At 62.1% G+C, this 55727-nt stretch carries 57 protein-coding genes and 1 tRNA gene (1 of these 58 running past the window's edge); 23 read left to right on the forward strand and 35 right to left on the reverse strand.

Features of this window, described 5'->3' with window-relative positions; all coding sequences use genetic code 11:
- Positions 1-144: 144 nt before the first annotated feature.
- Positions 145-2157: a BTAD domain-containing putative transcriptional regulator gene (locus tag AC0L26_RS25610; RefSeq protein ID WP_473635081.1), complete on the reverse strand. Its 2013-nt coding sequence runs from the start codon at positions 2155-2157 to the stop codon at positions 145-147.
- A 173-nt stretch (positions 2158-2330) separates the two neighbouring features.
- On the opposite strand from AC0L26_RS25610, the gene AC0L26_RS25615 reads away from it, so the two are divergent.
- Positions 2331-2555, forward strand: coding sequence for a DUF1127 domain-containing protein (locus tag AC0L26_RS25615; RefSeq protein WP_473635082.1), 225 nt, complete (start codon positions 2331-2333; stop codon positions 2553-2555).
- 39 nt (positions 2556-2594) lie between these two features.
- Here the strand turns inward: AC0L26_RS25615 and AC0L26_RS25620 are convergent, their stop codons facing one another.
- Complete coding sequence (locus tag AC0L26_RS25620) at positions 2595-3122, reverse strand: gamma carbonic anhydrase family protein (protein WP_473635083.1); 528 nt, start codon at positions 3120-3122, stop codon at positions 2595-2597.
- 24 nt (positions 3123-3146) lie between these two features.
- Positions 3147-3485, reverse strand: a complete 339-nt coding sequence (locus tag AC0L26_RS25625; RefSeq protein ID WP_352930548.1) for a DUF6949 family protein — start codon at positions 3483-3485, stop codon at positions 3147-3149.
- A 135-nt stretch (positions 3486-3620) separates the two neighbouring features.
- Between AC0L26_RS25625 and AC0L26_RS25630 the strand changes: the two genes are divergently transcribed.
- A complete protein-coding gene (locus AC0L26_RS25630) occupies positions 3621-4352 on the forward strand; it encodes a hypothetical protein (protein ID WP_473635084.1) in 732 nt (243 codons plus the stop codon).
- 361 nt (positions 4353-4713) lie between these two features.
- On the opposite strand, the gene AC0L26_RS25635 is transcribed toward AC0L26_RS25630, so the two are convergent.
- Both AC0L26_RS25635 and cysE read right to left on the reverse strand, forming a co-directional pair.
- Positions 4714-4917: a DUF3126 family protein gene (locus AC0L26_RS25635; RefSeq protein ID WP_013531334.1), complete on the reverse strand. Its 204-nt coding sequence runs from the start codon at positions 4915-4917 to the stop codon at positions 4714-4716.
- Between the two features lie 145 nt (positions 4918-5062).
- Positions 5063-5911, reverse strand: a complete 849-nt coding sequence (gene cysE / locus AC0L26_RS25640; RefSeq protein ID WP_473635085.1) for a serine O-acetyltransferase — start codon at positions 5909-5911, stop codon at positions 5063-5065.
- 145 nt (positions 5912-6056) lie between these two features.
- On the opposite strand from cysE, the gene AC0L26_RS25645 reads away from it, so the two are divergent.
- Positions 6057-6656, forward strand: a complete 600-nt coding sequence (locus AC0L26_RS25645) for an HD domain-containing protein (protein WP_473635086.1) — start codon at positions 6057-6059, stop codon at positions 6654-6656.
- A 6-nt stretch (positions 6657-6662) separates the two neighbouring features.
- Here AC0L26_RS25645 and AC0L26_RS25650 read toward each other — a convergent pair whose 3' ends face one another.
- The 5 genes from AC0L26_RS25650 to AC0L26_RS25670 all read right to left on the reverse strand — a co-directional run bounded on the left by AC0L26_RS25650 (position 6663) and on the right by AC0L26_RS25670 (position 9188).
- Entirely contained in the window at positions 6663-7019 is a 357-nt protein-coding gene (locus AC0L26_RS25650; protein WP_473635176.1) for a GNAT family N-acetyltransferase, read from the reverse strand.
- A complete protein-coding gene (locus AC0L26_RS25655) occupies positions 6901-7164 on the reverse strand; it encodes a hypothetical protein (RefSeq protein WP_473635183.1) in 264 nt (87 codons plus the stop codon). Before AC0L26_RS25655 ends, AC0L26_RS25650 begins: the two co-directional genes overlap by 119 nt.
- Before the next feature lie 79 nt (positions 7165-7243).
- Positions 7244-8011: an alpha/beta fold hydrolase gene (locus AC0L26_RS25660; RefSeq protein WP_473635087.1), complete on the reverse strand. Its 768-nt coding sequence runs from the start codon at positions 8009-8011 to the stop codon at positions 7244-7246.
- Between the two features lie 20 nt (positions 8012-8031).
- Positions 8032-8544: a DUF192 domain-containing protein gene (locus AC0L26_RS25665; protein WP_473635088.1), complete on the reverse strand. Its 513-nt coding sequence runs from the start codon at positions 8542-8544 to the stop codon at positions 8032-8034.
- 50 nt (positions 8545-8594) lie between these two features.
- Positions 8595-9188, reverse strand: a complete 594-nt coding sequence (locus AC0L26_RS25670; RefSeq protein ID WP_473635089.1) for a cold-shock protein — start codon at positions 9186-9188, stop codon at positions 8595-8597.
- Positions 9189-9407: 219 nt separating this feature from the next.
- Between AC0L26_RS25670 and gloA the strand changes: the two genes are divergently transcribed.
- Positions 9408-9848: a lactoylglutathione lyase gene (gene gloA, locus AC0L26_RS25675; RefSeq protein WP_473635090.1), complete on the forward strand. Its 441-nt coding sequence runs from the start codon at positions 9408-9410 to the stop codon at positions 9846-9848.
- 29 nt (positions 9849-9877) lie between these two features.
- Entirely contained in the window at positions 9878-10171 is a 294-nt protein-coding gene (locus AC0L26_RS25680) for a DUF2218 domain-containing protein (protein ID WP_352930565.1), read from the forward strand.
- A 23-nt stretch (positions 10172-10194) separates the two neighbouring features.
- Here the strand turns inward: AC0L26_RS25680 and AC0L26_RS25685 are convergent, their stop codons facing one another.
- Positions 10195-10749 (reverse strand): DUF1697 domain-containing protein, encoded by a 555-nt coding sequence (locus AC0L26_RS25685; protein ID WP_473635091.1) that lies wholly within the window; start codon positions 10747-10749, stop codon positions 10195-10197.
- Between the two features lie 24 nt (positions 10750-10773).
- Complete coding sequence (gene ilvA, locus AC0L26_RS25690) at positions 10774-12030, reverse strand: threonine ammonia-lyase IlvA (protein WP_473635092.1); 1257 nt, start codon at positions 12028-12030, stop codon at positions 10774-10776.
- Positions 12031-12365: 335 nt separating this feature from the next.
- Between ilvA and AC0L26_RS25695 the strand changes: the two genes are divergently transcribed.
- Positions 12366-13433: an alpha/beta hydrolase gene (locus tag AC0L26_RS25695; protein ID WP_354492475.1), complete on the forward strand. Its 1068-nt coding sequence runs from the start codon at positions 12366-12368 to the stop codon at positions 13431-13433.
- Positions 13434-13585: 152 nt separating this feature from the next.
- The gene (locus tag AC0L26_RS25700; RefSeq protein ID WP_473635093.1) at positions 13586-14749 is read left to right on the forward strand and encodes an alpha/beta hydrolase; all 1164 of its coding nucleotides are present in this window, start codon (positions 13586-13588) and stop codon (positions 14747-14749) included.
- A 26-nt stretch (positions 14750-14775) separates the two neighbouring features.
- Here the strand turns inward: AC0L26_RS25700 and ade are convergent, their stop codons facing one another.
- Together ade and AC0L26_RS25710 are read right to left on the reverse strand one after the other, a co-directional pair.
- Positions 14776-16587, reverse strand: a complete 1812-nt coding sequence (gene ade, locus AC0L26_RS25705; protein WP_473635094.1) for an adenine deaminase — start codon at positions 16585-16587, stop codon at positions 14776-14778.
- Between the two features lie 426 nt (positions 16588-17013).
- Positions 17014-17232 carry a hypothetical protein gene (locus AC0L26_RS25710; RefSeq protein WP_473635095.1) on the reverse strand — a complete coding sequence of 73 codons (219 nt, stop codon included), beginning with the start codon at positions 17230-17232 and terminating at the stop codon, positions 17014-17016.
- 467 nt (positions 17233-17699) lie between these two features.
- Between AC0L26_RS25710 and AC0L26_RS25715 the strand changes: the two genes are divergently transcribed.
- Positions 17700-17785, forward strand: a tRNA-Leu gene (locus AC0L26_RS25715).
- 123 nt (positions 17786-17908) lie between these two features.
- Here AC0L26_RS25715 and AC0L26_RS25720 read toward each other — a convergent pair.
- Complete coding sequence (locus tag AC0L26_RS25720) at positions 17909-18187, reverse strand: hypothetical protein (protein WP_352930579.1); 279 nt, start codon at positions 18185-18187, stop codon at positions 17909-17911.
- A 264-nt stretch (positions 18188-18451) separates the two neighbouring features.
- The gene (locus AC0L26_RS25725; RefSeq protein ID WP_473635096.1) at positions 18452-19030 is read right to left on the reverse strand and encodes an NUDIX domain-containing protein; all 579 of its coding nucleotides are present in this window, start codon (positions 19028-19030) and stop codon (positions 18452-18454) included.
- Between the two features lie 203 nt (positions 19031-19233).
- On the opposite strand from AC0L26_RS25725, the gene AC0L26_RS25730 reads away from it, so the two are divergent.
- From AC0L26_RS25730 to AC0L26_RS25760, 7 genes are all read left to right on the forward strand, one after another.
- Complete coding sequence (locus tag AC0L26_RS25730; protein WP_473635097.1) at positions 19234-20337, forward strand: NADH:flavin oxidoreductase/NADH oxidase; 1104 nt, start codon at positions 19234-19236, stop codon at positions 20335-20337.
- Between the two features lie 97 nt (positions 20338-20434).
- Positions 20435-20728, forward strand: coding sequence for a DUF982 domain-containing protein (locus AC0L26_RS25735; RefSeq protein WP_473635098.1), 294 nt, complete (start codon positions 20435-20437; stop codon positions 20726-20728).
- 30 nt (positions 20729-20758) lie between these two features.
- On the forward strand, positions 20759-20998 hold the full coding sequence (locus AC0L26_RS25740; RefSeq protein ID WP_065008174.1) for a DUF2188 domain-containing protein: 240 nt from the start codon (positions 20759-20761) through the stop codon (positions 20996-20998).
- A gap of 289 nt (positions 20999-21287) precedes the next feature.
- The gene (locus tag AC0L26_RS25745) at positions 21288-22376 is read left to right on the forward strand and encodes an ABC transporter ATP-binding protein (protein WP_352930587.1); all 1089 of its coding nucleotides are present in this window, start codon (positions 21288-21290) and stop codon (positions 22374-22376) included.
- Positions 22377-22412: 36 nt separating this feature from the next.
- The gene (locus AC0L26_RS25750) at positions 22413-23738 is read left to right on the forward strand and encodes an ABC transporter substrate-binding protein (protein WP_473635099.1); all 1326 of its coding nucleotides are present in this window, start codon (positions 22413-22415) and stop codon (positions 23736-23738) included.
- A gap of 193 nt (positions 23739-23931) precedes the next feature.
- Entirely contained in the window at positions 23932-24783 is an 852-nt protein-coding gene (locus tag AC0L26_RS25755) for a carbohydrate ABC transporter permease (RefSeq protein WP_435528754.1), read from the forward strand.
- 1 nt (position 24784) lies between these two features.
- Entirely contained in the window at positions 24785-25693 is a 909-nt protein-coding gene (locus tag AC0L26_RS25760) for a carbohydrate ABC transporter permease (protein ID WP_473635100.1), read from the forward strand.
- Between the two features lie 198 nt (positions 25694-25891).
- Here AC0L26_RS25760 and AC0L26_RS25765 read toward each other — a convergent pair whose 3' ends face one another.
- The 4 genes from AC0L26_RS25765 to AC0L26_RS25780 all read right to left on the reverse strand — a co-directional run bounded on the left by AC0L26_RS25765 (position 25892) and on the right by AC0L26_RS25780 (position 30005).
- Complete coding sequence (locus tag AC0L26_RS25765; RefSeq protein WP_352930595.1) at positions 25892-26506, reverse strand: ABC-type transport auxiliary lipoprotein family protein; 615 nt, start codon at positions 26504-26506, stop codon at positions 25892-25894.
- Between the two features lie 100 nt (positions 26507-26606).
- Positions 26607-27980 (reverse strand): MlaD family protein, encoded by a 1374-nt coding sequence (locus AC0L26_RS25770; protein WP_352930597.1) that lies wholly within the window; start codon positions 27978-27980, stop codon positions 26607-26609.
- A 14-nt stretch (positions 27981-27994) separates the two neighbouring features.
- Entirely contained in the window at positions 27995-28816 is an 822-nt protein-coding gene (locus AC0L26_RS25775) for an ABC transporter ATP-binding protein (protein WP_473635101.1), read from the reverse strand.
- A 1-nt stretch (position 28817) separates the two neighbouring features.
- A complete protein-coding gene (locus AC0L26_RS25780; protein WP_473635102.1) occupies positions 28818-30005 on the reverse strand; it encodes an ABC transporter permease in 1188 nt (395 codons plus the stop codon).
- Positions 30006-30083: 78 nt separating this feature from the next.
- Here AC0L26_RS25780 and dgcA point away from each other — a divergent pair, with 78 nt between their 5' ends.
- Positions 30084-31067: an N-acetyl-D-Glu racemase DgcA gene (gene dgcA, locus AC0L26_RS25785; RefSeq protein WP_473635103.1), complete on the forward strand. Its 984-nt coding sequence runs from the start codon at positions 30084-30086 to the stop codon at positions 31065-31067.
- Here the strand turns inward: dgcA and AC0L26_RS25790 are convergent.
- Complete coding sequence (locus AC0L26_RS25790) at positions 31038-32255, reverse strand: MFS transporter (RefSeq protein ID WP_473635104.1); 1218 nt, start codon at positions 32253-32255, stop codon at positions 31038-31040. The two genes, dgcA and AC0L26_RS25790, sit on opposite strands and share 30 nt — an antisense overlap.
- A gap of 130 nt (positions 32256-32385) precedes the next feature.
- The gene (locus AC0L26_RS25795) at positions 32386-33207 is read right to left on the reverse strand and encodes a UDP-2,3-diacylglucosamine diphosphatase (RefSeq protein ID WP_473635105.1); all 822 of its coding nucleotides are present in this window, start codon (positions 33205-33207) and stop codon (positions 32386-32388) included.
- A 119-nt stretch (positions 33208-33326) separates the two neighbouring features.
- Between AC0L26_RS25795 and AC0L26_RS25800 the strand changes: the two genes are divergently transcribed.
- A complete protein-coding gene (locus AC0L26_RS25800) occupies positions 33327-34106 on the forward strand; it encodes an SDR family oxidoreductase (RefSeq protein ID WP_473635106.1) in 780 nt (259 codons plus the stop codon).
- 56 nt (positions 34107-34162) lie between these two features.
- Here the strand turns inward: AC0L26_RS25800 and AC0L26_RS25805 are convergent, their stop codons facing one another.
- Entirely contained in the window at positions 34163-35131 is a 969-nt protein-coding gene (locus tag AC0L26_RS25805; RefSeq protein ID WP_473635107.1) for an MBL fold metallo-hydrolase, read from the reverse strand.
- Positions 35132-35269: 138 nt separating this feature from the next.
- On the opposite strand from AC0L26_RS25805, the gene AC0L26_RS25810 reads away from it, so the two are divergent.
- On the forward strand, positions 35270-36214 hold the full coding sequence (locus AC0L26_RS25810) for a LysR family transcriptional regulator (RefSeq protein ID WP_473635177.1): 945 nt from the start codon (positions 35270-35272) through the stop codon (positions 36212-36214).
- Between the two features lie 299 nt (positions 36215-36513).
- Here the strand turns inward: AC0L26_RS25810 and AC0L26_RS25815 are convergent, their stop codons facing one another.
- On the reverse strand, positions 36514-37584 hold the full coding sequence (locus tag AC0L26_RS25815) for an alpha/beta fold hydrolase (RefSeq protein WP_473635178.1): 1071 nt from the start codon (positions 37582-37584) through the stop codon (positions 36514-36516).
- A 96-nt stretch (positions 37585-37680) separates the two neighbouring features.
- Between AC0L26_RS25815 and AC0L26_RS25820 the strand changes: the two genes are divergently transcribed.
- From AC0L26_RS25820 to AC0L26_RS25830, 3 genes are all read left to right on the forward strand, one after another.
- Positions 37681-38556, forward strand: a complete 876-nt coding sequence (locus tag AC0L26_RS25820) for a LysR substrate-binding domain-containing protein (RefSeq protein ID WP_473635108.1) — start codon at positions 37681-37683, stop codon at positions 38554-38556.
- 216 nt (positions 38557-38772) lie between these two features.
- On the forward strand, positions 38773-41097 hold the full coding sequence (locus AC0L26_RS25825; RefSeq protein WP_473635109.1) for an NADP-dependent malic enzyme: 2325 nt from the start codon (positions 38773-38775) through the stop codon (positions 41095-41097).
- 84 nt (positions 41098-41181) lie between these two features.
- Positions 41182-42324: a DUF2865 domain-containing protein gene (locus AC0L26_RS25830; protein WP_473635110.1), complete on the forward strand. Its 1143-nt coding sequence runs from the start codon at positions 41182-41184 to the stop codon at positions 42322-42324.
- On the opposite strand, the gene AC0L26_RS25835 is transcribed toward AC0L26_RS25830, so the two are convergent.
- From AC0L26_RS25835 to AC0L26_RS25855, 5 genes are all read right to left on the reverse strand, one after another.
- Complete coding sequence (locus AC0L26_RS25835) at positions 42242-43615, reverse strand: glutamate--tRNA ligase (RefSeq protein WP_473635111.1); 1374 nt, start codon at positions 43613-43615, stop codon at positions 42242-42244. The two genes, AC0L26_RS25830 and AC0L26_RS25835, sit on opposite strands and share 83 nt — an antisense overlap.
- 129 nt (positions 43616-43744) lie before the next feature.
- Positions 43745-45550 (reverse strand): ABC transporter ATP-binding protein, encoded by a 1806-nt coding sequence (locus AC0L26_RS25840; RefSeq protein WP_473635112.1) that lies wholly within the window; start codon positions 45548-45550, stop codon positions 43745-43747.
- Between the two features lie 482 nt (positions 45551-46032).
- A complete protein-coding gene (locus AC0L26_RS25845) occupies positions 46033-46446 on the reverse strand; it encodes a GNAT family N-acetyltransferase (protein WP_473635179.1) in 414 nt (137 codons plus the stop codon).
- A 34-nt stretch (positions 46447-46480) separates the two neighbouring features.
- Positions 46481-48196 carry an NAD+ synthase gene (locus AC0L26_RS25850; RefSeq protein ID WP_473635113.1) on the reverse strand — a complete coding sequence of 572 codons (1716 nt, stop codon included), beginning with the start codon at positions 48194-48196 and terminating at the stop codon, positions 46481-46483.
- A gap of 139 nt (positions 48197-48335) precedes the next feature.
- Positions 48336-49049, reverse strand: coding sequence for a DNA-3-methyladenine glycosylase I (locus AC0L26_RS25855; protein WP_473635114.1), 714 nt, complete (start codon positions 49047-49049; stop codon positions 48336-48338).
- A gap of 90 nt (positions 49050-49139) precedes the next feature.
- Between AC0L26_RS25855 and AC0L26_RS25860 the strand changes: the two genes are divergently transcribed.
- Both AC0L26_RS25860 and AC0L26_RS25865 read left to right on the forward strand, forming a co-directional pair.
- Positions 49140-49703: a DUF1003 domain-containing protein gene (locus tag AC0L26_RS25860; protein WP_473635115.1), complete on the forward strand. Its 564-nt coding sequence runs from the start codon at positions 49140-49142 to the stop codon at positions 49701-49703.
- Positions 49700-50287 (forward strand): DedA family protein, encoded by a 588-nt coding sequence (locus tag AC0L26_RS25865; protein WP_473635116.1) that lies wholly within the window; start codon positions 49700-49702, stop codon positions 50285-50287. Before AC0L26_RS25860 ends, AC0L26_RS25865 begins: the two co-directional genes overlap by 4 nt.
- Before the next feature lie 3 nt (positions 50288-50290).
- Here the strand turns inward: AC0L26_RS25865 and AC0L26_RS25870 are convergent, their stop codons facing one another.
- From AC0L26_RS25870 to mfd, 6 genes are all read right to left on the reverse strand, one after another.
- Complete coding sequence (locus tag AC0L26_RS25870) at positions 50291-50878, reverse strand: hemerythrin domain-containing protein (RefSeq protein WP_473635117.1); 588 nt, start codon at positions 50876-50878, stop codon at positions 50291-50293.
- 40 nt (positions 50879-50918) lie between these two features.
- Positions 50919-51278 (reverse strand): diacylglycerol kinase, encoded by a 360-nt coding sequence (locus tag AC0L26_RS25875; RefSeq protein ID WP_292218147.1) that lies wholly within the window; start codon positions 51276-51278, stop codon positions 50919-50921.
- A 75-nt stretch (positions 51279-51353) separates the two neighbouring features.
- Positions 51354-51773, reverse strand: coding sequence for a GFA family protein (locus AC0L26_RS25880; RefSeq protein ID WP_473635118.1), 420 nt, complete (start codon positions 51771-51773; stop codon positions 51354-51356).
- A gap of 235 nt (positions 51774-52008) precedes the next feature.
- Positions 52009-52287 carry a helix-turn-helix domain-containing protein gene (locus AC0L26_RS25885; protein ID WP_337143819.1) on the reverse strand — a complete coding sequence of 93 codons (279 nt, stop codon included), beginning with the start codon at positions 52285-52287 and terminating at the stop codon, positions 52009-52011.
- A gap of 582 nt (positions 52288-52869) precedes the next feature.
- Positions 52870-54243: a class II 3-deoxy-7-phosphoheptulonate synthase gene (locus tag AC0L26_RS25890; protein WP_473635180.1), complete on the reverse strand. Its 1374-nt coding sequence runs from the start codon at positions 54241-54243 to the stop codon at positions 52870-52872.
- 179 nt (positions 54244-54422) lie between these two features.
- Positions 54423-55727: the end of a transcription-repair coupling factor gene (gene mfd, locus AC0L26_RS25895; protein WP_473635119.1), read on the reverse strand. The gene runs 2193 nt beyond the window's last position; only the last 1305 of its 3498 coding nucleotides appear in the window; its start codon lies off the right edge, out of view — the gene reads right to left on this strand; it ends in the stop codon at positions 54423-54425.

Here is a 55727-nt window from a genome sequence, read left to right on the forward strand (position 1 = left end):
CCCCCCGCCCGCCCCCCCGGGGCCGCCCGCGCCCGAAAGGCCCGCCACCAAAACCCCGGGCCCCGCCCCCACCCCCCCCGCCCCCAACGACCGGGTTTTAGGAGCCGGCCCCGTCCCCGGGCCGGCTCCACCTTTCTGACCGTCTTAGTCCGGCAGGCCCGCCTTGCGAAGGCCTTCGATATATCTGCTGCGATCGTCAGGCCGATGAAACGGCGGCAGCACCTCGGCGAGATTCGACAGCCGCAACGTAGGATCGAGTTCGCGCAGGCGAGCCATCATCTTCTCGGCTTCCGAAAGCCGACCGGCTAAGACGTAACTTGCCGTCGCCACACGCGTCGCACTCGCGTAGTTTGGTTGCGAACGCAAAGATCTTTTCGCCCACTCAGCAGCATCGTTGTAGCGCCCGGCACAAAAGTGAGCGAGCGCGGTGCAAAATTCCCAAACAAAAAAGCGAGGATCGAACGGACTGAGGCGCATTGCCTGCGCGGCGCGCTCGACCGCTTTCTCCGGCTCACCTAAGCACGCTTGAACCCAGGCGCTGTAACCCCACGCCGCAGCCAAGTTCGGGTTCAGGCCAAGCGCACGTTCGATGCAAGCCGCGCTTTCCTCCACATCGCCGCCTACATAGCCGAGCACGTATCCGCCGTACGATAGGGCAATTGCATCGTCCCATCCAAGTTCGATCGCTCTCTTTGCCAGTCGGGTCGCCTCGGCAGTCTCTTCTAAGCGATCGATCATCCAGCGGTTGCTCTTTCGCGCCGCATAGCAGCGCGCCGCCCGGGCATAGGCGGCAGCGAACACCGGGTCACAGCCGATCGCCTTCATGAAGAACCGCAGAGCGTTATCCATGGTTTCCTTGGTGTTGACCGCTCGGTCGTGGGACGCCAACCCGCGCAGATAATAGTCGTAGGCGTTGAGGTCCTCAGTCGGCTTGCGCTTGGCGCGCTCAATTTCCGCCTCCTCGACCTTTGGAGTGATCGCGCCGACTATGCTCGAGGCGATCTGGTCCTGAAAATCAAAAACCTCGGCTAGAGTACCTTCAAAACGGTCAGCCCACAGGTGGAGGCCGCTCGAAGCGTCGAGGAGTTGTCCGGTGATGCGCAGGCGCTCACCCGCTTTCCGCACACTTCCCTCGACGATATAGCGGACGCCCAACTCCAGCCCGATCTGCTTGATGTCGACAGCCCGTTCCCTGTACGTGAAGCTCGAGTTCCGGGCGATGACGAACAAATGACGGAATTGAGCCAGGACGGTGATAATATCCTCGACAATGCCATCGGCAAAATAGTCCTGCGTTGGATCGCCGCTCAGATTTTGAAACGGCAACACTGCCACCGACGGTCGATCATCGTGTCTCGTCGGGACTGCCAGCACAGGCGCCGGCGCCGCAACGCCAGAGCTTGGCCCCGGCTGCTGATGTCCAGTTCGTTCGCGGGACTGTAACGAAGCCGCCAGTGAGCTCGTCTGCGCCTCCGGCTCGGCATCCAGCTGCTTTTTCAGAACAGTCCGACAGAGCTCGAACTGGCGCAAGGCGGCGTTTTCGTGGCCGCGATGAGCATGGATCCGGATCAGCGCCCGATGCGCTGCCTCCGCGGTAGGATCCGAGGCAAGCAATCTCTCGGCGAGCCCTTCGCAGGCAGTCTCTTCAGCCGAACCGGGTATGGGCAGCGCAAGGCTCAGCCGATCGACCAACTGCAACGCCTTGCGCTGATACCTGTTCAGATAGGGTCCAAACCACTCATCCAGTTCCTCAGGAATGGCTTCCCCGGCAAGTACGCCACCGCGGTAGAGATCGGCGGCGAAGGCGAGATCGGCCGCTCGGCCCTCCTCCAGTTTCCGGTCGAAGATCGAAATGTCCGCTTCATCCGGATCGGCAATCAGCGCGACGGCTTGCTGATCCCCATCGATGTAGATGGTGGCATCTTTGCTGGTCGGGAACGAGCGCCTGATATCGACCAGCGCTTGCCGCAAACTATTGCGGGCTTGACCATTACCTCGTCCCGGCCAAAAGGCTTCGGAGAGCTGCTCGCGACGATGGCCGCGGCGGCCCGCCAGCACCAAGGCGGCAAAAAGAAGCGAAGTCTTGCGCGTGGCGAAACGGACGGGCCGGCGCTCCGGAGAAGTAACCTCGAGGCCGCCCAACAATCTGATGCGCAAAGATCGTCTCCAGACTTTGATCGCCCCGGCAGAATAGCATTTCGGTAGATGGATTTAACACCGATTTAACGGCGGCTCGTCGGGCTTTTCCGTTTTTTCACGCACAACCGAACAGCCCGAAAACACCGGCGTGACACGCTCCCATCCGCAAATCTCGAAATGGGAGACTAAAAATGGCTCACACTGAAACTCGCGCGTCGAAAAGACAATTGTTTGTATCCGGCCTGAAAAGTGTAGCAATCGCCGCCTTAAGGGATTGGTGGCGGAACGTCGCAAGACGCAGGGCACTAGCCGAGTTGACGCCCGATCAACTGAACGACATCGGTCATCCGGAAGTCCATCGACCCGTGCTCAACATCAAGGCAGGTCTGATCACGAACTTGATGTCGATGCGGTAAATTCAGCGCACCACTGCGCAGCGTATCCGCGACCGACCGCTATGCCTTCTTCAGCCCCGCCTTGAAGCGTTTGCCGTTGGCGACGTAGTGCGCGGCCGAAGCGCGCAGCCCGGCTACCGCGGCATCGTCCAGTTCCCGCACCAAACGCGCGGGCGAGCCGATGATCAGCGAATTGTCGGGAAATTCCTTGCCTTCCGTGACCACGGCGCCGGCTCCGACCAGCGAATTCTTACCGATTTTCGCGCCGTTCAGCACGATCGCGCCCATGCCGATCAGGCTGTTGTCGCCGATCGTGCAGCCATGCAGCAAGGCCCGATGGCCGATCGTGCAGCCTTGCCCGATGGTCAGGGGAAAACCGACATCGGTGTGCATGACCGTGTGCTCCTGCACATTGGTGTCGGCGCCGATGACGATCGGCTCGTTGTCGCCGCGGATGACAACCCCGAACCAGAAGCCGGCGTTTCGGCCGACCCTGATATCGCCGATCAGGGTGGCGTCGGGTGCGATCCAGTTGCTGTCCGCGTCCTCGAAACCGGGTGCCTTTCCGTCGATCGCATAGAGCGGCATTTGCGTCTCCCGAATCGTCTCACACTAAACGTTCGCAGAGCCTAGGAGCATGCCCGCCCTGGACGCAATGTCGATCAGCACGACGCCCAGTGCCAAGGCCCAGAGCGTCGCGGTGCAACCGCAAGAGATCAGCGCCGGTGCCGAAATGCGCCCCCGCCGCCAAGCGTCGAGGGCCTCGTTGGCGAACATCAAGGGCCCGGCGCATGCCGTCGCGGCCAACGAGCGCAGCATATGCCTTGGCGAAACATAGGGTTCGGCAAAGGCAAGCTTGCGGCCTGATATCAGCTCCATTGCCGATCCGACCAGGCCGCACGCCGTCAGCCCAACCATAAAAGCGAAGAGTGTGTGTTCGACCGGACCCATCTTTACCTTCCATTTACCATGAAATCGCACAGTCATGTCGACAGGCGCGTTGCAAGAGCCGTGCCGCGCCACATGTGCCGCTCAAGGACACCCAAGAAGACATCTTGGGACAGGCGGCCGATACTGGGGATCGCGATGAAGCAGGCAGCCACCGCCGACGGTCCGCAACTCACCGTCGTCGATTCCAAGCTTATGAAGCGGGTGTTCTACGTGTTCGCGGCGCTGGCAGTGCTTTCGGTGGCGATCAGCCTTGGCGGCAAATGGTTCGGCCGCTCGATCGCCATGGCCGGGTATACCGACGACACGACGATTTACGAGGTCGTGATCGGCAACAATGTCATCGCAGCGCCGGCTAATGTCATACGCTTCGACCAGGCCCGGCGCGACGGCATCGCCTCGCGCCTCGACCTCTATCTGCGCTATCCCGAGATGGACGGCTACAGCGAGGCCGCCCGCGACGATTTCAACAACACCGGACTTCGCAAGAACATCATCTTCCTCTCGCTCGAACGGCAGATAATGTCGCGCGACATGAGCGGCCGCTTCGCGCCGATCTACAGCGCACTGATCGCCCAACCCGGCACATCAGGCCCAGGCGGCACGACGCTCTACGGCTTCACTGAAAAATCAGGCTATCTCAACGAGGTGCTGGCGGTTGGCAATCGCCGGGGCAAGGACCCATTCGTGGCCCGCTGCCTGAGCGGGCCGAGTGCTGCGCAATCGCTGGCGCCCTGCGAACGCGACATCCTGGTCGGCGACAAGCTCAGCCTCACCTACCGTTTTCCCAAGGAATTTCTGGTGGACTGGCAGACGCTCGACGCAGCCATCGCCGCCGAGGCTATGCGTATGCTGAAGACCGGGCGCTAACACGTTGTGTCTGAAGGGATTATGCGACTCGCTTTGGGGCCAATCGCAAACGGCGGAGATTGGCGAAAACGCCTCTCCTTTCGTCATCCTCGGGCGGAGTGGGAGCGAAGCGAACCGCGAAGACCCGAGGATCCATTCCGTGACTTTCGAGCGCCGAAGCGATGCAGAATATGCAGTGCCAGAGCGGCCTTGCCAGGACTGCCTTCCTTATCTTGCAGCGAAGCGGCGGATGACAGTTCTTGACCGCTGCATTCTGCGGCCGATGTCACGGCATGGATCCCAGGGTCTGCGCTCCGCTCGCGTTCGCTTCGCCCTAGGATGACGAAGGCATGGTGGCCTGCCGCCAACGCAAATTCCAGGCTCAAGCCAGGTCGATGTCGAGGATGGCCATCGAGAAATTATAGTCGCCGTCGTCCTCGTCCTTGAAGACGATGCCGAGGAATTCGTCGCCGACATAGACCTCGGCCGAATCGTCTTTGCGCGGCCGTGCCTTCACTTCAAGCTTGGGGTTCTGGAAGACGCGCTTGAAATAGGCGTCCAGCTTTCTGATTTCGTCCGGCTTCAAAAGTCTTCTCCGATCGTCGGTCTTGCTCGTTTGAACGCGCTTCTGGCACGTCGACAATGGCGATGTAAAGGCAAGCCGGCGAGAGAACCAGACGCCACCCGGCGCATACAACCGGAATTCAGCCGTACGTCCGAGCGCCTTGGCCTCAGATATCGAAACTGACGACGTGGTCCATCGTCTGCGACGGCAAAAGCTGGTCCATCTGCCGCGAAGGCTGGTCGCAGCCGGTCTCGCCGACGACGCGGGCCGGCACGCCGGCAACCGTTTTGTTGTGCGGCACCGGCGACAGCACCACCGAACCTGCCGCGATCTTCGAGCAATGGCCGATCTCGATATTGCCGAGGATCTTGGCGCCGGCGCCGATCAGCACGCCGTAGCGGATCTTGGGATGGCGATCGCCGCCGGCCTTGCCGGTGCCGCCCAGCGTCACGCCGTGCAGGATCGACACATCGTCCTCGATCACCGCCGTCTGGCCGACGACGAGGCCGGTGGCGTGGTCGAGGAAGATGCCTTTGCCGATGCGGGCGGCCGGGTTGATGTCGGTCTGGAACACCGAGGACGACCGGCTCTGCAGGTAGAGCGCGAAGTCCTGGCGGCCCTGGTTCCACAGCCAATGCGCCAGCCGGTGGGTCTGGATGGCATGAAAACCCTTGAAATAGAGTACCGGCATGATGAAGCGGTCGCAGGCCGGATCGCGGTCATAATAGGCCTGGATGTCGACGCGCACCGTCGACGCCCAGTCCTTGTCGTCGGCTGCCATCGCCTTGAATGTCTGTCGGATGAGGTCGGAACCGATATCCTGATGGGCAAGCCGCTCGGCCAGACGATGGATGACCGCTTCCTCCAGGCTTTCCTGGTTGAGGATGGTCGAATAGAGAAACGCCGCCAGCAGCGGATCGCGATTGACCGCCTCCATCGCTTCGTCGCGGATCGAGCGCCAGATCGGGTCGATCGGCTTCACCATGGTGGGGCGGGCAATCGTAACGCTGTTCATCTATGGTCTCCGGCCATCTACCGTCTCCGGCTTGGCGGCTTGCCTGTTCTCCGGCCGCACATATAAACAAAATTATAGCACGGTTGAACTCAATTTTCCTTAGTGCTTTGTCAAATGGATTTGGTTCACGGAAATTCAAGCGGCCATGGAAAACGAACCCTTGATCGACGAGCCGCTGAAGCGCGAGCTTTCCGCGCTCTACCGGGCCGAGAGCCGCCACTATCATAGCCTTGCCCATATCGAGGCGATGCTGACGCTGGCCGGCCAGTATCGGGCATCCCTGCACGACCCAGAGGCGGTCGAGGCGGCGATCTGGTTCCACGACGCCATCTATGACAGCCGGGCCAAGGACAACGAAGCCAAGAGTGCCGCCCTTGCCGAGAAAAAGCTTGCCGGTCGCACAGATGCGGAGCGCCTCGGCCGCATCACGGCGATGATCGCCGCCACCGCCACGCATGAATTGCCGCACTTTGACGACGACAATGCCGTCCGCGACGCAGCGCTGTTCCTCGACATGGACCTCGCGATCCTGGGTGCGACGCCTGACGCCTTCGATGCCTATGAACAGGCGGTTCGCCGCGAATATGGCTGGGTGGAAGAGCCGATGTGGCGTGCCGGCCGCAGTGCTGTTCTGAAGAGTTTCCTCGCCCGCCCGCATATTTTTCACACCGAAGAATTCCGGCATCGGCTCGAACCGCAAGCCAGGCAAAACGTGGCGCGGTCGGTCGAAGCGTTAGAGGCATAACAGGTTCTAGTCCGGAAACGTCTCCATGCGCTGCGCATAGACCTTGAAGCCGGCACGCCTGTAGACCGATTGCGCGCTGGGATGGTCGTGGGTGTCGGTGTGCAGCCAGAGTTTTTCGGGCCTATGCGACCAGACAGCGCGTAGCGATTGGTCAAGCAAGTAGGGTCCAAGCCTACGGCCCTGGAAAGCGGGAATCAGCCCAAAATGGGTCAGTTCGACGACCGGTTGGCCAACGCCTGTAAATTCACACAGGCCGGCGGCCCTCGCCGTCGACGCGCAAAACGTGAATATGCGTCGACGAGCTGGCGAGAAGGTCTTCGAGGTCGCTTGAAGACATACGCAGCCGCTGGTCCCATTGCACAGACTGGCCAACGGCGCGGTAGAGGCTGATGTAATCGGCGATGCCAAGCGTTTCACGCGTAACCGTCGCGTGTAATGCCGGGGCGGGAAAAGCGTCGCTGGACGGCGGCTCCGTCATCTCCAGATAGGTGACGAGAAGGTCGACCATGGCAACTCGCGCAAGGTTTGAGAACTGAGACTTGCGGCCTGGCTAGATCGGCGCCGGATCATGCGCGGCGGCCACTCGTTCAGAGTGGATTTTCGGCATAGAACTCCAGCACCCGCTGCTTGAAGGTCTTGTCGCCGACGGCCAGCATGTGGTCGCGGCCGTCGATGTGAAATGCCCTAGCGTTCGGCATCAAGACGGCCAGTTCGTCGGGCGAGCCGGCGATGTCGTCCTTGGTTCCCACGGCAATCAAGGTCGGCTGCGCAATGCGCGCGACATCGCCCTCGCTCATTGACGCTCGGGAACCGACGATGCAGACCGCGAGCGCCCGCCGGTCGCTTCGGGTCTGGTCGGCGAAAGCGCGAAACGATCGGCCGCGTGCATGGCTGATCGTGCTCGGGTCCTCGGCCAGCAGCGCATCGGCGATCGGATCCCAATCGCCGACGCCATCGACAAGGCCGATACCAAGGCCGCCGAACACCAGTGTCGCCACCTTGTCCGGGTCGGAAAGCGCCAGGAACGCCGACACCCGCGCGCCCATCGAATAACCCATGACATGGGCGCGTTCGATGCCGAGATGGTCGAGCAGCGCCTCAGCGTCGGACGCCATCCGGTCCGGCGTATAGGCGACCTCGTCATAACTTTTCGACGAGGCGCCATGGCCGCGATTGTCGAAGGCGATGGCGCGGTAGCCTGCATCGTTCAACGTCTTGAACCAGCCGGGCGACACCCAATTGACGTAATGGCTCGAGGCAAAGCCGTGGATCATGAGCACCGGATCGCCCTGCCCCGATGCCGGCTGGCGATCGAGGAAGGCGAGGTCAAAACCGTCATGGGAGAAAAACTGCATCTGCGACGGATCCTGCGCGTTCAATTGTGCGCAGTGCCGATTGCCGGGTGACGCAACAAATCGCCGTCCTCCATACCGCTCCTGGCGGCGGTGCCCGCCTTGAGCTCGAGCACGAAGCGAACCGGCTCGCCGGCCGAGATCATCGCCTCGGATTGCGGCTCGCCTTGCTTGATCGCCCGGATCTTGCCGTCCTGACCGACAAAGATCAGGTCGAGCGGCATCGGCGTGTTCCTCATCCAGAAACTCGCATCCCGAGGTTCCTCGAACACGAACAACATGCCATGATCGTCAGCCATGTCCTCGCGAAACATCAGGCCGGCCTCGCGCTCGGCGGAGGTGTCGGCGATTTCGATTGAGAAGGAGCGTTCGCCGCCTTTCGTCACCGCGACCAGCGGCTGCGAGTCGACGGCAAGCACCATCGCCCGGCTGTCTGCCAAAGCCGGTTGCTGCGAATGGAAGAAAGCGCCTGTGGCGACGATAAAGGCAATCGCAGCGCAGACTACGCCCGTTGTCAGCCAGTTCCTGTGAGTCATCCAAAATCCTCGGCCGGAAATCGTCCTAGACCATGAGCCCGCGATGCGACCTAGTGCGAGGCCGGCAAGGTACCCATATCCGGGTGAATTTCGGCAGCCATAAGGCCTTTGTCGCCACGTCCGAAGCGGACAAGCACGACCTGCCCCGGCCTGAGTTCGGTAATGCCGTAGCGGCGCAGCGTCTCCATGTGGACGAAAATGTCCTCGGTGCCCTCGCCCCGGGTCAGGAAACCGAACCCTTTGGTGCGGTTGAACCATTTCACCAGCGCCCGCTCCAGTCCGCTTTCCGGCGTCACCGAGACATGGGTGCGCTGCTCCTGCATCTCCGCCGGATGGACCGCTGTGGTGAGATCCATGGAGAGCACACGGAACGCCTGCAATCCACGCTCACCGTGCTTGACGAGACAGACGACGCGCGCGCCTTCCAATGCGGTTTGGAAACCGTCCTTTCGAAGACACGTCACATGGAGGAGAATATCGCCGGAAGCGCCGTCATCGGGAAGAATGAAACCGTAACCCTTGGCCACGTCGAACCATTTGATGGCGCCGGCAATCTCGACAAGATCGGCCGCGTCGTCGCTCTCGTCCCTTCGCAAGGCGTTACCGATTCCGTCCCGCCCCATGAAAGAGGCCTTTTCCCCCATAAGAACGCCCCCTTTTTCCAAGAATACCGCAACTGATTCTTGACGTTAGATTAACACTGCCGCTTCCGGTCTGTGCAAGACCTGACGTGCCTTTTTTCACGGTTGATTGCAGGAATACCGGATTTGTCGTTTGCCGGCGCCACCGGCTATCGGCAATTGCCCTTTGGCGGGGTGGCCCTTATGTTCCGCCGCACCGCAACATTTTTCGAGGAAAATCACATGCGCTACCTCCACACCATGGTCCGTGTCGCCGACATCGATGCATCGCTCGATTTCTACTGCAACAAGCTTGGCCTCAAGGAAGTGCGCCGCCACGAAAACGAACAGGGGCGCTTCACGCTGATCTTCCTCGCCGCTTCCGAAGACGAGCAAAGTGCCGTCGCCGACAAGGCGCCGCTGATCGAGCTTACCTACAATTGGGATCCTGAAGACTACAAGGGCGGCCGCAATTTCGGCCACCTCGCCTACGAGGTCGATGACATCTATGCTACCTGCCAGCAGCTGATGGACAAGGGCGTCACCATCAACCGGCCGCCGCGCGACGGCAACATGGCCTTCGTCAAATCGCCGGACGGCATCTCGATCGAGCTTTTGCAAAAAGGCCCTGCAAAGGCCAAGGCCGAGCCTTGGGCCTCGATGCCGAATACCGGAAGCTGGTAGCCAATCACATTATTGGAAAGAATCCATTCATGCCGACCAGCCATGTCGATGTCGCCACCGAACATGCGAGCCGCTATCTGCAGCAGCTCTGCAAACACTGGGCGCACAAGTTTCCCGTTGAGTTCGACCCGAACCACGGGACGATCGATCTCTCACTCGGCCGCACGGTTCTGGACGCCGATGCGGCAGCGCTCCACATCGCGGTAAGCGCCGACGAAGCCGGCTCGCTGGAGCGCCTGGAAACGGTCGTCGCCGACCACATCAAACGCTTCGCTTTCCGCGAAGAGCTGACATTCGACTGGAAGCGGGCGCCGGCAGCGTAGACGGCCTCCTTCAGCCGCCTCGTTCAGCCGCCTTGGCCGGCCATCTCCAGCAGCGCCAGCACCGTGCGCCAGTTGCGCGCGGTGCCGGGCACTTTCAGCGTGCGCGGGATGAGATTGGCAAACACCGATTTGCCGAGACCTTCCGGTGCATGCAGGTAAAGCACGTCGCCCTTGATCTCGAAGCTTTCAGGGCCGATGCATTTCTCTGAAAGACGGGCCGTCTCCTCAGGTGTCGGCGTGCGCTCCAGCGCATAGGCGTGAAGCCTGGTCGGCTCTCCGGCGATCTCCGGATAAGGGTTTTCAGCCGCCAGCCGCTCGAGCCAACCGAGATCGCGCACCATAATGCGCGAATAAAACCCCCATTTCTTCTCGAAGGCTGCTTCCAGCTGTCTGGTCAGCGTGGCCGCATCACCCTTTGCCGAGCGGAACACGACGTTGCCGCTCTGCACATAGGTGGCGACGTCGCGAAAGCCGAGCTCCGCGAAGAACGACCGGAGTTCGGCCATCTTGACGATGCGGTTGCCGCCGACATTGATGCCGGAAAATAGCGCGACGAAGGTTTTCGCCCGGGCATTCATATTTGGTCACTCATAGTCGGGCGCTCATATGATGAACCCGGCCAGCGTCTCGTTGTCGGTGATGTCCTGATATTGGACGCCCTCGGCCTCGAAATTCGCGTTGAGCAGCTCGAAATTGCGGCGGTCCTTGGTTTCGATGCCGATCAGCACCGAGCCGAAATTGCGCGCCGATTTCTTCAGATATTCGAAGCGGGCGATGTCGTCGTCAGGTCCCAGCAATTCGAGGAAGTCGCGCAGCGCCCCCGGCCGCTGGGGAAAGCGGATTATGAAGTATTTCTTCAGCCCCTCAAAACGCAGCGCCCTTTCCTTCACATCCGGCAGCCGCTCGAAATCGAAATTACCGCCCGAAACCACCGCCACGATGGTCTTGCCTCTGATTTCCTTCTTCGAAAAGTCCTTGAGCGCGTCGATCGCCAGCGCGCCGGCCGGTTCCAGCACCACGCCTTCGACATTCAGCATCTCGATCATCGTCGCGCAGAGCCGGTTTTCCGGGATCAGCCGCACGGCCTCAGTGGCAAACGACCTGAGATGCCGCAACGGTTCGCGGCCGATCTCGGCCACCGCCGCGCCATCGACGAAATTGTCGACCTTGGCGAGCTTGATGCGCTTGCCGGTGGCAAGGCTCTCGCGCAGGCTCGGCGCGCCGGCCGGCTCGCAGAAAACGAAGCGCATATCGCGGTGCTGGTCGGCGAAATAATGCGTGACGCCAGCGGCCAGGCCACCGCCGCCGACCGGCAGCATGATGATATCAGGCATGCGGGCGCCCGGCATCTGGCCTGATATCTCGTAGGCGACGGTCGCCTGCCCTTCGATGATGTCCTTATGATCGAACGGCGGCACCATGTGCGCGCCGGCGCTTTCGGTGAATTCGAAGGCGGCGCGGTAGCAGTCGTCGAAAAAGTCGCCAACCAGCCTGATCTCGACGAACTCGCCGCCGAACAGCCGCGTCTTGTCGATCTTCTGCTGTGGCGTCGTCACCGGCATGAACACCACGCCCTTTCTGCCGAAATGACGGCAGACGAAGGCAAAGCCCTGCGCATGATTGCCGGCGGAAGCGCAGACGAACAGCTCGGCATCGTTGCCGGCGTCGAGCGCCTTGCGGAAGAAGTTGAAGGCACCCCTGATCTTGTAGGAGCGCACCGGCGAGAGGTCCTCGCGTTTCAGCAGCACCCGCGCTCCCGTCTTCTTCGACAAATAGTCGTTTTCCTGCAGCGGCGTCTCCGGGAAAATCTGGCGGATCGCGGCAGCGGCGGCAGCGACGCGGGAGGAAAAACTATTCATGGCAAGATCACCCCGAATCGCATGTCGTCTGGGAACGCAGCGCGCATTGGCTTGCCGCGACGCGATGGTCACAAACCTAGCACACGGCGCGTGCGTTTGATCAGGGCAATCGCTCAGACAAAGAAGCCTCCAACTGATGTTGGAATGACCAATTTTCGATGTCGGCGCCGCCCCTCATGCCTGCCGCCGTTCTGGCTTTCGCGCAACAGTGCGATGGCCGTCGCCAGACGCTGAGCGCAATTCGGCTGGACATGACTTACTTCTGCCGCACTTCGACTGTCCGGGAGGGTTTGCGGAGGTTGGATAGGCCTTTCGGCCGGAGTGGAATTTCAGAGTTGAAGAAGATTTGTATCATTGCGCTTGCCTTGCTTGTCGCCGGTTGCGGCGGCCGGCAAACCGAGGAACTGCTCGGCAGCGCCATTGTTTCTGCGCCGGTGACGGAAATTGCCGGCAACCACTCGATCTTCATCGCCACGACGCGCAAGCGCTCCGACGACCCCAGCAAGGTCTTCGACCGCGAACGCTCGGCCACGCTGAACTATGCCCGCGTCAACGTCACCGTGCCGGGAAGCCACGAAACGGGCCGGATCGAGCGGCGCTCGCGCGGCAAGTCGAACGATCCGGCCAAATACTTCATGGCCTCCGAAGTCGTCGGCTACGACACCGCGCCGCAATTCTCCAGCGCGCTCAGCGCCGACATCGCAGCGCGCGGCGGCCGCGTCATGGTCTTCGTCCATGGCTACAACACCGGCTTCGACGCCGCGGTCTACCGCGTCACCCAGATCGCCCATGATTCCGGTTATCCCGGCACACCGGTGCTGTTTTCCTGGGCGTCGGGCGCCAAGACCAGGGACTATGTCTACGACAGGGAGAGCGCCAGTGCTGCCCGCGACCAACTGGAAGTGACGCTGAGGATGCTTGCCCAGACCGGCGCGCGACGCATCGACATCGTCGCCCATTCGCTGGGAACCTGGGTCACCATGGAAGCGCTGCGCCAGCTCGCCATCAACGGCGACCGCGATCTCGGCGGCAAACTCGGCGACGTGGTGCTGGCCTCGCCCGACATCGATGTCGACGTGTTCAAGAGCCAGATGCGCCGCTACGGCAAGCCGAACAAGCCCTTCATCCTGCTCCTGTCCGACGACGACCGGGCGCTGCGGCTCTCCGGCCTGATCGCCGGCTCGCGGCCGCGCGTCGGCGACTACACGGACGCGGCCGACCTTGCCGACTATGGCGTGAGCGTCGTCGATCTCTCCAGCGTCAAGGGATCGGATCGCTTCAACCACACCAAGTTCGCCGACAACCCCGAACTGGTGAAGATGATCGGTCAGCGGCTGCGCGAGGATGACGGATTTGCCAGCGACCGCGAGGTGACCGATCGTATTCACCTGCTCGGACAGTAGGTGCGTTCGACGGTCAGTTCCGGAGGCTTTCGTCGTGCATGTTCGCGATTGCGGTGCCATCGGATCACTTTCAACTGGACCAGGTCGGCCTCTGGCTTTATCGAAATAGCGAGCGACGTCACCGGGTTGACGTCCCCCTCGCGGGAGCCTGCGTGATCGTGCGTTCGAAGATTTTTCTCGTCGTTGCGTTTGCGCTCGCTGTTACGGGCTGCGCCGGCCGGAAGACACACGACCTTCTCAACGTGACCACTGTGACGGTGCCTGCCTCCGACATAGCGGCCACGCATGAGATCTTCGTCGCCACCACCCGCGAGAAAGCGACGAAAGATCCACGGCAGGTGTTCGATGGCAATCGCTCGCTGACCACCAGCTTTGCCCGGGTCGAGGTGACGGTTCCGAAGATCCATCAGCTCGGTGCAATCGAGCGCGTCAAAGGGTCCGCGAACAGCAATCCAGCGAAGGATTTCACCGCGACGAATGTCGCCTTCTACGAAGACGCCCCGCAATTCGCCAAAGCGGTCGGCGCCGACATCGCCATGCGCGGCAACCGCGCGCTGGTTTTCGTGCACGGCTTCAACAACGGTTTCGACGACGGCGTCTACCGGCTGACGCAAATCGCGCACGACACGAAGTATCCCGGCACACCGGTGCTGTTCTCATGGGCATCGAGCGGCAAGACCACGGGCTACATCTACGACAAGGAAAGCGCCAACGCCGCGCGCGACGATCTCGAACAGACGCTGCGCATGCTGGCCAAGACGAAGGTCAAGAGCATCGACATCATCGCCCACTCGATGGGCACATGGGTGACGATGGAGGCGCTGCGCCAGCTTGCCATCACCGGCGACCGCGATCTCGGCGACAAGCTGGGCTATGTCATTCTTGCCTCGCCCGACATCGATGTCGACGTGTTCAAGAAGCAGATGATCCGCTACGGCAAGCCCGACAAGCCGTTCGCCATCCTGCTTTCTGGCGACGATCGCGCCCTCAGGCTCTCCTCCCTGATCTCCGGCGACAAGCCGCGCGTCGGCGACTATGGCGATGCGGCCGACCTCGCCAGCTATGGCGTCTCGGTGGTCGACCTGACCAAGACGAAAGGCGGCGACCGGCTGAACCACGCCAAATTCGCCGACAATCCGATCCTGGTGCAGTTGCTCGGCGATCGGCTGCGCGCCCCGGCCGGTCTGGCGTCCGAAGAGACCGCCCCGGCCCAGATCGACAATCTCGGCCAAGGCATCGGCAAGGCCGTCGGCTCCGTTGCCGAGATCGTCATCACCACCCCGTTCAGGGTGCTGACCATCGCCACCGGCGGGTGAGCGGCCCGGCTCGCCCTTGGTCGATGTCAAACGAACAGATCGACCTTCTGGAAGGTCGTCACGTCGATCAAGCCGACATCGGAAATCCTCAGTTCCGGGATGACGACCAGCGCGAGCAGCGAGTGCTGCATGTAGGCGTTGTTCAGCGAACAGCCCATCTCGCGCATCGCCTCGGTCAGCTTGTCGGCCTTGGCGGCGACGATTTCGGCGCGCTCGTCCGACATCAGCCCGGCGATCGGCATTTCGACCAGCGCCAGTTCTTTGCCCTTTGAAAACAGCACGACTCCACCGCCGACCTCGCCCAGCCGGTTGACCGCCAGTGCCATGTCCTGCTTGGAGGTGCCGACGACGATGATGTGGTGCGCATCATGCGCCACGCTGGAGGCCATGGCGCAGTCGGCCATATAGCCGAAGCCGGAGACGAAGGCGTTGGTGACGCCGCCGGTGCCTCGGTGACGCTCGACCAGCGCGATCTGGCAGACGTCGTTGCGGCGGTCCATAGCGATCAGCCCGTCTTCCACCGGTAGATCGGCCTCGAGCGCGCGCGTCGGCGCCTGGTTTTCGATCACGCCGATGACCCGCACCCTGACCTCGTTGGCGCCCGTGGGCGCCACGATGTCGAAATCCCCTGCCTTGAGCTTCTTGCCGAGCTTGACGGTATTCTTCGCCGTCTTCGGATAGTCATAGGCTGGAATATCGATTTCGAGCTTGCCGCCCTTGGCCAGCCTGACGCCGCGACCATAGACCTCGTCGATAGTCATCGCGGCCAGATCGGAAACGATCAGCAGATCAGCGAGCCGTCCCGGCGCGATCGAACCAATCTCGCGCTCCAGCCTGAAATGCTGGGCGGTGTTGAGCGTCGCCATCTGGATCGCCGTCACCGGCTTCAATCCCTGGCTGATGGCGTGCCGGACCACCCTGTCCATATGGCCTTCATGGACAAGTGTGCCGGAATGACTGTCGTCGGTGCACAAGATGAAATTGCGCGGATCGAGCCCGCTCTCCGTCACCGCCTTGATCTGCGCGGCGACGTCATACCAGGCCGAGCCTAGCCTGAGCATCGCCTTCATGCCCTGGCGGACGCGGGCGATGGCGTCCTCGGCACGCGTGCCTTCGTGATCGTCCTCGGGGCCGCCGGCGACATAGCCGTGGAACGGCAGGCCGAGATCGCGCGAGGCGTAGTGGCCGCCGACGGTCTTGCCCGCCCTCGCCGTCGCGGCGATCTCACCTGACATCACCGGATCGTTTGCCGCGACGCCGGGAAAATTCATCACTTCACCGAGCCCGATAATGTTGTCCCAGCTCATCGCCTCGGCAACGTCGGCGACCGTCAGCTCGGCGCCGGCATGCTCCAGCCCCGGCGCGGAGGGCACGCAGGATGGCATCTGCACAAGCACGTTGATCGGCATGGCGACGGCCTCGTCATGCATCAGCCGCACACCCGGCAGGCCGAGCACATTGGCGATCTCGTGCGGGTCGATGAACATCGAAGTGGTGCCGTGCGGGATGACGGCACGGCAGAATTCCGTCACCGTCACCATGCCGCTCTCGACATGCATATGCGCGTCGCAAAGGCCCGGCACCAGATAGCGCCCGCCGGCATCGACCACCTTGGTGCCCTGCCCGATGGCGTGGCCGGCATTCGGCCCGCAATAGGCGAAGCGGCCGCCAGCGATGGCGATATCGGTGCCGGCGATGATCTCGCCGGAATGAACGTTGACCCATCGCCCGTTGCGGATGACGAGATCGGCAGGCTTCCTGCCCATCGCCACGTCGACCAGATGCGTCGCCATCTCGGTCCAAGGTTTGGGTTTCGTCGCATTCGCGGTCTTGGCCATGGGAGATTCCTGTTTTCTCGACTGTGCCAAGCCGCGGGGATTTTGACCAGCGAGATCAGCGGATTGCTTGAGCGCTCTTCGGCTTTCACATCGACCGTGATTTCGCGTCTCGTTTGCGAAACTCGAGGCTCGTGTCGCGATTCGAGCGCGCGATCCATTGCTTTTTGACGGCAGTTATGCTAGTAATTCGGCGATGGTGCTGATTTGCGCCAAACACCCGCCCGCCTGAGGCGGGTTTTTTGTTTTCGGCGCCGTCCATGGCTATTGCACCAGCCGGAAATGCGATTCCGGTTGCGGCAAATCAGCTTCCTCTCGTTGGCTGATCTTTGAATCGACGTTAGGTGCTTTCTACCATAGCTGAACGCCCGAACGCATCGTCCGAACGGGGGATGCGCTTCGCGACAGACCTCGGCCTGGGAAGCCGCCTCAGCTATCCTCCCGCTGTTCCCTGTCGCGGCAGTTGAGAAGGTCGACCAGATCGTCGGCCTCTTCGATCGGCATGTCGATCAAGGGAACGCCCACCTCGACAACCGGCAGGCCAGTGAACACATCGATGATGTCCCAGGTGCCTTCAGGTGTCTTCTCGATATCGTAGCGTTGAGCCATGGAGCCATAAGGTATGAGAGGTTTAGCACGTTTGCCCAATTATCGCTCGTTTGGGCTCCGGCATTGCGTAAATGGTTCCCGTCCGGTCTGATCAAGTGCCTCGAGCAACGCGGCAAGAGCGCCGGGCAATCGCCGGTCGACAGCCAGATTTAGCACGTTGTGCAAATGCCGGCGATTGTCTTCGGAACGGATCAATTGCCGTACGGCTTTGGCAACAGACTTCCCTTGTCCTGTGTCAAACTCTGCCATGTTCGGGGTTCCAGTACTTCAGCCCGAAACTCAGCCGTCACGAAATGGTTCCAGCGATCTTGTTTGAATTTCAGTGGGTGACTGGCCCACGCAGGCGAGCGGATTGCCGCTGGCTGGGTGGCGGCAGCTACGCTGTCGGTTCGGTCAGGGTGCTGGCCCCGCCAACGACGGCCAGCAAAGCGGGTTTTTGTTCCATATCTCAGCGATGGCAGAAGATGGCTTGACGGCCTTTGGCTGGCGTCTGAAAAGGACTGCCTGCGGACGTGGCGGAATTGGTAGACGCAAGGGACTTAAAATCCCTCGATCTCTGATCGTACGGGTTCGATTCCCGTCGTCCGCACCACTCCAAGCTGCGGCACTTCCAAGCAATGGAGAACCTCTGGGGAACGCCCCTGTTGCGGCGACCGGCGCGCGATGTGTCGCAACCACCGGCTACTGTAGAGCGTCTCCCAGGAGGCCTGCGCCCTTACTTGATGTAAACGAGCACGTAGCGGTTGTTGTAGGGCTGGTAATATTTCGTACCGCATTTCCAGACGACGATGCCGCCGCTGTAGGTGGTCTTTACACATCCTTTGGGCAGAGTGTTGATGTAGATGGTTGTCCTCTGGATGACGATTGTCTTTGCCTCCGCCGCGCCGACGAAGCGGAATCCCGAGACGCCGTCCAAGCCGTTGCCGGCCACTGACGAGAGCGCCAGCATGCCGCAAACGGCGACTGCGCGAGCGAACGAACTGCGGTTGATCATGGACTTTCCCCTTTTTTCTCTTTTTTCTTTCCCCTGCTGCCGCTACGTCAGCCTATCAGCAATGCGCAAGGGCCTCAACGGACCTGAAATCAGTCTCTCTCTGATCCCAAGGGTTCGATTGCCGTCCGCACCATTTTGGCTCAGGCGCCGGTAACAGACCAGCAGAGCAACATTCAAGACCAGGAGAAACGCCTTCGCGCCAACGCGTTTCAGCCGGCCGGCCTGCTGGCGCGCGCTCTCGCGAAGTCATGGCCCATGCACGGGTCAAGCCCGGATCGGGTTCAGCTTCAGATGCTGGATCAGGATGATCGTCTTGGCGTCGATGATGCGGCCGTCGGCAATGCCGGCCAAAGCCTCATCGAGCGGCATTTCCAGAACCTCGATGTCCTCGCCTTCTGACGGCGCGCCACCGCCGTCGGAGATGCGGTCGGCCGGCGAATAGCGCGCGACGAAGAACCAAAGCCGCTCGGTCACGCTGCCAGGGCTCATATAGGGTGCAAACAGCCGTTCGACGTCCTTCAGCCGGTAACCGAGTTCCTCTTCCGCCTCCTTGCGGATGCAGGTTTCCGGATCGTGTTCATCGAGCAGGCCGGCACAGGCCTCGATCAGCGGCTCACGGTGGCCGGTGACGTAGGCGGGGTAGCGGAACTGCCGCACGAGCAGAACTGTCGAGCGCTCGGGGTCGTAAGGCAGTATCACCGCCCCGTCGCCGCGATCGTAGGTCTGGCGGATCTGCGTCTCCCATTGCCCGTCGCGCCGGCGATAATCGAGGACGGTCTTTTTCAGGACGGCCCAGTCGTCGGAAAGGACTTCCTCCGAACGGATGCGAATGCGGTCTTCCATGGTCAACTCCGTGCTGCCGGCGCGAGGACTACAGCGCCGCGCGTCCTCCAGGGCGCGCAAAGGACGCTGTAGCACTTTGATCTTGCGCATGGCCTCTGCGCAATCCCGACAACAGTTGGTCCAGAAGCGCGCTTCACTGCCTCGTGTATGGCGCAGGCGCAATCCATTGCCTAAATAGCGACAACCCCTCCCGGAGTTTTCTGATGACCATATCGCTTTTCCAGCCGATCACGCTTGACGGCCTCACCTTTCCCAATCGCATCGCGATCGCGCCGATGTGCCAGTATTCCGCCGATGACGGTTCGGCCAGCGACTGGCACCTTTACCACTGGATGAACCTGGCGATGTCGGGTGCCGGCATGGTCACCGTCGAGATGACCGACGTCGAGCGGCGCGGCCGCATCTCGCATGGCTGCCTCGGCCTTTATTCCGAAGACAACGAAGCAGCCGCCCGGCGCGCGCTGGATGCCGCAAAGCGCGTCGCCGCTCCAGGCACCAAATTCGGCACGCAGCTTGCCCATGCCGGCCGCAAGGCCTCCAACCAGAAACCTTGGGAAGGCGGCGGACCGCTGGAGGCCGATCAGGACCCGTGGCCGATCGTGTCTGCCTCGGCAATCGCTTACGATACGGGCTGGCAGGTGCCGCGCGCGCTGGAGGACGAGGAGATCCTGCAGATCATCGAACGTTTCGCCGAGGCGGCAAGACGGGCCGAACGGGCCGGCTTCGACTTCATCGAATTGCACGCAGCACACGGCTATCTGATCTTTCAGTTCCTGTCGCCGCTTTCCAACCAGCGCACCGACCGCTGGGGCGGTTCGCTGGAGAACCGCATGCGTTTTGTCGTCGAGATCGCCAAGGCGGTGAGAAAGGCCGCTCCCAACCTGATGCTCGGAGCGCGTCTGTCGGTCAAGGAATGGGTCGATGGCGGCTTCGACGTCGAGGATGCGATCGAAGTGACCAAGGCGCTGAAGGCGGAGGGCGTCGCCTATCTCTGCTGCTCGAGCGGCGGTAATTCGCCCTTGCAGAAGCTGCCGACAGGCCCAGGCTACCAGGTGCATCTGGCGGAAGCCGTGCGCAAGGGCGCCGGCATCCCGACGCGGGCGGTCGGCCTGATCGACGACCCGAAACAGGCCGAGGCGATCATTGCCGAGGGCCGTGCCGACATGGTGGCCCTGGCCCGCGCCTTCCTCGCCGACCCGCGCTGGGGCTGGCGCGCCGCGGCCACCTTCGGCGAGAGTATCCACCCGGCGCCGCAGCTTGCCCGCTCGGTGACGACGATGCAGCACTGGATGAAGGCGGCGGGCTGACCGGCCCGCTTCCACTGGCTGAACGGCAGCGCTTGCGACCTTACGCCGGGATCAGCGTAAGTGTTGCAACCAAATCGGCCGCTCCGCGTTGGCGGCGATGATGGACAGCAAGCCTTTTGAAAAGCCGGTCGTGGTCGAACTCGGCCATGTCGGCAAATACCGTGAAATCCGCAGCACCCAGGAAGCGGCGGAGTGCCTGATGACGGTATGGCCGCTCAATCGCGGTCCTCGGCATCGCGATGCTCTCGACACTTGCCTAAAAGTGCTGGAAGGTTATCGTTCGACAGCGGACGCGCGCCGGGCATTGGTCGAAGCCGCGAAGGAATCGGACGTGCTGGTTCCCGAAGAGAAATTGCCCGACGGCAGGCTGCCCGAAGACAGACTGCATTGAGCAGACGGGGCTTTTGAACCGGAGGACTTCATGGCGAAGCTGACCTACAAGATCGTCGAGCATGACGGGGGCTGGGCCTACAAGGTCGGCTCGACATTTTCGGAAACGTTCCCTACCCACGAAGATGCGCTGCGCGCCGCCGAGATCGCTTCGGCCGAACAGCAGGTCGCCGGCACCACCGACGGCATCCAATATGAGGACGCCGACGGCAAATGGCACGACGAGCTTGCCGATGGCCGGGACCGGCCGCAAACCGAAGTTTCCGATTAGACTGGTGTCGTTGCTGATGGCTTGTCGCACCTCCGGTTTAAGAGCTGGGGCTTGGCAAGCCATTCTCTTGCTATGATCCCTGATATGGCGAATTTCAGTCCCGCCGGGAACGCTGATGGTCAGGAGCGACGAAGGAGAGCGCTTGCCAGGCAGTCGCTTTACAGGCAGGCTTGGTAGCGCTACCGTTTCAGCATCGCGCGTGACCAGGGAGGAGCTTGGGAGCGGCGCGGGCCGGTTAAGAAAGCGGTTTCCTTCGAAGACGTCGCAGGAAGCATTCGGGAGGAAATCGATGGCGTCTGTCGCGATTGGCGATGTTTACAAATCATTCGGCACCGTCGAGATTCTCCACGGCGTCAGCGTGGATATAGACGACGGCGAGTTCGTCACGCTGGTCGGGCCTTCGGGCTGCGGAAAATCGACGCTTCTCAGAATGATCGCCGGTCTGGAAAAGATCTCGCGCGGCCAGATTGCGATCGGCGATCGTGTCGTCAACAACGTTGCGCCAAAAGAACGCGACGTCGCCATGGTCTTCCAGAACTACGCGCTCTACCCGCATATGACGGTCGCCGAGAACATGGCGTTCTCGCTCATGCTCAAGGGCGTTTCGAAAGCCGAAAGCGGTGCCAGCGTTCAGCGCGCCGCTGAAATCCTGGGGCTGGTGCCGCTGCTGGCGCGCTATCCCCGACAGCTTTCCGGCGGCCAGCGCCAGCGCGTCGCCATGGGTCGGGCGATCGTGCGCGATCCCCAGGTCTTCCTGTTCGACGAGCCGCTGTCCAATCTCGACGCCAAGCTCAGGGTGCAGATGCGCGCCGAGATCAAGGAACTGCACCAGCGCCTGAAGACCACCACGGTCTATGTCACCCACGACCAGATCGAGGCCATGACCATGGCCGACAAGATCGTGGTCATGCATGACGGCATCGTCGAGCAGATCGGGCCGCCGCTGGAACTCTATGACAGGCCGGATAATCTCTTCGTCGCCAGTTTCATCGGCTCGCCCGCCATGAACATGCTCAAGGGCGAAGTCACGTCAGATGGCGGCTCACCATCGTTTCGCGGCTCCGGCGGGGTTTCGGTCCCCTTGGCCACAGCGCTTTCCATTGGAAATGGCGAGCCGGTGGTGCTGGGAATACGGCCCGAGCATTTGCGGCTATCTGGCGACCAGGGCATTCCGGTCACCGTCGCGGTGGTCGAGCCGAGCGGATCGGAAGTGCAGGTCATCGGCCGGACAGAAGGCGGCGAAGAGATCGTCGCCAATTTCCGGGAGCGCCATTCCTTCACGCCGGGCGAAACCATACGGCTCACTGCCGAGCCGGGCCTCATCCATCTCTTCCACGGCGAAACCGGAAAGCGGTTCAAGACGCGCAGCGAACAGTAAGACACCCACGGCAACGAATAACAGGAGGAAACGAGCATGAAATTCACCAGACGTGACGTGATCCGCACCAGCGCCGGCGCCGCGGCGGGTATCTTGGGAAGCCGGTTCGCCGGATCTGCCGCCTTTGCCCAGGAAGGGCTGACGTACAAGCCTGAGGAAGGCGCAAAGCTGCGGATGCTGCGTTGGTCACCCTTCGTGCAGGGCGATGAGGATCAATGGCTGGCCAACACCAAGCGGTTCACCGAGGCGACAGGCGTCGAGGTCCGCGTTGACAAGGAAAGCTGGGAGGACATTCGCCCCAAGGCGGCGGTTGCCGCCAATGTCGGCTCCGGTCCAGACCTGATGATGGTCTGGTTCGACGACCCACATCAGTACCCCGACAAGCTGCACGATGTGACGGAACTGGGTGAGTATCTGGGCTCGAAATACGGCGGCTGGCACGACGGACCAAAGCAATATGCGACGCGGGAAGGGAAATTCATCGGCCTGCCTCTGGCCACCATCGGCAATGCCATCGTCTATCGGGAGAGCTGGGTGAAGGAAGCCGGCTTCTCGGAGTTTCCGAAAGACACCGCAGGCTTCCTCGAGCTTTGCAAGGCCTTGCAGGCGAAAGGGCATCCGGCCGGCTTCACGCACGGCCACGGCGTCGGCGACGGCAACAATTACGCTCACTGGTTGCTGTGGAGCCACGGCGGCCAGATGGTCGACAAGAGCGGAAAGGTGACGATCAACAGCCCCGAGACGCTGAAGGCGATCGAATACGCACAGGAGCTCTACAAGACCTTCATTCCCGGCACCGAAAGCTGGCTCGACGTGAACAACAACCGCGCCTTCCTGGCCGGCGAACTCAGTGTCATCGCCAATGGCATTTCCGCGTACAACACCGCCAAGATCAACAAGGACAATGATCCGAAGCTGGCTGAAATCGCCAAGGATATCCGCACGACCAACCTGCCGATCGGCCCTGTCGGGAAATCCGTCGAGTTGTTCCAGGTGACATCGGCCGTCATCTTCGACTACACGCCCTATCCCAACGCGGCCAAGGCCTATCTGCAGTTCATGTTCGAGGAACCGCAGATGACGCAGTGGGTCACCTCCTCGGCCGGCTACTGCTGCCAGACACTCAAGGCCTTCGACAACAACCCTGTGTGGACGGCCGACCCGAACAACGCCGCCTACGCCAAGGCCTCAGCGACGCTGCGTCCCAATGGCTTTGCCGGGCCGCTCGGCTACGCCTCGGCGGCGACCATGGCCGATTATGTCCTGGTCGACATGTTCGCCAAGGCCGTGACCGGCCAGGCCACGCCCCAGGAGGCGATGGAAGAGGCGGAGAAGCGCGCAAACCGCTACTATCGCGTTTGATCGCAGCCCAGCCGGGCAGCCGCGACCGCGCTGCCCGGCTGGCCCCGCAATTGCGTGGCGGCCGCTCAGGCCGCGATGTCACCTGACCTCATGAGGAGCCCGTCGCATGGCCGTATCGTCCGCTGCCGTTCAGCCGCGTCCGTCGATCCTGTCTCGCCTGATCGAAAGCCGGAACGCGCTTGGCTTCGGCTTCATGCTGCCGGCGGCGGCGCTGCTGCTGGTCTTCCTGACCTATCCGCTCGGACTTGGCGTCTGGCTCGGCTTTACCGATACCCGCATCGGCCGTCCCGGTATCTTCATCGGCACGGAAAACTACCAATATCTGTGGGATGACGCCGTCTTCTGGCTCTCCGTCTTCAACACGCTGCTCTACACGATAAGCGCGTCCATCCTAAAGTTCGTACTCGGCCTCTGGCTGGCGCTCATCCTCAATCAAAATCTTCCGTTCAAATCGTTCTTCCGCGCCATCGTCCTGCTGCCGTGGGTGGTGCCGACGGTGCTGTCGGCCATCGCCTTCTGGTGGATCTACGATTCGCAGTTCTCCATTCTGTCCTGGGCGCTCATGGAAATGGGCCTGATCGACCATCGCATCAATTTCCTCGGCGATCCGGAGAACGCGCGCGCTTCGGTCATCGCTGCCAATGTGTGGCGCGGCATTCCGTTCGTAGCCATAACACTGCTTGCCGGCTTGCAGACGATTCCCCAGTCGCTCTACGAAGCCGCCACGCTCGACGGCGCCAGCCGCTGGCAATTGTTCCGTTATGTGACGCTGCCGCTGCTGACGCCGATCATCGCCATCACCATGACGTTTTCGGTGCTGTTCACCTTCACCGATTTCCAGCTGATCTATGTGCTGACCCGCGGCGGACCGGTGAATGCCACCCATCTGATGGCGACGCTGTCGTTTCAGCGCGGCATTTCCGGAGGCCAGCTTGGCGAGGGCGCCGCAATCGCGGTCGCGATGATCCCATTCCTGCTTGCGGCGATCCTGTTCAGCTATTTCGGTTTGCAACGCCGCAAATGGCAGCAGGGCGGCGGAGACTGACATGGCTGAGATCAAGAGCGCTGCGACCAGGAAGACGAAACGTCCCGAACTCGACGAAGGCGGCATGGGCTACCTTCAGAGCCTGCCGCGGCGCGTGGTGACGGTCTATCTGCCGCTGCTGGTGTTCGTCATCGTGCTGTTGTTCCCGTTTTACTGGATGACGATCACCGCGGTTAAGCCCAATCTCGAAATGACCGACTATGCCAATTTCAACCCGTTCTGGGTCGTGCATCCGACATTCGAGCACATCCGCTATCTCTTGTTCGACACGTCCTATCCGGGCTGGCTGCTCAACACGATCATCATCTCGACCGCCGCCACATTCCTGTCGCTGCTGGCTGCGGTGTTCGCGGCCTATGCGATCGAGCGGCTGCGGTTTTCGGGGGCGCGGCAGGTCGGCCTCGCGGTCTTCCTTGCCTATCTCGTACCGCCCTCGATCCTGTTCATCCCGCTGTCGGTGATGGTGTTCAACCTTGGGCTTTACGATACGCCTTTCGCGCTCATCCTCACCTACCCGACCTTCCTGGTGCCGTTCTGCACGTGGCTGCTGATGGGTTACTTCCGCTCCATCCCGTTCGAACTGGAAGAATGCGCGCTCATTGACGGGGCGAGCCGGTGGCAGATCCTCACCAAGATCGTGCTGCCGCTATCGGTGCCCGGCCTGATTTCCGCCGGCATATTCGCCTTCACCCTGTCATGGAACGAATTCATCTATGCGCTGACGTTCATCCAGTCGTCCGAAAACAAGACCGTGCCGGTCGGCGTGCTGACGGAACTTGTCCGCTCCGACGTCTATGAATGGGGAGCGCTGATGGCCGGAGCCCTGATCGGCTCGCTGCCGGTGGTCGTGCTTTATTCGTTCTTCGTCGAGCACTACGTCTCCTCGATGACCGGTGCGGTGAAGGAATAACGCCCGCCGCAAACGCGCGGTCGCGATGCGTCGCGCACCATCACCTCGGGTGCCGGTCATGCTGCAGGGCTGTGGCAGCCAGCGCAATCGCTTCAGGCAAAAGCGGGCGCTCGACCGGCCATTTGTGGAATCGGCGCCCGGCAGACAATGAAAGGCCGCGCCGACACCAACGCCAATCGTCCAACAATTCGATGTGGATCAGATCACTGAATCGGTCCAGCGGACGATGTCCCTGGCCGCATCGCCGAACGCGCTGTCGAGGGCGCCGATATAGGCCTGATTGCCGCTGCCAGAAACGGGCGCGGTCGCGGTGAAGCTCTTGGAGGCCCGCACCTCGCCGTTGCGGTCGTTCAATATCCGCACGAACAGGTCGACCTCGGCCTGTTCGCCCCCCTCGACCCGGACTTCGAAGGAACGGATCTCGACGATCACCTGATAGTCGATCGCCAGCCCCTCGCCCGGCTTGCCGACACCGGCGAAGCTGCCCGAGCGCTGGAATGTCTCGGCCAGCCGCGCCTGCACGATCAGCGGCAGCCGATCGGCCCATTGCGCACCCTTGAGGTACTGGATCGAGCGTGCGGACGGCTTGATGACGATGTTCTGGCTGTCCAGCGCCTTGAGCGCGGAGGGCTGGGCGATGAGAATCTGGCGGCGGCTGTGACCACGCGCATCGAGCGGCGGTGCGGAGAGTTCGAATGTGTCCAGAGGCGCCGGCCCACCGCCAGGCAACGCCGCGCACCCTGCCAGCGAAAGCGCAAGCAATGCCGCACCCGCTTTGAGCCCGCCCGATCTGACCCCGCCCAATTTAAGCACGACCGACTTCACATGCGATCCCCGTTGTCCCCGAATCGTATGAGCAATCCGCACTCGCAGCGTGTTTGCCTGCTGTTCTTGGGGCGGGCGAAAGCCGAAGTCAACGCCGCACCCTGCCGTCGAACTGCCGAACCTCGCCTTCGCCGCCCGACAGGATCCGCTGCGGATTGCGGCTGAGATCCGTCACTGCCTCTTCGATACGGGTGATCGAACGGCGGCTGTCCTGGACCAGGGCTTCAACATTCTGCAGGCCCTGACCGGAGAATCGCGCCAGATTGTCGGTGATGGTGCCGAGGCGGGCGTTCAGCGTGTCGGCGACCTGCTTGAACGATCTCAGCGTATTCCTGGCATCCGCTATCATGCCGTCGGCCTGGCCTGAGCCGAGCAGTGTATCGACCTTGGCGAGGATGCCGTCGACACGCACCGAAGCGTCATTGAGGCGCCCGGCGAGTTGATGTGCATCCTTGATCGTCTGGTCGATGTCGTCGGCCCGGTTGGCGAATTTACTGGTCACCTTGGCAATATCGGCTGCAGCCTCGTTGGCGTTCTCACTGGCCTTCTGGATGTTGGCCAGCGCGGTGCGAACCTGTGCCGGATCGATGCCGTCGAGAACGCCGTCGACCTTGGCGAGCGTGCCTTGCGTTCTTTGGGCGAAATCGTTGATCGATCCTACCGCCGTGTCGACATTCCTGACGACCCTGTCGAACTGTTTCGAGGTTTCCTTCAGGTTCGTGGTCACCGTATCGACGTTGGCGACGATGCTTTTGATCTGGTCCTTGTCGACGGCGTTGAGCAGCCCTTCCGCCGCTTTCAACGTGCCGTCGAGCTTGCCTGAGACGCCCCTCAACTCGTCCGACAGCGAGCTGACGCTGGCGAGGAATTTGTCGATGCCGTCGGAATTCTTCGCCAGCGCATCAGAGAAGGTCTGCACGTTGTTGACAGTCTGCGTCAGCGGCCCGCGAACGTCCTTGGTGAAGCCTTCGAGCTGGGTAAGAACCGTATCGGCGCGGGTGAAGATGTTCTGCGCCGTCTGCAAGAGGTTGGTGACCGCCGACGGATTGGCGACGATCTCGGCGACTTTGCCCTCCGCTTCCGCCTGGTCGAGAAGCTTCGCTTCCTTGGGGTCGGCGCCCTTGAGTTCGATATTGGCCTGCCCAGTGAGGCCGGCAAGGCCGATATCGGCCTGCGTCGATTTGGTGATCGGCGTCATGCGGTCTATCTCGGTGTCGGCGATTGCCGCGGTCGGATTGTCGACGTCGATATAGACGCGCCTGACATCCCCAACCCTGACGCCGTTGAACAGTACGAAACTGCCGCGGCCAAGGCCGGAAGCCGATCCCGGAATGCGCACCCGCAGCATTGCCGTCTCACCTCTGTCGCCGATCGCGGCCGTCCAATAGACGAACGCAAAGGCTGCCAGGATCGCGGCTAGCGTGAAAATGCCGACAATAACGTAGTTGGCTCTGGTTTCCATTTACCCACTTATGGCTATGCGCGCGCCGCAAGATCAAGTTGCCGCGCACGTTTTCCGCGGAAATAGGATTTCACCCAGGGTTCCTCGCTTTTGAGCATGTCGTCGATCGTGCCTTCGACCAGCACTTTCTTGTTGCCGAGCACGGCGACCCGGTCGCAAGCGGTGAACAGCGTGTCGAGATCGTGCGTGACCATGTACACGGTAAGATCCATGGTATCGCGCAGCTTGACGACCAGTTCGTCGAACTCGGCCGCGCTGATCGGATCGAGGCCGGACGTCGGTTCGTCCAGGAACACGATGTCGGGGTCGAGTGCCAGCGCGCGCGCCAGCGCCGCACGCTTGATCATGCCGCCGGAAAGCTCGGACGGGAATTTCTGCGCCGCATCCGGCGGCAATCCGACCAATTCGACCTTGAGCATCGCCAGCTCGTCCATCAGCTTTCTGGGCAGATCGAGATATTCGCGCATCGGCACCTGCACGTTTTCGAGAACCGTGAGCGCCGAAAACAGGGCGCCGTGCTGAAAAAGCACGCCAAGGCGCATGTCGATGCGAAGACGCTCCGTCTCGCTCGCCTTTTCGACATCGACGCCAAACAGCTTGATCGTTCCCGACTGCTTGTGCACCAGGCCGAGGATGGTGCGCAGGAGAACCGATTTGCCGGCACCGGAGGCGCCGACAAAGCCGAGGATCTCCCCGCGCCTGATATCGAGCGACAATCTGTCGAGAATGACCTTGTCGTCGAAGGACACGGTGATGTCATGCGCGGAAAGCACGATCTCGTCTTCGTCGGCCCCTTCCGCCACCCCAGTCGCCTTTGTGCTGCCTTGCGTCGCCATTTCAGAACTCGATCGCCGCGTAGAACATCGCGAAAAGCCCATCGAGGATGATGACCACGAAGATCGACTTCACCACCGAAGCGGTCACGTGCTGTCCCAGCGATTCGGCGCTGCCGCCAACCTTCATCCCTTCGACCGAGGCGATCGTGCCGATGATCATGGCCATGAACGGCGCCTTGATCAGCCCGGCAAAAATGGTGCTGAGATCGATGGCGACGCGCAACCTGTCGATGAACGCGGCAGGCGCTATGTCGGAGTAGAGCCACGCCGCCGCGATGCCGCCGCCAAGTGCGGCGAAATTGGCGATGATCGTCAGGCAAGGCAGTGCGATCACCAGCGCGACCAGCCGCGGAAACACCAGCACGCCGATCGGATTGAGCCCGATGACCTTCAGCGCGTCGACCTCCTCGCGCATCTTCATCGAGCCGATTTCCGCTGTGATGGCGCTGCCTGAGCGGCCGGCGATCATGATCGCGGTCATCAGCACGCCGAGTTCGCGCAGGATCAGCACGCCGACCAGATCGACGACGAAGATATCGGCGCCGAAATAGCTGAGCTGATAGGCGCCTTGCTGGGCCACGATCGCGCCGACGATGGCCGACATCAGCACCACCACCGGAATGGCGCCGACGCCCATGCGATCGATCTGGTTGAAGATCGCCGCTGGATTGACCGCATGGCCGCGGCCAAGCTTCATCTGCGAGCCGCGTATCGTGGCGCCCAATATGTTCATCGAGGACAGGAAATCGTCGCGCATCTCATAGACGCGCCGGCCAACCGCCTCGAGCGCACGAATGATGATGTTGGGCGGCTTCGCGCCGCCAGTTTCGGGTTCGCGCCGAACCGCGTCGCTGACGGCGCCGAGCAGGATCGAGGCAATCTCGCTTTGCCCTTGCAGCCTGATCTCGACGCCTTTCTTTTCGAAGGCGCTGACCAGGCGGTCGATCAGCCAGGCCCCCGCGGTATCCATCTTCTCGATATGCGAGAGGTCAAGCGCCAGCGTCTTGAAACCGCTGCGCTTCTCGATCTTGCGCATCTCGGCGTCGACCAGCGTCACGGTGCGGGTCGTCCAGTTTCCGGAGAAGGCACAGCCCAGAACGTCGCCCTCCTCACCGACCGCAACGCGCGGCTGGTGGTCGGCTTCCTTGACGGTCTTGCCGCTTGCGAAGCGTTTGCGGATGGTCAACATGGCGTCCTGTTTAGCCTGACGGAACCCACCTGTCGATTTGCCGACAAGCTCGTTGTCGCACAGCCGGAGCAGAAAAATATGGCGCGTGTCATTTCGGTCGAGGCCGAGCGCTTTCCCATCGCCGGCACCTTCACCATTTCGCGCGGCTCGAAGACCGAAGCCGAGGTGATTGCGTGCACGATCAGCCAAGCCGAACATACAGGCCGCGGCGAATGCGTTCCCTACAAGCGCTATGGCGAAACGATGGACGGCGTCCGCGATGCAATCGAGGCGATGCGGCAGCAGATTGAAGGCGGCATCAGCCGGGCCGCGCTGCTCGACGCCATGCCGGCAGGTGCTGCGCGCAACGCCATCGACTGCGCGCTATGGGACTTGGAGGCTAAGATCACAGGCAAGCCGGTCGCCTCCAGCATCTGCGCGGCTCCGTCGAAGATGCTCGAGACCGCCTACACGCTGTCGCTCGGCGAGCCCGAAGCGATGGCCGAACAGGCCCGCGCCAACGCCCGGCGCCCGCTGCTCAAGGTCAAGATCGGCGGCGACAACGATATGGCCCGTATCCGTGCCGTCACTGAGGCGGCACCGCAAAGCCGCTTCATCCTCGACGCCAATGAGGGCTGGACGGACGATAACGTCGTGGAAAACCTCGCCTTTGCCGCCGAGCACGGCATCGCGTTGATCGAACAGCCGCTGCCTGCGGGCCGTGACGGCATCCTTCGCCACATCGCGCATCCTGTGCCGATCTGTGCAGACGAAAGCGTCCATGAGGTGAAGGACCTGGAAGCGCTTGTCGGCCTCTATGACACCGTCAACATCAAGCTCGACAAGTCGGGCGGCTTGACCGCAGCCCTTGCCCTTCGCGATCGCGCCCGCGAACTGGGTCTTGGCATCATGGTCGGCTGCATGGTCGGCACCTCATTGGCGATGGCGCCGGCCGTGCTCTTGGCCCAGGATGCCGATTTCGTCGATCTGGACGGTCCGCTGCTGCTCGCCCGCGACCGTGTTCCCGGTCTCGTCTACGAGGGTTCGCTGGTGTCACCGCCTGATACGACGCTGTGGGGCTGAACGCGCCGCAAGTCCGATCAGCGCCAAGCCGATCAAGGCGATCGGGATCATGGCGAAGAACCCGTCCACGCCGAAGCGATCGTAAAGCGGGCCTGAAAGGAGCGTCACCACAGCCGTGAAAAAGCCGTTGGAGAAATAGGCGATGCCTTGCGCGGCCCCGGTGCGCTCTTCCGAGACCGTCTCGCCGATCATCTTCTGCAAGCCGATCAGAACCAGCGCCACGGACACCGCGTGCAGCGTCTGGACTGCGAAAAACCCGGCAACGCCGAGACCGAGCGGCCAGATCAAGGGGAAGGCAATCCAGCGCACGATTGCGCCGATCCCGGCCATTACCATGATCGACACGACCGAGAAGGAGCCAAAAACGCGAGTGAAGATCATGAACATGCAGATCTCGGCCACCACTCCCCATCCCCAAAGCAGGCCGACGACCTGATCGCCGATGCCGATCGATTTCCAGTAGATCGACACGAAACCGTAGAGAAACGCGTGGCTGGCGGTAATGACGCCGACGCCGATGGAGAAATACAGGAAATAGGGGTTGAGGAGTTTGGGTGCCGACTGCTGGATGTCGGCCGCCGAAAGCGGCGACGCACGGCGGGGACGGCCAAGCCGCGGCGCGATCAGTCCGACGACAAGTGCGGCGCCAAACGCCACGAAGATGATCACCGGAACAGCCTGGGCGCCGGTCGCCGCCAGGATGAAACCGCCCGCCAGATTTGCGCATAGATAAGAGATCGACCCCCATTTGCGCATGCTTGCGTAGTTGGAGCCGAAGCGGCGCACCCCCGACAGCGCCAGCGAATCGGCGATCGGCGAATGCGGCGTCCAGACCACGGCGAGCGCCAGCGAAACGGCCAGCACGATGGCGTAGGTGGGCGTCAGGAAATAACCGGCCGACAGCGCCAGCGACGCGGCCATCAGCGCGACATAGACATGGGCGCGGTCGCTCGCCCTATCGGCCAGTGCCGTAAGCAATGGCGTCGTCACCACACGCAGGAACATTGGTGCCGCGAGAATCACCGCTATCTGCTCGGCATCAAAGCCCTTTGCCTGCAGCCACAGCGGAAAGTATGGCAAATGCGTCCCGAGCGGCACGAAAAGCGTGAAGAAAATCAGGCCCATGCGCAGCTCGAAATGACGCGGCTTGACGAGCTGTTCGGGTGAAAGCGGCGGCAGGGAGGACATCAGCAGGCAATCCGTCGGCGCGGCGTTCGGCCGAGTCGGCCTGCAGCGCAGGCCAATTCCATATCATGCTGAAAAAGTCCGCGGAACCGCTTGGACTAATCGATTAGAGCGCGATGAGACCGGGTTTGATTCAGGCCGCCTGGACTGCCCTGCCCTTGATGTCCATCGGCACCAGCACTTCGCCGCCGACCGGAGCCTCCGGCAGGACGTGCGCCCAGTGCAGGATCTCCATCTGGCCGTTAAAATGCTCGACCACCGCGGTGCAGCTCTCCACCCAGTCGCCGGTGTTGATGTATTGCACATCCTCGTAGTTTTCGATCGCGGCATGGTGGATGTGACCGCAGATCACGCCGTCGACATGCGAGCGGCGCGCTTCCTCGGTCAGCATGGTCTGGAACGATCCGATGAAATTCACCGCCTTTTTGACGTTAACCTTGGCCCAGGACGAAAACGACCAATAAGGCAGGCCAAGCAGTTGGCGAAGCCGCGTCACCACGCGGTTGACGAGAATGGCCGCGTCATAGGCGTAGTCGCCAAGATAGGCGAGCCAGCGCGCATTGTGGACGACAGTATCGAACTGATCGCCATGAATGACCAGCAAGCGCCTGCCGTCGGCGGTCTCGTGAATGGCACGGTCGGCGACGACGATGCCGCCGAAATGCACGCCCTGGAACTGGCGCGCGAACTCGTCGTGATTGCCGGCGATGTAGGTGATGCTGGCGCCCTTGCGCGCCTTGCGCAGCAATTTCTGCACGACATCGTTGTGGCTCTGAGGCCAGTGCCAGCTCCGTCTCAGCCGCCAGCCGTCGACGATGTCGCCGACGAGATAGATGATATCGGCGTCGTGATGGCGCAGGAAATCTATCAGGAACTCGGCTTTCGCCGCCTTCGATCCGAGATGGACGTCGGAGATGAACATGCTGCGGAAAGTGCGGGGCTCTGCGCCAGGCATGGGATTCTCACCGTTGCTTTCGCGCTGGCTATGCCCCGATTCATGCAACAACCGTATGACGGTTGCGATTGGTCCAGCCAAAGGGCTAGTTTGCCGCGCAAATCAGAGGAGAAATCGCCATGGATCTCGGTATACGCGGAAAAAAGGCCATTGTCTGTGCTTCGAGCAAGGGCCTTGGGCGCGGCTGCGCCATGGCGCTGGCCGAAGCCGGCTGCGATCTGGTCGTCAACGGGCGCAACGCCGACCAGCTGGCAATGACCGCCGCCGAACTGCGCGAAAGATTTGGCGTCAAGGTGACCGGCATCGTCGGCGACGTCTCCAAGCCCGAGGTGCAGAAGGCGCTGCTTGCCGCCTGTCCCGATCCCGATATCCTCGTCAACAACAATGGCGGACCGCCGTTTCGCGATTTCCGCGAGCTCGACCGCGCAAAGATCCTCGAAGGTGTCACCCAGAACATGGTGACCCCGGTCGAGCTGGTTCAGGCCGTGATCGACGGCATGGCCGAGCGCGGCTTCGGCCGCATCGTCAACATCACGTCGCTGTCGGTCTATGTTCCCATTCCCGGCCTCGATCTGTCGTCCGGCGCGCGCGCCGGCCTGACTTCGTTCCTTGCCGGTGTCGCGCGGACCGTGATCGACCGCAATGTGACGATCAACAACATGCTGCCGGGCAAACTCGACACCGACCGGCTGCGCCCCCCGCACGAAGCCGGCACTCCCGAAGATCCGGCGGCCGCCGCGGCGCGAAAGACCCAAGCAGCAGCCAACGTTCCGGCTAAGCGGCTCGGCACGTCGGAGGAATTCGGCCAGATCTGCGCCTTCCTGTGCTCGGTTCATGCCGGCTATCTGACCGGGCAGAACATACCGGTGGACGGCGGCGCCTATGTCAGCGCGTTCTAGTGCCTAACGGCTGGTACCCGCTGGGGCCCCGATGGCCCCTTCCCCACTGGCCGCCACTACAGTTCATAGGCCCATTCGGCCGGCACGAAGCGATAGGCTTGGCCGTCGCGCGCGACATGTCCGAAACCGGGGAACGGCAAATGCATTCCTGCGATCAGCATCCGGTCGGCAGCGACCCGGTCGAACGTCCGCTTGCGCGTTTCGGCGGCCAGTTTGGAATCGACATCGAACGCGATGCTCCAGTCCGGGCGCGCGAACTGATAAGTCGCCATGTGCACAACATCGCCCCAAATGAACAGGGCGTCGCCGTCCGATTCGACGATGAAGCCGGCATGGCCCGGCGTGTGGCCGGGCAACGGCACTGTGCTGATGGAGCCGACCGCCTCGCGCTCGCCGTCGACTTGCCGCAGGCGGTCCGCATAAGCGGCGGCAGCCCGGCGTGCCCCGATAAAGAACGGCTTTGCCTCGTCCGGCGCTTGGTTCATGTTCGCGTCGTCGTGCCAGAAGGCGTAGTCAGTGGCGGTGACGACGAGCTCCGCATTGGGAAACAGCGCCTCGCCGGCGGAGGTCAGAACCCCGTTGATATGGTCGGGATGCATGTGGGTGATCAGCAAAGTGTCGATTTGGTCGGGAGCAACGCCGGCAGCCTGCAAAGCCGCGGGAAGATGGCCGAGCGCCGGACCCCTGCCGTCCGACATACCGGCGTCGATGAGCACCAGCCGGTCTCCAAGATTGACGAGATAGGCATTGACGGGCGTGCGCCGGGGTCCGGGCTTGTTGAAGCTGGCCTCCGCTAGACGCCCCGCCTCGACGTCAACGAGGCCGATGAAAAGCTCCGATTTAATGTCGATATAGCCGTCCAGCAGCGCCGTGACCTCGATCGAACCCACCTTGCGGCGCAGCGCGCCAACGGTTGGGGCATTAGCCAGTGGCGCCCGGGCCAGTGCCGGAACGGAGGCGCCGGCTAGAAAGACGCCGCCGGCTAGGCCGGCACTGGCGAGGAAATGGCGGCGGGAAAGCGTCATGGCATCATCTCCGGTTGGGATCATAGCGCTGCGGGCAGAGCGAGGGCGGGTCTACTTCATAGGTTCAGCTTTTTGAACTTGCCGGTTTCTTATATCGGCTATTACTCTTGCTTATTAATCACGACGGGAGTTGCCATCATGGACCGCTTGACCGAACTGGCCAGCTTCGTACGCGTCTGCGATTCCGCCAGCTTCTCGGCGGCAGCGCGCGAGTTGGGCTTGAGCCAGCCGGCCGTCAGCCAGCAGATCCGAGCGCTGGAAAAGCGTTTAGGCGTCCGGCTCTTTGACCGTACGACCCGCTATGTTTCGCCGACGGAAGCCGGCCGGCGTTATCTGGAGCGAGCCCGCGACATCATGGAGCGCATCGGGGACGCGGACCGCAGCGTCGGCTGCCTCGAATCGAAGATGTGCGGGCGCCTTGCCGTCGGTGCGCCGGCCAGCTTCGGTGCCGGTGTGCTCGGCAACTATCTAATCGAGTTCAAGCGCACCTATCCGGAACTGATGCTCGACGTGGCGCTGACCGACAGCTTCGTCGACGTGATCGCGGAGAGGCTCGATGTCGTTATCCGAATGGGGACCATCGATGATGATCGGCTGATCGTGCGCAAATTGGGTGTAATGGAGCGACGTCTCGCGGCAACGCCGGGCTATCTCGACCGGATGGGCCGGCCGCGGCGCCCAGAGGATCTTGCCGGGCATGACTACCTGCATTACGCCCACATCACGACCCGCGATATCGTGCCGCTCACCGGCCCAGGCGGCGAAAAGGCCGAGGTGCGGATCCGGCCCACCATGTGCTCCAACAATTCACTCCTTAACCAGCAGGCACTGCTGTTTGGCATCGGCATCGGCCTCGGGCACAAGGTGATACTCGACCCGCTCGTCGCCCAAGGGCGGCTCGAATATGTGCTGCCGGACTGGCACTACGCACCGCATCACGTGCATGCGGTCTATCCATCGAACCGCTTCATTCCGTTGAAGGTCAGGCGGTTCGTTGCTGGCTTCGCCGACCACCTCGCCGCGATGGGTGCGTTCATCGATGACGAAAAAAGCGTGCACACCCAGGAAAGGGCGCCGGCCTAGAGCGGGATGCGTTCAAATTGAACCGAGCATCCCGCTCTATCTATTTGTTTTGGCCGCATTTCTGCGACGCCAAGTGATTCCACTTGGCTGCAAAATGCTCCAGTGAAGTCTGGCGTTTGTACGCGCAGGGAAATGGCGGAGGCGAGAGAGTCGCGATGTGGCGCGGCGGAGATAGGCGTAGCCCCGCAACCGCGCGGTGAGTAACTGTCGGGCGGACGGTGGCCGCAAAGCCTGGAGGCGGTCGGCCTACACCGTTGCGGCTGCTGCTCCCGCAGGACACATAAACGACCCTTCATGGCTCATTCCTCCGGGCGACCGAGAAACCGCTTCACAGCGTCAAGAAACACCCCCCGTCCCGCGGCCTCGCGGTCGAGATGCACGAAGTGCGTGGCTTCAGGGATGTCCAGACGTTCCGCTTTTGGTGCTTCGTCTGCGATTGTCTTCGCATCCTGCGGCCGGCTCCAGAAATCCCGTCCGGAACGGACGACAAGCACGGGCATGGTGAGCGCCGCCGCCGACCATTGCCGGCGATCGAACGCCAGTTCGAAGCTGTCAGCCATGGCGCCGCTCGGTGACCGGAAACTCGGCGGCTGGCGCCTCGATGCGATCTCGTCGGAGGCGAGTGCCGCGTCACCATAGGCAGTAGTGACCGCGGGATCGCGCCACTGAGCCTTGTCCGCGACCGGGATGCTGTCGTCCCAGGCGGTGAATAGGCTCGCACGTGTGTTCAGCCGATAACCGCCGAACGCCTGGACGTTGAACGTCCCAGGCCGGTCGGGATTTTCAAGCGGCGAACCGGTGCCAAGGGTGGGATGCCGGTCTGAGCCTCCATACAGGGTGTTGTAGAGGATGAGCCGATCAACCGTCTGCGGGAACCGGCTGGCATAGGCGCCGGCCCAATGTCCGCCGGTGGCCCAGCCGACAAGGCTGACCCTTGAAACGTCGCTCCATTTCGCGATGGCGTCGACCGCTGCGGAAATGTCCGCCACGACATCTTCGGTGCGCATCAGGGGAGCGGACTGGTCCGGCGGCCTGTTCATCGCCGCAGGGCGGCTCGATGCGCCGTAGCCGCGAAGGTCCAGGACATAGACATGGTGCCCGTCCGCCGCGAGGTCGGCGGCAAGCGACCCACCCGCAACAGGCAGATCGAAGGACGCTACACCGGGCACGCGTGCGCCATGGATGAGGAGGACGGCAGAGTTAGCTTCGGGAGCGACCCCAGGGCGGCGCACCTCCCGGACGAAGAGGCGCTCGCCGGTCCGAAGTTCGACGAACCGGTCGGCCCGGACGAGATCCGGCTTTCCTGCCGGTACTGGAGCGGCGGTCATCATGGCTGCTGTGAGCACGAGGGGGACGGCGAAGTGGGACATCATGACATCTCCGGGGACAATTGCGTTCCGCAAAGACTGTCAGCTATTTCATATCTTATCGATGACGTTTTTGATGGTTTTTGATACCGTCAAGATATGGAACTTCGGCACTTGCGACATTTCCTCGCTGTCGCAGAGGAATTGCATATGGGACGTGCCGCACTGCGGCTGGCCATGGCGCAGCCTCCGCTTAGCCAATCGATCGGACGTCTTGAGAAGGAACTCGGCGTCAAACTGTTCGAACGGGCCAACCGCCGCATAACCTTGACGCGCGCGGGCTTGGCCTTCGTGGACGAGGCCCGGGCATCCGTGCGGCACGCCGATTCGGCGCTTCACGTCGCCCGCGCAGCGCATGACGGCGAAGCCGGCGAGATCAGGATCGGCTTCGTGTCGGCGGCCCTCTACGAGCATCTGCCGCATCTCCTGTCCCGGCTTCGCGAGAAATATCCTGATATCCACCCAAAGCTCATCGAGATGTCCACCAATGAGCAGATTGCCGCGTTGTCGTTGAGTGAGATCGACATCGGGTTCGTGCATCCACCGCTCGGGACCGACGAACGTCTCGACGTCTATGACTATCCTGCTGAAGATCTCGTCGCCGTCCTGCCTGATGACCGGCAGACACACGCGGTGACGCTGGCGGACATTGCCCACCATGGGCTCATCACGTTTCCGGCGGCACAAGGCCCGGCGCTCCATGCCCGCATCATGGACGGGTTTACCAAGGCTGGCCTCAACGTTCGGATCGTCCAGGAGGCAACGCGGGCCCTGACCATGCTCTCGCTCGTGTCCGCCGGCTTGGGCGCGGCGCTGCTGCCACGATCGACACTGCGTCTCGTGTTCGAGGGCGTCCGGTATGCATCGATCGCCGACGCATCGCTGCCAGCGTGGCCACTTGCCGTGATTGCGAAACGGCGGCCACGGCCGACCGTTGTCGATAGCGTCTGGAAACTGCTTGAGGTTCAGACGTGACTTGACCGCCCGCGATCCGAGACACCCGATCGCGCATTGCGCTCGACGAGACACGCACCGGCCGTGACAATGAAGGTAAGCGTTTCGGTGCAACAGACTGACATAGATGTGTTTTTTACGGCCCGTTCGCCTAATTGGCGGTTGCGTCATTTGGCATCGTGAAAAACCAACGCTGCATGCTAAAAGGCTTCACGGCAGGATCGCAGGGAGGCCAGTATGGAAGGCGAAAGCAAAAAAGCAGCCCGGTCGGACCTCGACGAAGCCGCCCTTTATTTTCACAAGCACCCAAGGCCTGGAAAGCTTGAAATCCAGGCAACGAAGCCACTCGGCAACCAGCGCGACCTGGCGCTTGCCTACTCGCCCGGCGTCGCTGCGCCCTGTCTGGAAATCCGCGACAATCCGGCAACCGCCGCCGACTACACGGCGCGAGCCAATCTGGTTGGTGTCGTTTCCAACGGTTCGGCAGTGCTCGGCCTCGGCAATATCGGCCCGCTGGCCTCCAAGCCGGTGATGGAAGGCAAGGCGGTGCTGTTCAAGAAGTTCGCCGGCATCGACGTCTTCGACATCGAGATCGACGCGCCTGACATCGAGCGCATGGTCGAGACGATCTCGGCGCTGGAGCCGACCTTCGGCGGCATCAACCTCGAAGACATCAAGGCGCCCGAATGTTTCGAGGTCGAGGAGCGGCTGAAGGCCCGCATGGCCATACCGGTCTTCCACGACGACCAGCACGGCACCGCGATCATCGTCGCCGCCGCGGTGCTCAATGGGCTCGAATTTGCCGGCAAGACGATCTCAGACATCAAGATCGTCACCTCCGGCGCCGGGGCAGCTGCCCTTGCCTGCCTTAACTTGCTGGTTTTGCTCGGCGCGCGCGTCGAAAACATCTGGGTCACCGACCGTTTCGGCGTCGCCTACAAAGGCCGCGTCGACGAGATGGACCGCTGGAAAGACCCCTATGTGAAAGACACCGAGGCGCGCACGCTGGCCGATGTGCTGCCGGGCGCCGACGTGTTCCTGGGTCTTTCGGCCGCCGGCGTGCTGAAACCGGAATTGCTCCATCATATGGCCCCTAAGCCGCTGATCCTGGCGCTGGCCAATCCCAATCCCGAGATCATGCCGGAAGCGGCACGGGCAGCGCGACCCGACGCGATGATCTGCACCGGCCGTTCCGATTTCCCCAATCAGGTCAACAACGTACTCTGTTTTCCTTACATTTTCCGTGGCGCGCTGGACTGCGGCGCCAGCGCCATCAACGAAGAGATGAAGATGGCGGCCGTGCGGGCGATTGCGGCCCTTGCCCGCGAAGAGCCGTCGGATGTCGCCGCCCGCGCCTATTCCGGCGAAACGCCGATCTTTGGGCCTGATTTCCTGATCCCCTCGCCCTTCGATCCCAGGCTGATCCTGCGCATCGCGCCGGCCGTCGCCAAGGCCGCCTGCGATACCGGCGTCGCGACACGGCCGATTACCGACTTCGCCGCTTATATCGACACGCTGAACCGCTTCGTCTTCCGCTCAGGCCTGGTCATGAAGCCGGTGTTCACGATGGCCAAGACGTCGAATGCCAAGCGCGTCATCTATGCCGACGGCGAGGACGAGCGCGTGCTGCGCGCCGCGCAGGTGGTGCTGGAGGAAGGCATCGCCGAGCCGATCCTGATCGGCCGCCCGCATGTCATCGAGGTCAGGCTGAAACGCTACGGTCTGCGCATCAAGCCCGGCGTCGATTTCGGCCTGATCAATCCCGAGGACGATCCCCGCTATCGCCACTATGTCGATCTTTTGATCGAACTCGCTGGCCGGCGCGGCGTGACGACGGAGGCCGCGCGCACCATGGTGCGCACCGACAACACGGTGATCGCAGCCCTTGCCCTCAAGCGTGGCGACGCCGACGCCATGGTCTGCGGCCTGGAGGGGCGTTTCGAGCGGCATTTGCGCAACGTCACCCTGATCATCGGGCCGCGCGCCGGGATCAGGGATCACGATTTGTCGACGCTTTCGATGCTGATCTCGCAGCGCGGCATCATTTTCCTCACCGACACCCATGTCACCGTCGATCCGACGGCCGAGGAGATCGCCGAGATGACGGTGCTGGCGGCTGAAGAAATCCAGCGCTTCGGCATCGAGCCCAAGGCGGCCCTGCTGTCGCATTCGGATTTCGGCTCACGCGACTCGCCAAGCGCGCTCAAGATGCGGCAGGCTGCGGCGATCCTGGCACGCATCGCGCCGGACCTGCAATGCGACGGCGAGATGCATGCCGACTCGGCCCTGTCCGAGCAATTGCGCCAGCGCGTCTATCCGCATTCGCGGCTGAAGGGCGAAGCCAATCTGCTGGTCTTCCCCAACCTCGATTCGGCGAACATCACGCTCACAGCACTGCGCACGATGATGGACGCGCTGCATGTCGGCCCGATCCTGCTCGGCACCGACAGGCCGGCGCATATATTGACGCCATCGGTGACGTCGCGCGGTGTCGTCAACATGACGGCGCTCGCGGTGGTTGAAGCCGCCCACAAGGCGCAGGCGGTCGTAAATCTGGGCTAAAGCAGCCGTTCGCGGTAGGCTAAGCAAACAGCAGCCGCAGATGCGGTAGATTCGCGACGGACGGATAAACGGAGTTCTGGGCGAATGATGGGCGGAGGGTGGAAGCTGACGCGTGCCGCGGCGCTGCTCGCCGCCTTCGCATTATCAAGCTTTGCCGTCACTCAGCCGCAGGCCGCCTCCCGTGTTTGCCGCCAGCTGGAGGCCGACCTCGCGGCCGCTGCGCGTGGCGGCGGCGGCAAGCCGGTGCTGCTCAGGAAATATGACGACGCAATCGTGCGGCAGCGTGAGCAGATTGCAAAGGCAAGCCGCCAGGCCAACAGCGCCGGCTGCGGCTTTTCGCTGTTCGAACGCAATCGAAACGCCTGCGCCGCACTCGACGCCACGCTTGGCCGCATGAACGCCAATCTCGATGCCCTGCAGGCGAAGCGCGCGCAGCTCGCCGGCGGCGGCTCGCGCCGCGATCGCGCCCGCATATTGGCCTCGCTCGACGCCAATGGCTGCCGCGACGGTGTCGTGCCTTCAAAGCGTGCGCCTGTCTTGGAAGCGAACCGTGAAAACGGAAATCTGCTCGATCGGCTTTTGGGCGACGCCAGAAGTCAGCCCGAGGCGCTGGATGAGCCGAGCGATCCCAATAAACAACGCGGTATCCGCGCCGTGATCAATCGGCCAGACGGCATGGACCTGCCACGTCTTGACGGCGAATTCCGCACAATGTGCGTGCGCACCTGCGACGGCTATTTCTTCCCGATGTCGAACGCCGCCTCGCTGGGCGATTTCGAGCGCGACCAGAAGAACTGCGATTCGAGTTGCCCCGGTACCGAGATGCAGGTGTTTTATACGCGCGGCATTGGCGACGATTCGGTGGACATGACGTCTGCGGTAACCGGCAGGCCCTATAGCGAACTGCCGACCGCCTATCTCTACAAGCAGCCCGAAATCTCACGTCCACCGACCTGCGGCTGCAACGCCGCAAAGAATTTCGAGATCATTGCCGGCAATCCGCCAACCCCGGAACAGACTGACTCCGATGGAGAGACCACGTCGTTTTTTCCGGCGCCTGTCGCCAGACCTGATCCAGGCGCCGACCCCGAGACTTTGGTCAAGCCCTTGCCGACGACCTTGCCGCCGCCGGAACAGCGCAAGGTCAGGGCCGTCGGGCCAGCGTTCCTTCCCGACCCAGCAGCGGCAACAGATCCGCTAGCTCCGGCCCCGAAGGCTGTCCGGTAAGTGCCAGTCTGAGCGGCATGAACAGCGCCTTGCCCTTGCGGCCGGTCGCTTCCCTGATCCTGCCCGTCCACTCCTTCCAGACCGACCCATCCCACGGATCTTCCGGCAACAGGTCGAACGCCTGGCGAAGGAAATCGCGGTCGACATCGGAAAAGTCCGGCTGCTCCTGCAGGCCGTCGCGAAGTGTGCGCCACCAGATTGCTGCATCGGCCAGCCTGTCGAGATTGCCGCGCACTGCCAGCCAGAAGGGCTCGGCCTGTTCGCCTGATATGCCGAACACGATCAGCCGGTCGCGCGCCTCGGAAAACGGCATATGGTGCAGCAGCGTGCGGTTGAGTACGAAAAGCTCGTCCGGATCGAATTTGGCGGCGGATTTCGACGCCGCGGCCGGATCGAAGCGCCGTGCAAGTTCGGCCATGTCAGGCACCGCCACGACATTTTCCGAGGTACCGACAAACACGGCCAGCGAAGCGACGGCCATCGGCTCGATGCCGGTCTCGCGCAGGCTTTCGATGGACAGCGCGCCGGTCCGCTTCGACAGGCCCTCGCCCGATGCGGTGGTCAACAGGTTGTGGTGGCCGAACACCGGCGGCTCGGCACCCAGCGCCTGGAACAGGGCGATCTGCACGCCCGTATTGGTGACGTGGTCGTCGCCGCGGATGATATGGCTGACTGACATTTCGATGTCGTCGACCACCGAAGGCAAAGTGTAGAGATAGGTGCCGTCCTCGCGCAGTAGAACCGGGTCGGAAAGCGACGCAAGGTCGACAGTTTCTTCACCGCGAACCAGGTCCTTCCAGTGGATTTCGGTGCGTTCCGGCGCCAAGGGATCACTGGTGAAATTGGGCAGGAGAAAGCGCCAGTGCGGCCGGCGGCCATCGGCCTGGTATTCGGCGACCTGCTCCGACGTCAGCGTCAATGCCTCCCTGCCATAGACCGGCGGCAGGCCGCGCGTGCGGCGCACCTTGCGCCTGAGATCGAGCTCTTCCGGGGTTTCGTAGCAGGCATAGAGCAGGCGCGCCGCCTTCAATTTCTCCATCGCCGCATCGTAGATCTCGAAGCGCCGTGACTGATATTCGGTGGCATCAGGAAAGATGCCCAGCCAATGCAGGTCGTAGAGAATGGCGTCGGAGAATTCCTGCGTCGAGCGCGCGACATCGGTGTCGTCGAAGCGCTGGATGAAGCGGCCCTTGTTGTTCAAGGCGAACAGCCAGTTGAACAGCGCGGTGCGCGCATTGCCGATGTGAATACGGCCGGTCGGGGATGGGGCGAAACGGACGGTAACTGTCATGAACGGGGCGTACCGGATGATTTTCGTATTGACAAGACACGCCCCCGCGCCTGGCGGCAGACATAGAACATGACGAAGGCGATGAAAAGGCTGGAGCGCCGCGCGTCCATCAAGACGCGCAGCACTCCGTCAGATCACCAGTCCCTTAGTCAATTCGAGCGCCTGGCGCTCGAACAGCCGGCGGTAGATGCCGCCTTGCAGCCGGATCAGCTGATCATGCGACCCCTCTTCGACGATGCGGCCGCGGTCGAACACCAGAAGCCTGTCCAGCGCCCGCACCGTCGAAAGCCGGTGCGCGATGACCAGCGTCGTGCGGCCGACCATCAACCGCTCCATCGCCTGCTGGATCAGCACCTCCGATTCCGAGTCGAGGCTCGACGTCGCCTCGTCCAGAATGAGGATCCGCGCATCGGCAAGGAAAGCACGTGCGATCGCCACGCGCTGGCGCTCGCCGCCCGATAGCTTCACGCCGCGCTCTCCGACCAGCGTGCCGTAACCCTTCGGCAGGTCGACGATGAAGTCGTGCGCACTGGCCAGCCGCGCGGCATGCTCGATCTCGGCTTGCGTGGCGCTCGGCCGGGCATAGGCGATGTTTTCGGCCAGCGACCGGTGGAACAGGATCGGCTCCTGCTGGACGATGGCGATCTGCCCGCGCAGCGACGCCTGCGCCACCCCGGCAATATCCTGGCTGTCGATCCGGATCGTTCCCGCGTTCACGTCGTAAAGGCGCTGGATCAGCTTGACGAAGGTCGTCTTGCCCGAGCCCGAATGGCCGACCAGCCCGACGCGTTCGCCCGGCGCGATATCCACCGAAAAGTCACGATAGAGCGGCAGGCGGTGGCTGCCATAATGGAAGGTGACGTTGTCGAAGCTGATGCGGCCGTCGGTGATGCGGATCGGCTTGGCGCCCGGCGCATCCTCGATGCCGAGCGGCTCGGACTGGAAGTCGACCAGTTCCTCCATGTCGTTGATCGAGCGCTGCAGATTGCGGATATGCGTACCAATATCGCGCAAATAGCCCTGCAGCACGAAGAACGAGGTCAACACGAAGGTGACATCGCCGGCGCTCGCCTGCCCCCACGTCCACAAAAGCAAGGAGAAGCCGATCACCGCTGTTCTCAGAAGCAGCAGCATCACCCCTTGCGTGGTGCCGTTGACGGTGCCACGCACCCAGGTGCGGCGCGTGCGGGCGCGCCATCTGGCGACGACTTTGGCAAGGCGCGTTTCCTCGCGTTCCTCGGCGCCAAAGCCCTTGACCACCGCGTTGCAGCTCACCGCATCGGCCAGCGAACCGCCCAGGCGCGTGTCCCACGCGTTGGCAAGCCTTGCCGCCGGCGCGACATAGCCGAGCGACAGCATCGCGGTCACTGCGATGAACAGCACCGAGCCTGCGGCAACGACGGCACCCATCAGCGGCCAGAACCAGCCGAGCAGCAGCGTCGAGCCGACGAGCATGACGAGCGACGGCAGCAGCGCAATCAGGATCGTGTCGTTGAGCAGGTCGAGCGCCCACATGCCACGGGTTATCTTGCGCACGGTCGATCCGGCGAAGCTGTTGGCGTGCCAGTCGGTGGAAAACCGTTGAACGCGGTGGAAGGCGTCGGCGGCAATGTCGGCCATCATCTTCAGCGTCAGGTCAGTGATGCCCATGAAGGCGAGGTTGCGCAGCACGACGCCCGCGAGCGCCAGCGCCACCAGCATGGAAAACGCCGCCATCGCTGCGTTCCACGCGATCTCATCGGCCGTCGCACTGCTGGCGACGGCATCGACCAATCGCCCCGAATAGAGCGGCGTCAGCACGTCGGCCGAGGTCGACAGCAAGAACGTGCCCATGATGAGCGAAAGCCGCCACGGCTGACGCCGCCAATGGCTGAGCGTGAAGCCAAGAACGCTGCGAAAGGCGCCCGCGCGTAAATCTATCTGAAAACGAGCCATGATGTCATTCGGGCGCAAACGAGCCCGGTCCCGGTAGGTCGAAAATTGAAAAAACCCGCGTTGGGCAACTGGCGCCCGGGAATGCGGAGGTTCGGCATATTTGGCGGCTCGCCCCAATAAGGGCGGCGACCGGCATCGACGAACGCCTGTTGTCAGATGGGCTCGGCCGTGAAGGTGAAAACCTTCCGGCGCGCCGTCTGAGACCTAGGCTTCGCGGCCTCGCATAACGATGTCAAATCCTGCCATTCGGTCCTCCCATTAGAGCGACGTGCGTCCATTTGGACGCACAAAGTACGCTCTAACTTTGAATCTGCGCATCGTGCTTTCCGAAAATCGATGCCGATTTTCGGGCCGATGCGTAGGAATCGCGGAAAGGCGTTTATAGAGACGCCTCACCGCCACGCCAAGCCAGCGAGCGACCGAAAGCACATCTGGTCTAACCAGTGAGACCATTTTGCAACAATCGCGGGTTGTACGCTCGCTCAGGCTGCCGCGATGCGGTCGAGACGCATGTAGCGACCATCGGTGGACGGCCTGAAGCCGAGTTTCTCGTAGACCGCATGGGCATCGTTGGTCGACAGGCTCCAGTGGGTGACTGTCTTGCAATCCGGATGATCGATAAGCGCCTGGACAAGCCGTGTACCAAGGCCTCGCCCGCGATGTTCCGGCCAGATGATGATATCGGCCAGATAGGCAAACACCGTGCGGTCGGTGATCGCCCGGCCGAAGCCGATTTGCTTGCCGTCGAGATAAGCCGCGACGCAAAGCGAATTGGCAAAGGCGCGGCGGTGGAGTTCGTCGCTGCGCCCGCTGCCCCAGTAGCTTGCCATCAACAGGTCGGAGGTCGCCCGGAAGTCGATCCGCGACACGTCGAAGCTGATTTCACAATCAGGCATGGCTGCGGTGTTGATCATTCTGGACAGCCGTCGTCTATCCGCCATCCCTGAACCGGTTGGTGATGGGATAGCGGCGGTCGCGGCCGAAATTCTTTTTGGTGATCTTCACGCCGGGCGCCGCCTGCCGGCGCTTGTATTCGGCGATATAGAGCAGGTGCTCGATGCGCGTCACCGTCGCCCGGTCGTGGCCACGGGCAACGATCTCGTCGACACCCATCTCGTTCTCGACCAGACACTCCAAGATGTCGTCCAGCACCGGATAGGGCGGCAGCGAATCCTGGTCCGTCTGGTTCTCGCGCAGTTCCGCCGACGGTGCCTTGTCGATGATGTTGTTCGGGATCACCTCGCCGGAAGGGCCCAGTGCGCCCGGCGGCACGTGTGTATTGCGCCAGCGCGACAGTGCGTAGACCTGCATCTTGTAGAGGTCCTTGATCGGGTTGAAGCCACCATTCATGTCGCCATAGAGCGTGGCGTAGCCAACCGACATCTCGCTCTTGTTGCCGGTGGTGACGACCATCGAGCCGAATTTGTTGGAGATCGCCATCAAAATGGTGCCGCGCGCGCGGCTCTGCAGGTTTTCCTCGGTGATGCCTTCCTTGGTGCCCTCGAAAAGCTGCGTCAGCGCATGCAGGAATCCCTCGACCGGCTCGAAGATTGGCACGATGTCGTAGCGGCAGCCGAGCGCACGGGCGCAATCCTCGGCGTCCTTGAGCGAGTCCTTCGAAGTGTAGCGGTAGGGCATCATCACGGCGCGCAGCCGTTCCTCGCCAAGCGCATCGACGGCAAGTGCGGCGCAGATCGCCGAATCGATGCCGCCAGAAAGGCCGAGCACCACATTCTTGAAGCCGTTCTTGTTGACGTAGTCGCGCAGGCCCAGCATGCAGGCGCGGTAATCGGCCTCCTCCTTTTCCGGGATTTTCGACATCGGTCCTTCGGAGCAGACCCAGCCCTCGGAATTATTTCCATTTTGCAGGCCTGCGACGGTCCGGTTCCGCTTCCAGGTGGTGACGTTGACCGTCTCCTCGAACTGGCTCATCTGGAAGGCCAGCGTCTTGTCGGCGCCGATGGCAAACGACGCACCGTCGAAGATCAGTTCGTCCTGGCCGCCAAGCTGGTTGGCGTAGATGATCGGCAATCCGCATTCGATAACCTGTCGAATGACGATCTGGTGGCGAACGTCGACCTTGCCGCGATAGTAGGGCGAGCCGTTCGGCACCAGCAGGATTTCAGCGCCACTTTCGGCCAGCGTCTCGCAGATGCCGACATCGCCCCATATGTCCTCGCAAATCGGAATTCCCAGACGCACGCCGCGGAAATTGACCGGCCCCTGCATTTCAGGACCGGCCTGGAAGACGCGCTTCTCGTCGAATTCGCCGTAGTTCGGCAAATCGAGCTTATAGCGCTCGGCAAGGATCTTGCCGCCATCGGCAACGATGATCGAATTGTGCGTGCCGCTCTTGCGCTTCAGCGGCGTGCCGATGATGACGCCCGGCCCGCCATCAGCGGTATCGCCGGCGAAATCCTGCGCCGCTCGCTCGCAGGCCTTCAGGAATGCAGGCTTTAGCACCAGATCCTCCGGCGGATAGCCTGCGAGGAAAAGCTCGGTGAACAGCACGAGGTCGGCGCCCTGGCGAGCGGCATCCGCCCTCGCCTCGCGCGCCTTGGCGAGATTGCCGGCGACGTCGCCCACCGTCGGATTGAGCTGGGCAACGGCGATGCGCAATATGTCGGAAGCGGTCTTGTCGGTCATGCCTGCTGACTTAGCGCGACAGAATTCGCCGGGCAATGGCGTTTGCTTGGACCACCCCAGACCGAATGACACATGTCATTCGTGTCAGACCGAATGACACATGTTGATCGTGTCGGACCGATCGGCACGTCGTTCTGTCCTATTCACCCATGTATTCGCGCAGCGCTTCCGGCGAATGGTTCTCGCCGATCGACATCGCCAGAATGCGCGAAATGTGCCGACGCGGCAGACTGGTTTGCGCCGCCCAGGCATTGATCAGGGTCTGGATCTTATCGAGATCCCTCTTCGAGGTCGGGTTTTCGGCGATGTCCAGGCCGGCGTCGCGAAGTGCGGCCGCCATGTCGCTTGAGACAATGAAAGCATCCCACTCCAGCCACCTCAGAAAATACTGGCCGGTGTTGCCGCCGAGCCGGCTGCCATGCTTGCCGAGATAGGCCATCAGACCGACCTGGTCGTCGGCAGGCCAGGCGGCGAGGAATTCGCCGAAGCCGCCATGCTCCTTCGACACCCGCTCGACGAAGGCCGCGTTGTCGCGAACGGATTTGATCTTCTGCGGGTTGCGCACGATACGCTGGTCGAACGCCAGGTCGTGCCAGAAATCGTCCGGCTGGAACAGCAGCCGCTTCGGCTCGAAGCGGAGGAATGCCTCTTCGAAACCAGGCCATTTCTGCTCGATGACGCGCCAGACGAAACCAGCGGCGAAAACACGCTCGGCCATGGTCGAGAGGATGCGGTCGTCGGTAACTTCAGCGACCGCGGCACTATCGGGCATAGGCCCCAGCAGCGATGCCAGTGCCGCTTCCCCGCCCTTGCGTTTGGCCGCGCGGGCGCGGATTTTTTGAAAATCCATCATTGTTTCCTCACCTTATCGCGTCAATCTACCACTTCCCGTGCGAACCGGCAGCCTCTAGGTCTATCGCGGACGCTGACGACGGAGGCGACAATGAACAAGACGATCGAAGAGCTGGCAAACCGCTGGCTAAAGCGAAGGCCAGACGGGTTAAGTGCGCTTGAGAGCCAGGTGCTGAAATCAACGCTAGAACGCACCACGATCGCGAAGGACACCAACAAGGCCGTCGCTTTTCACCAGACGTTTGGCGACCGCCTCGCCGACAGCATCGCCCGGATCGGTGGCTCGTGGTCCTTCATTGTTGGCTTCATCGCCTTCCTGATCCTGTGGACATCAGGCAATGTCTGGCTTTTGTCGCGCGGCGCCTTCGATCCCTATCCCTTCATCTTCCTCAACCTCATCCTCTCCATGGTCGCTGCGCTGCAGGCGCCGGTGATCATGATGGCGCAAAACCGCCAGGCCGAGCGCGACCGCATCGACGCCGCCCACGACTACGAGGTCAATCTCAAGGCCGAGATCGAGATCATGGCGCTGCATGAGAAGCTGGACGAACTGCGCCACAGCCAGATCGTCGGCATGCGCGACGAGATCGCGCAGCTGGCCGAACAGGTGAAGCGGATCGACGAGATTCTGTCGAAGCAGCGGACGCGTCCATGACGGATGCCATCCATAATCTCATAGAGCAATATGGGCTGATTGCCGTCTTTCTGGGCTGTATCGCCGAGGGCGAAAGTGCCGCCCTGCTTGGCGGTTTTTTCGCGCATCAGCATGTCTTCGTCCTGTGGCAGGCGTTTCTGGCGGCCGCCATCGGCGCCTTTGTCGGCGACACCTTCTTTTTCACCCTTGGCCGAAGCTTCTCCGACCATCCGCTCGTGGTCAAATTGAGGAGCCGGCCGGGCTTCAGCCACGCCTATCGTCTTGTCTCCAGTCATCCCGACATTTTCGTGCTGTCGAACCGCTTTATCTATGGCCTGCGCCTGGTCGGCGGCATCGCGGCCGGATTGTCCGGCATTGCCGTGGCGCGCTTTGTCGTCCTCAACGCCATTTCATCGATCATCTGGGCCGCATTGTTCGGCACCATTGGCTATGTCTTCGGGCTGGGCGCGGAGCGCATCGTCGGGCAGGCGCTGGCCCGTCACGAGCGACTGCTGATCGCTCTGGCGATTGGCTTGGCAGCGGCCGCCCTCGCCTGGTTCGTCGCTCACCATGTCGCCAAGAAAGAACGCAGCAAAGAAATATGAGGCTCAGTCGATGCCGAGCGCCCGGTCGCCACGGTCGAGGATCAGCGGAATGATCAGGTCTTCCTCATCGGCAAGATGCCGGGTCAGCATGGCGATCAGCCGGCTGTTCTCGTCGGCATAGGTATCGGCGGCAAAGCGCTGCTTGTCCTCGCTGTCCTGAAGCGTGCGGATGAAGGCGTTCGCCGTCTCGGCATTGCGCTCCAGCCCCTCATGGATCGTGTGATGATCGGCATCGAGAATCTCGAAGCCGCGCTTCAGCCTTGTCTCCGCCTTGGCGAAGGCCGGAAAATAGTGCTGATCCTCGACATTGTGGTGGCCGTCGAGATTCCCGAGAAAATGATTGAGGCGCGGCGCAAACCACCGCGCGAACTCCGGCGCCGTCAGCCTGCCCTCGCGATAATCGCCAATGCCGTTGGTCAGCATGCCGCCGAGCTCGCGGAACATGTCGTGCCGCTGCAGCCACATATTGGCGATGCCGTGAATGTTGGAATGCGCCTGCCAGACCTCTCGTGGATATTTCTCAATCAGCCAGCGCAAATCATCCGGCAGGCCTGCCCGCTCGAGCAACAAAAAATCGGCGGCTTCCGACATGACGGTCTCCTTTGGTAACCGTCATGTAGTGTCTGAAGTGTCAGATCGGTAGGCCTAAGATTCGCTCGATGATGGCGATGCCCCAGACGCCGGCAACGATCACCACCGAAATCAGCACCGCCAGCGAACCGCAGTCCTTGGCGAGCTGGATATCGACGTTGAACTCCCGGCTGAATGCATCGCATGCCGCCTCGATGCCGGTGTTCAGCACTTCGACCATGATCAGAAGCAGCACCGCGCCGATCAGCAGCGCGTAGCCGCGCCATGACACCGAAACAAACCAGCCGAGCGGCAGCGCCAGCACGAGCAGCATCAGCTCCTGCTGGAAGGCTTTTTCGCTGGCGGCCAATTTCTGAAACGCCCGCACCGAATTGAAGAAAGCATCGATCAGCCGCTGCATACCAAACCTTTCCGAATCACCGGCAGGGGATAGCGCAATGGCCGGATCAAGGGAATAAGGCGATGGCTGCAAAAATCATTCGTCGGCGACCTTGATCGACGGGGCCGACCTTTCGAACTGGGGCAGCGCATCGTCGATCGAATAATAGTCTCCCTTGTCGCCGACGAAGATATGGCTTTGGCCGGAGAGGCCGGACGGCCTGTCGAAGGAGCCGGCCATGATCGAAATCGAGTCCAGTTCGCCATGCTTCCAGAACAGCAGCGAACCGCAGGTGCTGCAAAACCCGCGCTTGGCTACATCGGAAGCACCATACCAGGTGAGCGCATCCTTCCCTTCGATATCGATGTCGGCGTCCTTGGCAGCTGTTGCGGCCACGAAATGCCCGGTCTGCTTACGGCACTGTGAACAATGGCAATAGACGACACCGCGCAGCGGACCCCGCGTCCTGAAGCGCACAGCTCCGCACAGGCATGATCCGCTGTGATTGTCATCCATCTCGGCCTCCAACGAAATCGCCATCCCAATTGCCATCCATGGCATCGGCATCGTTGTCAGGATTCCTGTTTTGCAGCGACTGTGCCCAAGCAAATGCGACATTCGGCGGGCATGTTCGGCCCTGCGGCTATGAATTGCGCTGGGAACGCGGGCGCTGACCGGATCCTGGTGGGGGTGATTCCGGTCGCCTGTCTTTCGCGTAATTCCCTAGGCCGAAACTTCCCGGCAATGGCAGCTATGCGACGGCCTTCGCCACCATGTCCGGATGCTGGCCGATCACCCGCACATAGGCGATGGCGAAATCAGGCGCGGTCGCCCGCGCCTGCTCCCAATCGCGCAGCGTTCCAACAGGAACCCGGAAGCGGCTGGCGAACTCGGACTGCGATAGGCCAAGCCCAGTCCTCGTCTTGCGGATCAGGCGCGCGCGCTGGCCTCGATCCAGCGCTTCGGCCGTCACGTCGAAATCTTCGGCGTCGGCCGGGTCAGCGGGCAGCGTGATATGCTCTTTCTTCACCCTTGTTGCTCCTTCTCACCGAGATAAAACGGGGCAGGTCGCATCGTCAAACAAAAACGCCGGTGAACAGCTTATCCCCGACGGTCCCGACCACTTTGAACCGCTCCTCGCCGTCGATCTCGCGGATTGAGGGTACAATCAGGTGGTCGTGGTCTTCGAAAATCCGATCGCCAAAGGCCAGCGGCAGCTTGTGCTTCTCGCGCCCTTGGCGGCGTCGAACCTGTCTTGCGTCATAGGGGCATGACCATACGGGATTTCAGTATGGAGCGCAAACCTTATTCGCTTGTAAGCTGTCGCGGGTTTTAGGCGTTTCAGATCGTCGTCGGTCTGGCCGACATTGAAGTCGATTAAAACGGCAGTTCTGCACCCGATTTTTGCAACGTCGCATAAATCAGACTTGCGACGTGCTCCAAGGACCGCAACGCGTCCTAACCGGCATTCCACCTCGGGGCACCAAGTGTCGGATTGCCGTCACTCGCCAAAACGACGTCAGCCCACGCTTAACCGGCGTGCGTAGCGCAGCAGCGTTACGCCGGATTTCTCCGGCGCTTCTTTGGTCGTGAATTCCGTTGGCGGCTGAAATCAGCCGTTCACGGCCTGCTTGTGCTGGATCGGGTGGCTCTTCTTGAGCAGGTCCGAGACCAGGAACGCCAGCTCGATCGCCTGGTCGGCATTGAGGCGCGGGTCGCAATGGGTGTGGTAGCGATCCTGCAGTTCCTCGGCGGTGATGGCGCGGGCGCCACCGGTGCATTCCGTGACGTTCTTGCCGGTCATCTCGACATGGATGCCGCCCGGATGCGTGCCTTCGGCGCGGTGCACCTCGAAGAAGGTCTGCACTTCCTTCAGGATGCGGTCGAACGGCCGCGTCTTGTAGCCGGCGGCCTCGATGGTGTTGCCGTGCATCGGGTCGGACGACCACACCACGTTGTGGCCCTCCTTCTGCACCGCCCGCACCAGCTTCGGCAAATGCTCGGCGACCTTGTCGGAACCGAAGCGCGCGATCAACGTCAGCCGGCCGGGCTCATTCTCCGGGTTGAGCAGGTCGATGAGCTGCAACAGGCCATCCGGCGTCAGCGATGGGCCGCATTTCAGGCCAAGCGGGTTCTTGATGCCACGGCAGTACTCGACATGGGCATGATCGAGCTGGCGGGTGCGATCGCCGATCCAGATCATATGGCCTGATGTGGCGTACCAGTCGCCTGAAGTCGAATCGATGCGGGTCAGCGCCTCCTCATAGCCGAGCAGCAGCGCCTCGTGGCTGGTGTAGAAATCGGTCTCGCGCAGCGCGTAGTTGGTCTCCGAGGTGATGCCGACGGCCTTCATGAAGTCCATTGTTTCGGTGATGCGGTTGGCGAGCGCACCGTATTTCTCGCCCTGCGGGCTGTCCGAAACGAAGCCAAGCATCCATTGATGCACGTTCTCCAGGCTGGCGTAGCCGCCCTGAGCGAAGGCGCGCAACAGGTTGAGCGTCGCTGCCGACTGGCGGTAGGCCATCTCCTGGCGTGCGGGATCGGGAATGCGCGACTTTGCGTCGAACTCGATGCCGTTGATGATGTCGCCGCGATAGCTGGGCAGCGTCACGCCACCCTTGGTCTCGTTGTCGGACGAGCGCGGCTTGGCGAACTGGCCTGCGACACGACCGACCTTCACCACCGGCTGCGCGCCGGCGAAAGTCAGCACCACGGACATCTGCAGGAAGACGCGGAAGAAGTCGCGGATGTTGTCCGCGCCATGTTCGGCGAAACTCTCGGCGCAATCGCCACCCTGGAGAAGGAATGCGTCACCGGCAGCGACGGTCGCAAGCTGCTTCTTCAGCTTGCGCGCCTCACCTGCAAAAACCAGCGGCGGAAAGGTGGCGAGCTGGGCTTCCGTGTTCTTCAGCGCGCCTAGATCCGGATAGGCAGGAACCTGCTGGATCGGCTTTGCTCTCCACGAATTCGGCGACCATTTCGTCATCGTTGCACCCAACGCTCTTTCCAGCGGGTGCTATCGCCCGCCATTCGCCCCAATATGGGATCGCGGCTCCATACACGAAGCCGATTTCCTATTCTAGACCGGATTTGGACGTGTGGCGAATGGCGTGGCGCGTCAAAACGGCCGGCGTAGTCATTGGCTAAAGTACCAGCAACGCCTTGCTACGCAGCCTTCTCCACCAACCGAGCCAATTGCGTCATGACGACGGCGGATCCTGCCAGCCGCTTTTCAGGTGTTGGCCAGTCGCGAACGAAAACGACGCTGTGATCCGGCCGGATCTTGGCCAGCGAGCCCTGCTCTCCGATAAACCCAACCAGTCCGACGGGGTTCGAGAACTCCCGCTTGCGGAAGTGAATTACGACGCCTTTTGGCCCTGCGTCGAGCTTTTCGACATTGGCCTTGCGGCAGAGCGCCTTGATGAAGACGATCTTCAAGAGATGCTTCACCTCCTCCGGCAGCGGGCCGAAGCGGTCGATCAGCTCGGCGCCGAATGCATCGATCTCCTCGGTGTTTTCGAGGTCGCCGAGGCGGCGATAGAGCGCCAGCCGCAGCTGCAGGTCCGGAACATAGCTCTCCGGGATCATCACCGCTGTGCCGACGGCGATTTGCGGCGACCAGCCGCCATCCTGCACCTCGCCGGAATCCTTCACCTCGGCGACGGCCTCTTCCAGCATCTGCTGGTAGAGTTCGAAGCCGACCTCCTTGATATGGCCAGACTGCTCTTCGCCGAGAAGATTGCCGGCGCCGCGGATGTCGAGATCGTGGCTGGCAAGCTGGAAGCCTGCGCCCAGCGTGTCCAGCGACTGCAGCACCTTCAGCCGGCGCTCGGCGGTGTCGGTCAGCTTGCGGTTGGCCGGCAGCGTGAACAACGCATAGGCACGCACCTTCGAGCGGCCGACGCGGCCGCGCAGCTGGTAGAGCTGCGACAGGCCGAACATATCGGCGCGATGCACAATCAGCGTGTTGGCGGTCGGGATATCGAGGCCGGATTCGACGATGGTGGTCGACAGCAGCACGTCGTACTGGCCGTCGTAGAAGGCATTCATGATATCGTCGAGCTCGCCGGGCGGCATCTGGCCGTGAGCAACAGCTACTTTCAGCTCAGGCACGGATTCACGAAGGAAATCATGAATTTCCGAGAGATCACTGATGCGCGGCACGACGTAGAAGGAATGACCGCCGCGGTAGCGCTCGCGCAGCAGGGTCTCGCGGATGACCAGCGGGTCGAACGGCGAGATAAAGGTGCGCACCGCCAGGCGGTCGACCGGCGGCGTGGCGATCAGCGACAGTTCGCGCACGCCGGTCAATGCCAGCTGCAGCGTGCGCGGGATCGGCGTCGCCGACAGCGTCAGTACGTGCACGTCGCTCTTCAGGTCCTTCAGCCGTTCCTTGTGCTTGACGCCAAAGTGCTGTTCCTCGTCGATGATCAACAGGCCGAGATTCTTGAACGAGATCGAGGCGCCGAG

Source organism: Mesorhizobium sp. WSM4823 (assembly GCF_055811195.1).

Excerpts from the sequence above, each read along its gene's own strand:
- AC0L26_RS25615 (WP_473635082.1), top strand. The coding sequence starts at position 2,331 with ATGGCTCACACTGAAACTCGCGCGTCGAAAAGACAATTGTTTGTATCC.
- AC0L26_RS25620 (WP_473635083.1), bottom strand. The coding sequence starts at position 3,122 with ATGCCGCTCTATGCGATCGACGGAAAGGCACCCGGTTTCGAGGACGCG.
- AC0L26_RS25625 (WP_352930548.1), bottom strand. The coding sequence starts at position 3,485 with ATGGGTCCGGTCGAACACACACTCTTCGCTTTTATGGTTGGGCTGACG.
- AC0L26_RS25630 (WP_473635084.1), top strand. The coding sequence starts at position 3,621 with ATGAAGCAGGCAGCCACCGCCGACGGTCCGCAACTCACCGTCGTCGAT.
- cysE (WP_473635085.1), bottom strand. The coding sequence starts at position 5,911 with ATGAACAGCGTTACGATTGCCCGCCCCACCATGGTGAAGCCGATCGAC.
- AC0L26_RS25645 (WP_473635086.1), top strand. The coding sequence starts at position 6,057 with ATGGAAAACGAACCCTTGATCGACGAGCCGCTGAAGCGCGAGCTTTCC.
- AC0L26_RS25655 (WP_473635183.1), bottom strand. The coding sequence starts at position 7,164 with ATGGTCGACCTTCTCGTCACCTATCTGGAGATGACGGAGCCGCCGTCC.
- AC0L26_RS25660 (WP_473635087.1), bottom strand. The coding sequence starts at position 8,011 with ATGCAGTTTTTCTCCCATGACGGTTTTGACCTCGCCTTCCTCGATCGC.
- AC0L26_RS25665 (WP_473635088.1), bottom strand. The coding sequence starts at position 8,544 with ATGACTCACAGGAACTGGCTGACAACGGGCGTAGTCTGCGCTGCGATT.
- AC0L26_RS25670 (WP_473635089.1), bottom strand. The coding sequence starts at position 9,188 with ATGGGGGAAAAGGCCTCTTTCATGGGGCGGGACGGAATCGGTAACGCC.
- gloA (WP_473635090.1), top strand. The coding sequence starts at position 9,408 with ATGCGCTACCTCCACACCATGGTCCGTGTCGCCGACATCGATGCATCG.
- AC0L26_RS25680 (WP_352930565.1), top strand. The coding sequence starts at position 9,878 with ATGCCGACCAGCCATGTCGATGTCGCCACCGAACATGCGAGCCGCTAT.
- AC0L26_RS25685 (WP_473635091.1), bottom strand. The coding sequence starts at position 10,749 with ATGAATGCCCGGGCGAAAACCTTCGTCGCGCTATTTTCCGGCATCAAT.
- ilvA (WP_473635092.1), bottom strand. The coding sequence starts at position 12,030 with ATGAATAGTTTTTCCTCCCGCGTCGCTGCCGCCGCTGCCGCGATCCGC.
- ade (WP_473635094.1), bottom strand. The coding sequence starts at position 16,587 with ATGGCCAAGACCGCGAATGCGACGAAACCCAAACCTTGGACCGAGATG.
- AC0L26_RS25720 (WP_352930579.1), bottom strand. The coding sequence starts at position 18,187 with ATGATCAACCGCAGTTCGTTCGCTCGCGCAGTCGCCGTTTGCGGCATG.
- AC0L26_RS25725 (WP_473635096.1), bottom strand. The coding sequence starts at position 19,030 with ATGGAAGACCGCATTCGCATCCGTTCGGAGGAAGTCCTTTCCGACGAC.
- AC0L26_RS25730 (WP_473635097.1), top strand. The coding sequence starts at position 19,234 with ATGACCATATCGCTTTTCCAGCCGATCACGCTTGACGGCCTCACCTTT.
- AC0L26_RS25735 (WP_473635098.1), top strand. The coding sequence starts at position 20,435 with ATGATGGACAGCAAGCCTTTTGAAAAGCCGGTCGTGGTCGAACTCGGC.
- AC0L26_RS25740 (WP_065008174.1), top strand. The coding sequence starts at position 20,759 with ATGGCGAAGCTGACCTACAAGATCGTCGAGCATGACGGGGGCTGGGCC.
- AC0L26_RS25745 (WP_352930587.1), top strand. The coding sequence starts at position 21,288 with ATGGCGTCTGTCGCGATTGGCGATGTTTACAAATCATTCGGCACCGTC.
- AC0L26_RS25750 (WP_473635099.1), top strand. The coding sequence starts at position 22,413 with ATGAAATTCACCAGACGTGACGTGATCCGCACCAGCGCCGGCGCCGCG.
- AC0L26_RS25755 (WP_435528754.1), top strand. The coding sequence starts at position 23,932 with ATGCTGCCGGCGGCGGCGCTGCTGCTGGTCTTCCTGACCTATCCGCTC.
- AC0L26_RS25760 (WP_473635100.1), top strand. The coding sequence starts at position 24,785 with ATGGCTGAGATCAAGAGCGCTGCGACCAGGAAGACGAAACGTCCCGAA.
- AC0L26_RS25770 (WP_352930597.1), bottom strand. The coding sequence starts at position 27,980 with ATGGAAACCAGAGCCAACTACGTTATTGTCGGCATTTTCACGCTAGCC.
- AC0L26_RS25775 (WP_473635101.1), bottom strand. The coding sequence starts at position 28,816 with ATGGCGACGCAAGGCAGCACAAAGGCGACTGGGGTGGCGGAAGGGGCC.
- AC0L26_RS25780 (WP_473635102.1), bottom strand. The coding sequence starts at position 30,005 with ATGTTGACCATCCGCAAACGCTTCGCAAGCGGCAAGACCGTCAAGGAA.
- dgcA (WP_473635103.1), top strand. The coding sequence starts at position 30,084 with ATGGCGCGTGTCATTTCGGTCGAGGCCGAGCGCTTTCCCATCGCCGGC.
- AC0L26_RS25790 (WP_473635104.1), bottom strand. The coding sequence starts at position 32,255 with ATGTCCTCCCTGCCGCCGCTTTCACCCGAACAGCTCGTCAAGCCGCGT.
- AC0L26_RS25795 (WP_473635105.1), bottom strand. The coding sequence starts at position 33,207 with ATGCCTGGCGCAGAGCCCCGCACTTTCCGCAGCATGTTCATCTCCGAC.
- AC0L26_RS25800 (WP_473635106.1), top strand. The coding sequence starts at position 33,327 with ATGGATCTCGGTATACGCGGAAAAAAGGCCATTGTCTGTGCTTCGAGC.
- AC0L26_RS25805 (WP_473635107.1), bottom strand. The coding sequence starts at position 35,131 with ATGACGCTTTCCCGCCGCCATTTCCTCGCCAGTGCCGGCCTAGCCGGC.
- AC0L26_RS25810 (WP_473635177.1), top strand. The coding sequence starts at position 35,270 with ATGGACCGCTTGACCGAACTGGCCAGCTTCGTACGCGTCTGCGATTCC.
- AC0L26_RS25815 (WP_473635178.1), bottom strand. The coding sequence starts at position 37,584 with ATGTCCCACTTCGCCGTCCCCCTCGTGCTCACAGCAGCCATGATGACC.
- AC0L26_RS25820 (WP_473635108.1), top strand. The coding sequence starts at position 37,681 with ATGGAACTTCGGCACTTGCGACATTTCCTCGCTGTCGCAGAGGAATTG.
- AC0L26_RS25825 (WP_473635109.1), top strand. The coding sequence starts at position 38,773 with ATGGAAGGCGAAAGCAAAAAAGCAGCCCGGTCGGACCTCGACGAAGCC.
- AC0L26_RS25830 (WP_473635110.1), top strand. The coding sequence starts at position 41,182 with ATGATGGGCGGAGGGTGGAAGCTGACGCGTGCCGCGGCGCTGCTCGCC.
- AC0L26_RS25835 (WP_473635111.1), bottom strand. The coding sequence starts at position 43,615 with ATGACAGTTACCGTCCGTTTCGCCCCATCCCCGACCGGCCGTATTCAC.
- AC0L26_RS25840 (WP_473635112.1), bottom strand. The coding sequence starts at position 45,550 with ATGGCTCGTTTTCAGATAGATTTACGCGCGGGCGCCTTTCGCAGCGTT.
- AC0L26_RS25845 (WP_473635179.1), bottom strand. The coding sequence starts at position 46,446 with ATGCCTGATTGTGAAATCAGCTTCGACGTGTCGCGGATCGACTTCCGG.
- AC0L26_RS25850 (WP_473635113.1), bottom strand. The coding sequence starts at position 48,196 with ATGACCGACAAGACCGCTTCCGACATATTGCGCATCGCCGTTGCCCAG.
- AC0L26_RS25855 (WP_473635114.1), bottom strand. The coding sequence starts at position 49,049 with ATGATGGATTTTCAAAAAATCCGCGCCCGCGCGGCCAAACGCAAGGGC.
- AC0L26_RS25860 (WP_473635115.1), top strand. The coding sequence starts at position 49,140 with ATGAACAAGACGATCGAAGAGCTGGCAAACCGCTGGCTAAAGCGAAGG.
- AC0L26_RS25865 (WP_473635116.1), top strand. The coding sequence starts at position 49,700 with ATGACGGATGCCATCCATAATCTCATAGAGCAATATGGGCTGATTGCC.
- AC0L26_RS25870 (WP_473635117.1), bottom strand. The coding sequence starts at position 50,878 with ATGTCGGAAGCCGCCGATTTTTTGTTGCTCGAGCGGGCAGGCCTGCCG.
- AC0L26_RS25875 (WP_292218147.1), bottom strand. The coding sequence starts at position 51,278 with ATGCAGCGGCTGATCGATGCTTTCTTCAATTCGGTGCGGGCGTTTCAG.
- AC0L26_RS25880 (WP_473635118.1), bottom strand. The coding sequence starts at position 51,773 with ATGGATGACAATCACAGCGGATCATGCCTGTGCGGAGCTGTGCGCTTC.
- AC0L26_RS25890 (WP_473635180.1), bottom strand. The coding sequence starts at position 54,243 with ATGACGAAATGGTCGCCGAATTCGTGGAGAGCAAAGCCGATCCAGCAG.